The sequence below is a fragment of the Paenibacillus tuaregi genome (assembly GCF_900086655.1).
In the GTDB taxonomy this organism is placed as follows: domain Bacteria; phylum Bacillota; class Bacilli; order Paenibacillales; family Paenibacillaceae; genus Fontibacillus; species Fontibacillus tuaregi.
In genome coordinates this window covers 113,325-170,995 of sequence record NZ_LT575476.1, presented here as the reverse complement: position 1 = coordinate 170,995, position 57,671 = coordinate 113,325, and the positions used below count along the sequence as shown (strand labels likewise).

At 48.8% G+C, this 57,671-nt stretch carries 55 protein-coding genes, 1 tRNA gene, 1 other RNA gene and 2 pseudogenes (2 of these 59 cut by a window edge); 25 read left to right on the top strand and 34 right to left on the bottom strand.

Annotated features, from left to right (window positions below; translation table 11 throughout):
• The 8 genes from BN6628_RS01205 to modB all read left to right on the top strand — a co-directional run.
• Window positions 1-568, top strand: the 3' portion of a protein-coding gene (locus BN6628_RS01205; protein ID WP_068613121.1) for a response regulator transcription factor. It extends 125 nt beyond the left edge of the window; the window shows 568 of its 693 coding nt (coding positions 126-693); its start codon lies beyond the left edge, outside the window; its stop codon occupies window positions 566-568.
• A gap of 83 nt (window positions 569-651) precedes the next feature.
• Entirely contained in the window at window positions 652-1,575 is a 924-nt protein-coding gene (locus BN6628_RS01200) for an ATP-binding cassette domain-containing protein (protein ID WP_068613106.1), read from the top strand.
• Window positions 1,568-2,329 carry an ABC transporter permease gene (locus BN6628_RS01195; protein WP_068613103.1) on the top strand — a complete coding sequence of 254 codons (762 nt, stop codon included), beginning with the start codon at window positions 1,568-1,570 and terminating at the stop codon, window positions 2,327-2,329. The genes BN6628_RS01200 and BN6628_RS01195 overlap by 8 nt, the downstream gene beginning before the upstream one ends.
• A gap of 21 nt (window positions 2,330-2,350) precedes the next feature.
• On the top strand, window positions 2,351-3,253 hold the full coding sequence (locus BN6628_RS01190) for a sensor histidine kinase (protein WP_235847546.1): 903 nt from the start codon (window positions 2,351-2,353) through the stop codon (window positions 3,251-3,253).
• 258 nt (window positions 3,254-3,511) lie between these two features.
• Window positions 3,512-4,378 carry a sigma-70 family RNA polymerase sigma factor gene (locus tag BN6628_RS01185; RefSeq protein WP_068613100.1) on the top strand — a complete coding sequence of 289 codons (867 nt, stop codon included), beginning with the start codon at window positions 3,512-3,514 and terminating at the stop codon, window positions 4,376-4,378.
• A 30-nt stretch (window positions 4,379-4,408) separates the two neighbouring features.
• Window positions 4,409-4,894: a GyrI-like domain-containing protein gene (locus BN6628_RS01180; protein WP_068613098.1), complete on the top strand. Its 486-nt coding sequence runs from the start codon at window positions 4,409-4,411 to the stop codon at window positions 4,892-4,894.
• A 297-nt stretch (window positions 4,895-5,191) separates the two neighbouring features.
• Window positions 5,192-5,980, top strand: coding sequence for a molybdate ABC transporter substrate-binding protein (gene modA, locus BN6628_RS01175; protein WP_068613095.1), 789 nt, complete (start codon window positions 5,192-5,194; stop codon window positions 5,978-5,980).
• 29 nt (window positions 5,981-6,009) lie between these two features.
• Complete coding sequence (modB, locus tag BN6628_RS01170; RefSeq protein ID WP_068613092.1) at window positions 6,010-6,669, top strand: molybdate ABC transporter permease subunit; 660 nt, start codon at window positions 6,010-6,012, stop codon at window positions 6,667-6,669.
• Window positions 6,670-6,738: 69 nt separating this feature from the next.
• On the opposite strand, the gene BN6628_RS01165 is transcribed toward modB, so the two are convergent.
• A complete protein-coding gene (locus BN6628_RS01165) occupies window positions 6,739-7,632 on the bottom strand; it encodes an alpha/beta hydrolase (protein WP_068613089.1) in 894 nt (297 codons plus the stop codon).
• Window positions 7,633-7,760: 128 nt separating this feature from the next.
• On the opposite strand from BN6628_RS01165, the gene BN6628_RS01160 reads away from it, so the two are divergent.
• Window positions 7,761-8,735, top strand: a complete 975-nt coding sequence (locus tag BN6628_RS01160; RefSeq protein WP_068613086.1) for a helix-turn-helix transcriptional regulator — start codon at window positions 7,761-7,763, stop codon at window positions 8,733-8,735.
• A 204-nt stretch (window positions 8,736-8,939) separates the two neighbouring features.
• Here the strand turns inward: BN6628_RS01160 and BN6628_RS01155 are convergent, their stop codons facing one another.
• The 5 genes from BN6628_RS01155 to BN6628_RS01135 form a co-directional block, all read right to left on the bottom strand.
• Window positions 8,940-10,352, bottom strand: a complete 1,413-nt coding sequence (locus tag BN6628_RS01155) for a DHA2 family efflux MFS transporter permease subunit (RefSeq protein ID WP_068613083.1) — start codon at window positions 10,350-10,352, stop codon at window positions 8,940-8,942.
• 25 nt (window positions 10,353-10,377) lie between these two features.
• Window positions 10,378-10,689 (bottom strand): thioredoxin, encoded by a 312-nt coding sequence (trxA, locus tag BN6628_RS01150; RefSeq protein ID WP_068613080.1) that lies wholly within the window; start codon window positions 10,687-10,689, stop codon window positions 10,378-10,380.
• 365 nt (window positions 10,690-11,054) lie between these two features.
• Complete coding sequence (locus BN6628_RS01145; protein ID WP_068613077.1) at window positions 11,055-11,816, bottom strand: SDR family oxidoreductase; 762 nt, start codon at window positions 11,814-11,816, stop codon at window positions 11,055-11,057.
• The gene (locus tag BN6628_RS01140; RefSeq protein ID WP_068613067.1) at window positions 11,813-12,187 is read right to left on the bottom strand and encodes a MerR family transcriptional regulator; all 375 of its coding nucleotides are present in this window, start codon (window positions 12,185-12,187) and stop codon (window positions 11,813-11,815) included. The genes BN6628_RS01145 and BN6628_RS01140 overlap by 4 nt, the downstream gene beginning before the upstream one ends.
• A gap of 129 nt (window positions 12,188-12,316) precedes the next feature.
• Complete coding sequence (locus tag BN6628_RS01135; RefSeq protein ID WP_068613065.1) at window positions 12,317-13,009, bottom strand: YetF domain-containing protein; 693 nt, start codon at window positions 13,007-13,009, stop codon at window positions 12,317-12,319.
• A gap of 205 nt (window positions 13,010-13,214) precedes the next feature.
• Here BN6628_RS01135 and BN6628_RS01130 point away from each other — a divergent pair, with 205 nt between their 5' ends.
• Complete coding sequence (locus tag BN6628_RS01130) at window positions 13,215-13,802, top strand: uracil-DNA glycosylase (RefSeq protein WP_068613063.1); 588 nt, start codon at window positions 13,215-13,217, stop codon at window positions 13,800-13,802.
• Between the two features lie 231 nt (window positions 13,803-14,033).
• Here BN6628_RS01130 and BN6628_RS01125 read toward each other — a convergent pair whose 3' ends face one another.
• Window positions 14,034-14,636, bottom strand: a complete 603-nt coding sequence (locus BN6628_RS01125; protein ID WP_068613061.1) for a TetR/AcrR family transcriptional regulator — start codon at window positions 14,634-14,636, stop codon at window positions 14,034-14,036.
• Between the two features lie 290 nt (window positions 14,637-14,926).
• On the opposite strand from BN6628_RS01125, the gene BN6628_RS01120 reads away from it, so the two are divergent.
• Both BN6628_RS01120 and BN6628_RS26495 read left to right on the top strand, forming a co-directional pair.
• Window positions 14,927-16,129, top strand: coding sequence for a multidrug efflux MFS transporter (locus tag BN6628_RS01120; protein ID WP_068613059.1), 1,203 nt, complete (start codon window positions 14,927-14,929; stop codon window positions 16,127-16,129).
• 18 nt (window positions 16,130-16,147) lie between these two features.
• A pseudogene (locus BN6628_RS26495) lies at window positions 16,148-16,800 on the top strand (MBL fold metallo-hydrolase).
• A gap of 209 nt (window positions 16,801-17,009) precedes the next feature.
• Here BN6628_RS26495 and BN6628_RS01110 read toward each other — a convergent pair.
• Together BN6628_RS01110 and BN6628_RS01105 are read right to left on the bottom strand one after the other, a co-directional pair.
• Window positions 17,010-18,302, bottom strand: a complete 1,293-nt coding sequence (locus BN6628_RS01110) for an arsenic transporter (RefSeq protein WP_068613056.1) — start codon at window positions 18,300-18,302, stop codon at window positions 17,010-17,012.
• A gap of 323 nt (window positions 18,303-18,625) precedes the next feature.
• Window positions 18,626-19,507, bottom strand: a complete 882-nt coding sequence (locus BN6628_RS01105; protein ID WP_068621816.1) for a LysR family transcriptional regulator — start codon at window positions 19,505-19,507, stop codon at window positions 18,626-18,628.
• A 123-nt stretch (window positions 19,508-19,630) separates the two neighbouring features.
• On the opposite strand from BN6628_RS01105, the gene BN6628_RS01100 reads away from it, so the two are divergent.
• The 4 genes from BN6628_RS01100 to BN6628_RS01085 all read left to right on the top strand — a co-directional run bounded on the left by BN6628_RS01100 (window position 19,631) and on the right by BN6628_RS01085 (window position 22,205).
• Window positions 19,631-20,590, top strand: coding sequence for an NmrA family NAD(P)-binding protein (locus BN6628_RS01100; RefSeq protein ID WP_068613053.1), 960 nt, complete (start codon window positions 19,631-19,633; stop codon window positions 20,588-20,590).
• Window positions 20,591-20,632: 42 nt separating this feature from the next.
• Window positions 20,633-21,139 (top strand): phenolic acid decarboxylase, encoded by a 507-nt coding sequence (locus BN6628_RS01095; RefSeq protein WP_068613051.1) that lies wholly within the window; start codon window positions 20,633-20,635, stop codon window positions 21,137-21,139.
• Window positions 21,140-21,537: 398 nt separating this feature from the next.
• Window positions 21,538-21,801, top strand: coding sequence for an AbrB/MazE/SpoVT family DNA-binding domain-containing protein (locus tag BN6628_RS01090; protein ID WP_046681587.1), 264 nt, complete (start codon window positions 21,538-21,540; stop codon window positions 21,799-21,801).
• Window positions 21,798-22,205 (top strand): type II toxin-antitoxin system death-on-curing family toxin, encoded by a 408-nt coding sequence (locus BN6628_RS01085; protein ID WP_068613048.1) that lies wholly within the window; start codon window positions 21,798-21,800, stop codon window positions 22,203-22,205. Before BN6628_RS01090 ends, BN6628_RS01085 begins: the two co-directional genes overlap by 4 nt.
• 44 nt (window positions 22,206-22,249) lie before the next feature.
• On the opposite strand, the gene ssrA is transcribed toward BN6628_RS01085, so the two are convergent.
• The 11 genes and pseudogenes from ssrA to BN6628_RS01025 all read right to left on the bottom strand — a co-directional run bounded on the left by ssrA (window position 22,250) and on the right by BN6628_RS01025 (window position 35,286).
• Window positions 22,250-22,614, bottom strand: a transfer-messenger RNA (tmRNA) gene (gene ssrA / locus BN6628_RS01080).
• Window positions 22,615-22,879: 265 nt separating this feature from the next.
• Window positions 22,880-23,362: an SsrA-binding protein SmpB gene (smpB, locus tag BN6628_RS01075; RefSeq protein ID WP_068613045.1), complete on the bottom strand. Its 483-nt coding sequence runs from the start codon at window positions 23,360-23,362 to the stop codon at window positions 22,880-22,882.
• Between the two features lie 886 nt (window positions 23,363-24,248).
• A pseudogene (gene rnr, locus BN6628_RS01065) lies at window positions 24,249-26,851 on the bottom strand (ribonuclease R).
• Window positions 26,852-27,087: 236 nt separating this feature from the next.
• A complete protein-coding gene (gene secG, locus BN6628_RS01060; protein WP_068613042.1) occupies window positions 27,088-27,321 on the bottom strand; it encodes a preprotein translocase subunit SecG in 234 nt (77 codons plus the stop codon).
• A 156-nt stretch (window positions 27,322-27,477) separates the two neighbouring features.
• Window positions 27,478-27,924, bottom strand: a complete 447-nt coding sequence (locus tag BN6628_RS01055; protein WP_068613039.1) for an OsmC family protein — start codon at window positions 27,922-27,924, stop codon at window positions 27,478-27,480.
• A gap of 205 nt (window positions 27,925-28,129) precedes the next feature.
• A complete protein-coding gene (gene eno, locus BN6628_RS01050; RefSeq protein WP_068613036.1) occupies window positions 28,130-29,419 on the bottom strand; it encodes a phosphopyruvate hydratase in 1,290 nt (429 codons plus the stop codon).
• Between the two features lie 27 nt (window positions 29,420-29,446).
• Window positions 29,447-30,997, bottom strand: a complete 1,551-nt coding sequence (gene gpmI, locus BN6628_RS01045; protein WP_068613033.1) for a 2,3-bisphosphoglycerate-independent phosphoglycerate mutase — start codon at window positions 30,995-30,997, stop codon at window positions 29,447-29,449.
• 1 nt (window position 30,998) lies between these two features.
• Entirely contained in the window at window positions 30,999-31,751 is a 753-nt protein-coding gene (gene tpiA / locus BN6628_RS01040) for a triose-phosphate isomerase (protein WP_068613030.1), read from the bottom strand.
• 30 nt (window positions 31,752-31,781) lie between these two features.
• Window positions 31,782-32,963: a phosphoglycerate kinase gene (locus BN6628_RS01035; RefSeq protein WP_068613026.1), complete on the bottom strand. Its 1,182-nt coding sequence runs from the start codon at window positions 32,961-32,963 to the stop codon at window positions 31,782-31,784.
• Window positions 32,964-33,151: 188 nt separating this feature from the next.
• The gene (gap, locus tag BN6628_RS01030) at window positions 33,152-34,162 is read right to left on the bottom strand and encodes a type I glyceraldehyde-3-phosphate dehydrogenase (RefSeq protein ID WP_068613023.1); all 1,011 of its coding nucleotides are present in this window, start codon (window positions 34,160-34,162) and stop codon (window positions 33,152-33,154) included.
• A gap of 83 nt (window positions 34,163-34,245) precedes the next feature.
• Window positions 34,246-35,286 carry a sugar-binding transcriptional regulator gene (locus tag BN6628_RS01025; RefSeq protein ID WP_068613020.1) on the bottom strand — a complete coding sequence of 347 codons (1,041 nt, stop codon included), beginning with the start codon at window positions 35,284-35,286 and terminating at the stop codon, window positions 34,246-34,248.
• A gap of 276 nt (window positions 35,287-35,562) precedes the next feature.
• On the opposite strand from BN6628_RS01025, the gene BN6628_RS01020 reads away from it, so the two are divergent.
• Together BN6628_RS01020 and clpP are read left to right on the top strand one after the other, a co-directional pair.
• A tRNA-Arg gene (locus BN6628_RS01020) sits at window positions 35,563-35,637 on the top strand.
• Window positions 35,638-35,973: 336 nt separating this feature from the next.
• The gene (clpP, locus tag BN6628_RS01015; RefSeq protein ID WP_068613017.1) at window positions 35,974-36,570 is read left to right on the top strand and encodes an ATP-dependent Clp endopeptidase proteolytic subunit ClpP; all 597 of its coding nucleotides are present in this window, start codon (window positions 35,974-35,976) and stop codon (window positions 36,568-36,570) included.
• Between the two features lie 89 nt (window positions 36,571-36,659).
• Here the strand turns inward: clpP and BN6628_RS01010 are convergent, their stop codons facing one another.
• The 14 genes from BN6628_RS01010 to BN6628_RS00945 form a co-directional block, all read right to left on the bottom strand.
• Window positions 36,660-37,742, bottom strand: a complete 1,083-nt coding sequence (locus tag BN6628_RS01010; RefSeq protein ID WP_082926735.1) for a PdaC/SigV domain-containing protein — start codon at window positions 37,740-37,742, stop codon at window positions 36,660-36,662.
• 501 nt (window positions 37,743-38,243) lie between these two features.
• Window positions 38,244-38,876, bottom strand: coding sequence for a GDSL-type esterase/lipase family protein (locus BN6628_RS01005; RefSeq protein ID WP_068613012.1), 633 nt, complete (start codon window positions 38,874-38,876; stop codon window positions 38,244-38,246).
• Window positions 38,877-39,202: 326 nt separating this feature from the next.
• Window positions 39,203-40,210, bottom strand: a complete 1,008-nt coding sequence (locus BN6628_RS01000; RefSeq protein ID WP_068621813.1) for a polyamine ABC transporter substrate-binding protein — start codon at window positions 40,208-40,210, stop codon at window positions 39,203-39,205.
• 79 nt (window positions 40,211-40,289) lie between these two features.
• Window positions 40,290-41,096: an ABC transporter permease gene (locus BN6628_RS00995; protein WP_068613009.1), complete on the bottom strand. Its 807-nt coding sequence runs from the start codon at window positions 41,094-41,096 to the stop codon at window positions 40,290-40,292.
• Window positions 41,093-41,944, bottom strand: coding sequence for an ABC transporter permease (locus tag BN6628_RS00990; protein WP_068613004.1), 852 nt, complete (start codon window positions 41,942-41,944; stop codon window positions 41,093-41,095). The genes BN6628_RS00995 and BN6628_RS00990 overlap by 4 nt, the downstream gene beginning before the upstream one ends.
• Complete coding sequence (locus BN6628_RS00985; protein ID WP_316245819.1) at window positions 41,941-42,915, bottom strand: ABC transporter ATP-binding protein; 975 nt, start codon at window positions 42,913-42,915, stop codon at window positions 41,941-41,943. The genes BN6628_RS00990 and BN6628_RS00985 overlap by 4 nt, the downstream gene beginning before the upstream one ends.
• A gap of 293 nt (window positions 42,916-43,208) precedes the next feature.
• Window positions 43,209-43,967 (bottom strand): SIMPL domain-containing protein, encoded by a 759-nt coding sequence (locus BN6628_RS00980; protein WP_068612997.1) that lies wholly within the window; start codon window positions 43,965-43,967, stop codon window positions 43,209-43,211.
• A 401-nt stretch (window positions 43,968-44,368) separates the two neighbouring features.
• Window positions 44,369-44,638, bottom strand: a complete 270-nt coding sequence (locus BN6628_RS00975) for an HPr family phosphocarrier protein (RefSeq protein ID WP_068612994.1) — start codon at window positions 44,636-44,638, stop codon at window positions 44,369-44,371.
• A gap of 156 nt (window positions 44,639-44,794) precedes the next feature.
• Window positions 44,795-45,724 (bottom strand): DNA-binding protein WhiA, encoded by a 930-nt coding sequence (whiA, locus tag BN6628_RS00970; RefSeq protein WP_068612991.1) that lies wholly within the window; start codon window positions 45,722-45,724, stop codon window positions 44,795-44,797.
• Between the two features lie 5 nt (window positions 45,725-45,729).
• Window positions 45,730-46,674: a gluconeogenesis factor YvcK family protein gene (locus BN6628_RS00965; RefSeq protein ID WP_089153582.1), complete on the bottom strand. Its 945-nt coding sequence runs from the start codon at window positions 46,672-46,674 to the stop codon at window positions 45,730-45,732.
• A gap of 59 nt (window positions 46,675-46,733) precedes the next feature.
• On the bottom strand, window positions 46,734-47,627 hold the full coding sequence (gene rapZ / locus BN6628_RS00960; RefSeq protein ID WP_068612985.1) for an RNase adapter RapZ: 894 nt from the start codon (window positions 47,625-47,627) through the stop codon (window positions 46,734-46,736).
• A 56-nt stretch (window positions 47,628-47,683) separates the two neighbouring features.
• Window positions 47,684-48,631: an ROK family glucokinase gene (locus BN6628_RS00955; protein WP_068612982.1), complete on the bottom strand. Its 948-nt coding sequence runs from the start codon at window positions 48,629-48,631 to the stop codon at window positions 47,684-47,686.
• Between the two features lie 276 nt (window positions 48,632-48,907).
• Complete coding sequence (locus tag BN6628_RS00950) at window positions 48,908-50,164, bottom strand: DUF438 domain-containing protein (RefSeq protein WP_068612979.1); 1,257 nt, start codon at window positions 50,162-50,164, stop codon at window positions 48,908-48,910.
• 53 nt (window positions 50,165-50,217) lie between these two features.
• The gene (locus tag BN6628_RS00945) at window positions 50,218-50,445 is read right to left on the bottom strand and encodes a DUF1858 domain-containing protein (RefSeq protein ID WP_068612976.1); all 228 of its coding nucleotides are present in this window, start codon (window positions 50,443-50,445) and stop codon (window positions 50,218-50,220) included.
• 321 nt (window positions 50,446-50,766) lie between these two features.
• Between BN6628_RS00945 and BN6628_RS00940 the strand changes: the two genes are divergently transcribed.
• The 7 genes from BN6628_RS00940 to BN6628_RS00910 all read left to right on the top strand — a co-directional run.
• Window positions 50,767-51,441, top strand: a complete 675-nt coding sequence (locus tag BN6628_RS00940) for a response regulator transcription factor (protein WP_068612973.1) — start codon at window positions 50,767-50,769, stop codon at window positions 51,439-51,441.
• Window positions 51,438-52,823 carry a HAMP domain-containing sensor histidine kinase gene (locus BN6628_RS00935; protein ID WP_068612970.1) on the top strand — a complete coding sequence of 462 codons (1,386 nt, stop codon included), beginning with the start codon at window positions 51,438-51,440 and terminating at the stop codon, window positions 52,821-52,823. Before BN6628_RS00940 ends, BN6628_RS00935 begins: the two co-directional genes overlap by 4 nt.
• A gap of 139 nt (window positions 52,824-52,962) precedes the next feature.
• Window positions 52,963-53,877, top strand: a complete 915-nt coding sequence (locus BN6628_RS00930; RefSeq protein ID WP_068612965.1) for an ABC transporter ATP-binding protein — start codon at window positions 52,963-52,965, stop codon at window positions 53,875-53,877.
• Window positions 53,874-54,587 carry an ABC transporter permease gene (locus BN6628_RS00925; protein ID WP_068612962.1) on the top strand — a complete coding sequence of 238 codons (714 nt, stop codon included), beginning with the start codon at window positions 53,874-53,876 and terminating at the stop codon, window positions 54,585-54,587. The genes BN6628_RS00930 and BN6628_RS00925 overlap by 4 nt, the downstream gene beginning before the upstream one ends.
• 1 nt (window position 54,588) lies before the next feature.
• A complete protein-coding gene (locus BN6628_RS00920; RefSeq protein WP_082926734.1) occupies window positions 54,589-55,329 on the top strand; it encodes an ABC transporter permease in 741 nt (246 codons plus the stop codon).
• A gap of 13 nt (window positions 55,330-55,342) precedes the next feature.
• Window positions 55,343-56,875 carry a serine hydrolase domain-containing protein gene (locus tag BN6628_RS00915; RefSeq protein WP_082926733.1) on the top strand — a complete coding sequence of 511 codons (1,533 nt, stop codon included), beginning with the start codon at window positions 55,343-55,345 and terminating at the stop codon, window positions 56,873-56,875.
• A gap of 129 nt (window positions 56,876-57,004) precedes the next feature.
• A protein-coding gene (locus BN6628_RS00910) for an erythromycin esterase family protein (RefSeq protein WP_068612955.1) crosses the window boundary here: on the top strand, window positions 57,005-57,671 show its 5' end (the start). It continues 728 nt past the right edge of the window; only the first 667 of its 1,395 coding nucleotides appear in the window; the start codon lies at window positions 57,005-57,007; its stop codon lies beyond the right edge, outside the window.

Below are 57,671 nucleotides of genomic sequence, written 5' to 3'. Positions count from 1 at the left end.
CTATCTTCAGCAGCGTCAATGGAGCATGCTGCTTCTTGATCTGATGCTGCCTGGAATGACAGGTGAAGAATTGCTGCACCAAATTGAAGGGCGTGACGATATGCCCGTTATTGTTATTTCAGCCAAAGGTGAACCCAAAACCAAGGTGTCCGTCCTGCGCGGAGGGGCCAGCGATTTCATTACAAAACCTTTTGATATCGAGGAAGTCTCAGCCCGAATTGATTCTCAACTGCATTTGTATGCCCGCATTGGGCAGCCCGCTCCCCCTAACGTGCTGGAGCATAAAAGCCTTGTGCTTGATCGGGACGCCATGACGGTAAAAGTAAACGGAACGGAGCTGAATCTCACAGCACGGGAGTTCGAAATCTTAGGACTGTTAATGTCAGCCCCAAAGAAGGTGTTCACGAAGGCCAACTTATACGAGCGGGTATGGGGGGAGAACTTCTATGGAGACGACAACATCATCAACGTTCATATGAGCAATTTGCGGGGCAAGCTTGCCAAAGAGGCTCCGGAATGTGAGTTTATTGAGACGGTATGGGGAATGGGCTATCGCCTCAAGGCTTAAGACATTCTTAAGTTTTGGCTTTAGCTTCTCTTATGATTTCATTTCTATACTTGGTCTATCACACAAAGGAGGCCAAGAGAAACATGCAAGAGTATGTTCTAAAAACAAATAACCTGTCCAAAAAATTCAAAGGCCATCAAGCGCTCGATAAAGTCAACTTGTCCATTCGCAAAGGTGCAATTTACGGATTTATTGGGCAAAATGGCGCAGGAAAGTCCACGTTAATCCGCCTTGTAACCGGACTCGCTTTTCCGACCGAAGGATCACTGGAGCTGTTTGGTGCAAGCGGAGAGCAGGCCTTGATCCAGGCTCGCAAGCGGATGGGTTCGATCATTGAAAGCCCCGCCCTGTTCCCCCATATGACCGCTCACGAGAATCTGGAGGCAAATCGGATCTTGCGGGGCATCCCCGGCAAGGATTGTGTTCCCCGAATGCTGAAGCAGGTTGGACTGGAAGGGACTGGTAACAAGAAAGCCAAAAATTTCTCTCTGGGTATGAAACAGCGGCTGGGTCTTGCGATTGCGCTGCTGGGCGATCCCGAGTTTATCATTCTGGATGAGCCAACCAACGGCCTCGATCCGATGGGCGTTATCGAAATGCGCGAACTGCTAAAGACGTTAAACCGGGAACTAGGCATAACGATCATGATCTCCAGCCATATTCTTAGCGAACTGCATTTGATGGCTAGCCATTACGGGATCATCCATCGCGGGAAATTGCTGGAGCAGCTGACTGCCGATGAATTAAACGAAAGATGCCAGCAGTACATCTATATCCAAGTAAACGATCCAGGCAAGGCGGCCGCAGTCATACAGAATGAGATGGGAACGGCCGATTTTGAAGTGATGCAGGACGGAGCCATCAAGCTGTACAGCCAAATGGAGAAGCCGAGTCATTTGTCGTCGGCGTTATTCTCGGCTGGGCTAGAAATCGAGAAGTTTATGCCGATGGGCGAAGACCTGGAGAGCTATTTTACGAAACGGATCGGGGGTACTCCTCATGTATAATCTGATCCGGGTGGAGTTATTCAAACTCCGTAAGAATCGTTCGTTCTGGACGCTGCTGATCGCGCTTACCGTCCTATCGCTTGCCTATCCTTTGCTGTATTACTTCGATCACCGCTCAAGCGGGAAGCCGCAGTTTACAGGCGCCGAATTCCTGCTCACCTTCCTTTCGAGCAATGCCTATGTCATCAAATTCGGCGTGGCGGTATTGGCCGGCTTCTTCATCTCCAACGAATATGCGACCGGCGTCATGAAGACGATCGCATCATCGGGCAATACAAGAGGACGGCTGTATATGGCAAAACTGACCGTATTCGCAATCGGGGCAGCGGCAATTTCGCTTGTTTTCCCTATCGTCAGCACGGTCGAAGTCACATTGCTTTCGGGTTTCGGGCAATTGCCAGAGGGCAGTGGGGCGATATTCCTGCTGCGGGTGCTCGTTCTAACCATACTGTATACCGCAGCTTACGCGGCCATCGGAGCACTGTTTACCGCAATTCTTACCGACAGCGGTAAAACGATCGGCTTCTCTATGATCTTTTTCCTGGTCATCGATGTAGCCTTGGCAGGCATAGGCTCAAAGCTGAAATTTGTTGAAACGTTGTACAAGTATTCTATCTTCAAACTGACTGGCGATATCGGCCGGCTCAACATCGAAAGCGGGGATTGGCCTGCTCTTCTGATTGCGCCGATACTGACGATTGCTGTATCTGCAATTTTGGGCATTCTCGTATTCCGGAGAAAAGATATTAAATAAGAGACGGAAGGGGAGAGCTTGTTGCTTATTCTGATCATGATTTTGGTGGCGGCTCTCCTGCTGATCCGCCTGGTGATGCTGCGGCGGGAACTGGGACGGATGACAGAGCAATTGCGCAGCTATAATGAAGGAATTACCGGAAAGAAAATCGACGTGGCACTCTTTGATCAAAAGCTCGAAGAGCTTGCCGGACAAATTAATCGTCAGTCCCATTTGATCGTCGAAGCGGAAGCTCAAAAGAAACGTATACAGCGGGAGTTTCGACAAGCGGCTGTAAACATGTCCCATGATATCCGTACCCCTTTGACCTCCATTTTGGGATATATTCAATTGCTGGAGGCGGATAACATAACGACAGAGGAAAAGCGTGAATATGTAGGGATCGTCAAAAATCGGACAAAGCGTCTGCAGGCGCTGCTTAACGATTTCTTTGAGCTTGCCGTTATTGAATCACCGGATGATTATCTTAAAACTGAAAAGATTGAAATGACCGGCCTGATTTCCGATATTCTGGTCGGTTTTTACGATCTATTCAGTGAACAAGGAATAACGCCGACCATACGATTAACAAAGGAAAGAGTAAACATCTACGCCGACGAATCGGCTGTGCGCAGGGTAGCAGAAAATTTGCTGGTCAATACAGCCAAATATGCTAGAGATCAGGTCGAAATCAGCTTTGAACGGCAGGGGGGTTCCGTCTCATTGATAATTGTCAACGAGGCGAAGGAACTGGCCGGGAGCGATGTCAGCCTTCTGTTCGACCGGTTCTATACCGCAGATCGCGCCCGATCCGCCCAGACGTCGGGACTAGGTCTCTCCATCGCCAAAAGTCTGATGAACAAGATGGGGGGAACATTAACCGCAGAGCTGCAAGGGGATCAGTTGCGGATGACTTGCCGATGGGACGTATATAACTCCCCTTAGTGCAGGTGCCGATCCATTTATAATCTTCATCCATACCGTCTTTCTCTGCAGTTTTCTGATCCCCCTAGAAAGATCCTAAGAGACCCTCCCCCCTCTTTTCAAAAACTTCTCGATCCGGTCTTTAAAATCATCCCGAGCATTCAGAACTACTCCATAATCTCCCCTTCAGGTCTGGTATAAATAAAAGCCTGTCACATAATCGAATTGCCATTCGTCAAACTAATGAATACAACATTAAAGTGAAAAGGAAGCGGAAAGATGAACGCACAGGAGCATATAGCGAAACAATTTGAGGGGAACCGCAAGCACCTTCTCGCGGTAGCCTATCGGATGCTGGGGTCCTGGAGCGAGGCAGAGGATGCGGTTCAGGAAGCTTGGCTGCGGCTTAGCCTGTCGGATTCCAGAGCTATAGAGAATCTGGGCGGTTGGCTGACCACCGTGGTCTCCCGGATCTGCCTCGACATGCTTCGGACACGCAAATCGCGGCGTGAGGAGCCTGTGGAAGTCCAATCGTCCCATTCCTTCATGAATCATCCAGACAGTGATCCCGAACAAGAGGTTCTGCTGGCGGATTCGGTCGGACTCGCAATGCTTGTTGTGCTGGGCAATCTGAATCCGTCTGAACGTGTCACTTTTGTCCTGCACGACATCTTCGCCATCCCCTTCACCGAAATTGCCTCTATCCTTGGCAAATCCGAGGCGGCCGCCAGGCAGCTGGCCAGCCGTGCACGCCGCCGGGTGAGAGGAGACAGCCCGGAAGAAGACAAGCCCGCGCTGGCTTACCAACGCGAGCTGATCGAAGCCTTCCTCGCTGCGGCTCGGGATGCCGACTTTGACCGGTTGCTGGCTGTACTCGACCCGGATGTCGTGCTCCGGGACGACCGTCAGGGTGGAGGATTGCGCGTCACTCATGGGGCGCAGCATCTGGCCCAGCAGGTGGCCGGACGGATCCAGGCTTCACAGCCTGCTCTGGTAAACGGCTCCGTCGGGGTAATCGTAGCCCCTGGAGGGCGGCTGCAGTACGTACTCCAATATGCCATACGGCAGGGAAAGATCGCCGAAATCGACCTGATCTCCGATTCCAAACGCATCAGCAGACTCGATTTAAAACTGTTGGACAATTGAAAACCAACCTAACAAGGAGGAATCATCAAGGTGAGCAATTACAGAGTAGAAGAGAAGGACGCATTTCGTTTCATTGGATTTCCAGCCCTGCTGAATGAAGAGGCTGTCATTCATGCCGATAATTATTCAGCTCCCAAGACCGAGTTCTTCATATCTGCCATTCAAAGCGGTAAGCTGGCCCTGCTTCACCCCCTAGCAGAGAGCAAATATGGATATGGGGTAGTAGCCGCGAAGGATAACGGTACGTTCTACTATGCCGGTGTCCTGACCACCCAGCCCCTTGTAGACGGAACGGAAGAGGTGTTGTTTCCCCAAAGCCACTATCTGATCCTAAGCGGTCAGGGCGGGTTGTCCCGCCTTGCCTTCGACAAACTTGAAGACCAGGCATTCGCAGAGGTACTTACTGGCGACTTCCCTTACGAATACAGCGGAGGCCCGATTGCCGAAGTCTTGTTAAACGGAAATCCGGCCGACGCAGAGGCCGAAGTGTGGATACCGGTAATCCGGAAATTATAACATTCATAGTCTCTCTTCATGTTCCGGTTATGTCTTTGAACACACACAGAGCCTTTGACCCTATTTGGGTCGAAGGCTCTTCTTTTCCATATATTCAGTGTCATCTCTTTAATATAAAACAGTGAGTTATGGAACAGGAGTATATAATATACTAAATATAATCAAATATAACTACTTATATTCAAAATTGTACGAATTGTGTAATATTTTACTTTGAAAATCAATCTAAACATCATTAAATAATACAAAAACAATTTTTCCTGTGTTACTATCATTTACAAGTAATGAACTTTGAACATGGGGGAGATTTTGTTGAAAAAAGTTTTGTATGGAGTATTAAGCTTGGCCCTTTTGCTTACAACTATGGCTGCACCGGTTCAGCCGGCTTTTGCAGCAAAAGACAAAACCGAGATCCTGATCTCTGCAGCTGCCAGCCTTAAGGACAGCCTAAGCGAAATTGAAAAAAATTATGAGAAAGAACATCCGGATATCAATTTAACGTTCAACTATGGGTCTTCCGGTACACTTCAGAAACAAATTGAGCAAGGGGCTCCTGCAGACCTTTTCTTCTCAGCTGGCAAGAAGCAAGTAGATGCCTTAGTTAAAGAGGACTTAATTTCAGATAGCAAAACGATCCTGCGCAACGAATTGGTGATGGTGGTTCCCATCGATTCGAAACGTACATTCACCACAGTGAAGGACCTGACAGGAAATGATATTAACAAGATAGCCATCGGGCAAGAGTCTGTGCCTGCAGGACAGTATGCCAAAGAAACGCTGACTGCCCGCAAAACCTGGAACGCTCTGCAGGACAAATTTGTCTATGCGAAGGACGTACGTCAGGTATTAACCTATGTTGAAACTGGAAATGCTGATGCCGGTTTTGTCTACAAAACCGATGCGCTCACCTCGAAAAAAGTGAGGATCGCTCTTCGAATTGCCTCTAATGTACATACGCCAATCGTATATCCTGCTGGTGTGGTAAAAGGGAGCAAGCACAGCAAAGAAGCAAAAGCATTCTATGCCTATCTCCAATCCAAAGAGGCAAGTGGAGTCTTCAAAAAATTCGGATTTATTTTGCCATAAGAAACGCTGGTTAGGATAAAATAAATATTATGGACTGGATAGCATTTTTTGAACCTATTAATCTCTCAATTCAAATCTCAATAACAGCAAGTGTGCTTGTTTTCCTATTATCTGTCTTCATCGCCTGGTACATGGCGAAGGCGCGATTCTTTGGCAAAAGCATCGTGGAGGCAATTCTGCTATTGCCGCTCGTGCTGCCGCCTACTGTAATCGGCTTTATTCTTCTGGTCGGCTTTGGCCGAAAGAGCTGGATTGGCAAAATATACGAGAACTTAATCGGCCACCCGTTTGTCTTTACATGGGAGGCAGCTGCCATCGCTGCCGTTGTCGTGGCCTTCCCACTTGCTTATCGTTCGATGAAAGCCGGATTCGAAAGCATCGATCATGAGCTTGAAGATTCCGCCAGAGCGATGGGAGCCACGGAATGGCAGGTCCTCCGTTACATCTCCGTCCCATTGGCCGCCCGCTCCTTGACGGCCGGGTACATCCTGGGTTTTTGCCGCGGCCTCGGGGAGTTTGGTGCAACCTTGATGATCGCCGGAAATATTCCTGGGAAGACCCAGACAATTCCGACAGCTATATACGTAGCTATGGACGGAGGAAGCATGCAGTTAGCATGGGCATGGGCCGGGTCCATGATTGTTTTCTCCTTCCTCATGCTTCTACTATCGAACCGCTTCGCCAAATAAAGCTTAAACAAATTGCCCGTTATCAACTGACCTAGTGTCAGTGACGACGGGCAATTTTGACACATATGTTCATCTGAGATGCTGTGTAATGAAGAGCGCAGCTCGGTCCAGGGCTTGATCGGCTTCTTCGAGAATGCCAGTGAACGCCTGGAAAACATGTGGGACGTCGGCGGTAACGTCAAGGATTACATCCACGCCTGCTGCCCGTGCACGGTCGGCTAACTGAGTGGAGTCGTCAAGAAGGAGCTCGTTAGTTCCAACCTGCAGCAGGAGTGGTGGGAAGCCGGTAAGATCACCGAACCTGGCAGGACTCAAAAGTTCATGATTCGGGTCCTGTCCAGCTAGATACATCGCATCCGTGGCTTTAAAGCTCTCACGGGTGAAGAACGGGTCGATCCCCGCCTTGCTATCCATACTTGCTCCGGAGTGCGTCTTATCGAGCCCCGGCGAGAACGCCGCTATCGCTGCTGGCATCGGCAGACCTGCATCCCGGGCCATCAGGCAAGTCGAGACAGCGATGCCGCCACCGGCAGAGTCGCCAGCAAACACAATAGACGTTGCCTGGGCTCCGTTGTCCAGAAGCTCACGATAGGCTGAGAGAGCATCCTCAAGAGCCGCAGGGAATGGATGTTCCGGAGCCAGACGATACTCGAGCGAGATGGACCGGATGCGGGTCTTACTGACCAGATTCGCGGTAAGGGACATGGCTGTGTAGGGGGAGCCCATAATATACGAGCCGCCATGGAAATATAAAATGATTCCTGGACGGGTATCCTGGTCGGGGTCAACGATCACGCCGGGCCGATTCCCCAAGGTCGTCGGTGTGGTCCGCACGTCCTCAGGTACTTTCATAGCTGCCATCATGGCAGCGAAGTTCGCACGCATTTCCTCAACAGTTTGTGGCTTGGTGGGCTCAGGGCGGCGCAGCATTTCATCTACACTTCTACGTTGTTCTCTAGACATATGATATTCTCCTTCTCCTTTTTTAATCGCTCTCTACCGTAATCTCATCCAACGATCCGGCTTATTCCTAGTGTATGATATAATTGTGACAAAACTTGTCACTATATTTCTTGGGAGAGTGAATATATATGGGAAAGTCGAGGCGCCTGATTGAATTGATGATGGCAGTAAATCGGAAGCGGAGATTCACCGTCAAAGAGCTTGCTGAAGAATTTGGTGTGTCTACCCGAACCATGCTGCGCGATTTGCAGGAGCTGAGTGGAATGGGAGTGCCTCTATACTCTCAAGTTGGTGCGGGAGGTGGATACCAGGTTCTTACAGAGCGAACCCTTCCACCGATTTCATTTACGGAAAATGAGGCCTTCTCCATATTCTTTGCTTCCCATGCTCTTCGGCACTTCAGTTCGCTTCCCTTCGAAGCCTCTGCAGAATCCGCACTTCGGAAATTTTACAGGTATTTATCGGATGATGTGAAAAGCCAGATCGATGAGATGCGGCATCGAATCGACTTCTTTACACATACACGCCCAGAACGGGCTGGCTACCTTGAGATATTGCTCCAAGCGTCCATTAGAAAGTTGCCCGTAACCATCAATTATGGAAATCCCGAGTACGGGACCAGTGAACGAACGATTCAACCCATCGGAATCTACGCCCATGAGGGATATTGGTTTTGCCCAGCCTACTGCTATTTGCGAAAAGCCTTCCGATTATTCCGGGTAGACCGGATAGGGTCGGCCGTTTGGGCAAATGTTGAAGCGGTATCGCCTACAGTAGACGTTGCAGAGGTGGATTTAACGAACTGGGGACCTCATTTTTACAGCAAACAAGAAAGCGTAGATGTCAAAGTGAAGCTGACGGCAAAAGGGATTGAGTTATTCCGAAATAAAGGCTGGATTTTCCCTTGGGGAGAAATCCATCGCTCCGAGGATGGCACAGGCATACTACAGTTGGAGATCTTCCCCACAGAAATCCGATTCTTTGCTGAATATTTCTTCTCGTTCGGCGCTGAAGCGGTCGTGATCCAGCCGGAAGAACTAAGAGAAGCTGTCAGAAGGAAGCTGGTCCGTGCTCTCGAAGAGTATAATGTCCCAAATTCCTAGTCTCCTGATTTCAGAAAAAAGTTAAGGGGCTTTTCCATTGTCCGGAAAAGCCCCTTTCACCGATTCAAACACCTTCTGAATCAAACACTTTGGCCCATTGAGATAGATTCAATCATTGCCGCCTTAAGCAACTTGGGAGGATTTTAGTTACGTCAGATCTCCTCCTCTGCCGTACTCCTTCTTTATTTATGACGTTTACGACGTTTATGACGCTTGGCGGCTCTCCATGGCTTGCGGTTCCGCTGAACCTGTGGCGTACGGAACAAAGAAAGTAAGAATAAAACCACCCGCTGCAACTAAGGTCAATGCCCAAAATGCCGCCTGAATTCCTTCATGCATATTGAACGGAAAAGATACTGGGCTATAATCTGCGGTAATTGTCACCATGGTGATGAGCAGAGCCCCGCCCATCGACATGCCCAATGTACGTATGGCCGTCGTCATCGGCGAAGCGTATTTCATCATTGAGCTTGGCAAGCTCGCCATGGCAAAAGCAGTAATTGGGGTCATCATAAAACCGACCCCGGTCATAAGTAAAGCATATAATCCAATCAGCATTTTATAGGAGGCATGAACCGCCAAGGCTATCGTTAATAAAGCTGTTACGGTAGCAATCCCGAAAAAGGCGATCCGGATTAAATAGCGGCCGCCGAAACGGTCGTAGATCTTACCCGCAATTATTCCCGACACCCCCATAAGCAATGCGCCTGGAAGCAGCATTAGCCCCGATTCTCTAGGCATTAACCCTCTGACATTTTGCGCATATATGGGGAGCAGCAGTTCCACCCCGGCCATTACTATGAATAGGACTACGCCTATAATCGATGCATAAGTAAATCTCGAGTAGCGAAACACGTTGAAATCAAGCAAAGGGACAGCCAGTTTGAATTGACGTTTCACAAACAAGAAGGACATGACGAACCCTACAAGAAGGATGGCCATCGCAAGCAGAAGCCCCCTTCCCTGATCGCCAAGGATGCTAAATCCATACAACAGGCTGCCGAAGCCTAAACTCGAATAGAGAATAGACCTCCAGTCCAATTTCGCTTTGTGCGTATCCCAGACATTTTCCAAACCATAATAGGCAACAAACAGGTTCAAGATCGCAACGGGCGCAACTCCGTAGAATAAGATTCTCCAGGAATGATTCTGAATCACGAAGCCGGAAATCGTTGGACCCAGTGCAGGTGCGAGTCCTACAATGAGGCTGGCCAGCCCCATCGCTGCCCCGAGTTTTTCCTTTGGGAATACCATGATAATTGTATTCAGGAACACCGGTACCAGCAATCCGGCGCCTATACCCTGAATAATCCGTCCACTCAGGATCAATACAAAGTCGGCGGAGAAGCCGGCAATTAGCGTCCCCGTCGTAAACGCCCCAGCCGAAGCGAAAAACAGGGCTCTCGTTGAGTATTTTCCGATCAGGAATCCCGTCACAGGAATAACAATCCCCGAGACCAGAAGATAGACGGTGATCAGCCATTGCGCCCGATTGACCTGGATTCCAAGGTCAAGCATCATTTGGGGCAAAGCCGTGTTCAGCATGGTTTGCATTAACTGCGCCAGAAAATTTGCGATGATTAGAGAAGCGACAATGATTACGGGTTTTCTTTTCATAATCTGCCTCACCATTTCCTCGTTATTAAGAGGCTGTTAGCTGAGTTAGAACATGTTTCGGCAATACCCCCGGTGCTTTATGAATCGGGTTACCGTCTCTGAATATAATGGTCGTCGGTATGCTCATGATCTGAAAATTGTCAGACGTGATCGGGTTCTCATCTACATTCACTTTAATCACTCGAATCGAGCCATTGGCTTCCCTTTCAAATTCCTCCAGGACGGGAGCAAACATTTTGCATGGTCCGCACCAAGCTGCCCAAAAATTCACTACGGTTACGCCTTCTGCCAGAAGCATCTCTTGAAATGTAGAATCTGTTGCATGTTGAATTGCCAAAATTATGATCATCCCTTCATTTATTTATGGATATAACGGATTTTTAATGTCCATTATATAACTAAAAAAATTTGTGCTACCAATCTCAAGTCAAATGCTTTTTTCATCCTCCCCTTAGATAAATTGCAGAATAAAGTTTACAAACAATTGTAGACTTTATGGGTCTATAATATATTTCATGCTGTCTCTTGTCAACACATTAATTCTTGCGACCATCGCCAGAGATAGGCAGGAATCCATGCCATGAATAAGACAAAGCAATCAGACTGGCCTCTGTAGAGGGAAAAAGCTCGCCGTTTCTACGACGAGCTTAGTTCTTCATATATCGATAATAAGAAATAAGAAGTATCCATTCATTATTCTAGTCATTCAATAAGGTTTTTCGTTGACTGATACATCTTCTCTGCGTACAAGTCTATCTCGTCCCGGGACATGCGTAAGCGGGCCTTAGAAGTACCGTACCCGATTTCCTGTTTGCCCTCAGATAAATCGTTGAAAATCCCATCCGCGAAGGCCTCTAGCGGTTCTCCTTGCGTATGCAGTCCTGCCCCACCTAAATCCGTATTTACCGCCGGAGGAGCAACCTCAATAACTTCGACAGCCGTTTCGGAAAGCTGGTGTCTTAAGCTAATAGTGAATGAATGAAGTGCGGCTTTGGTTGCGGAGTAAATTGGAGCTATCGCAAACGGTGTAAACGCCAGCCCTGATGTGACATTCATGATCGCAGCGTATTCTTTTGCCGCAAAATAAGGAGCGAACAGCATGGACAGGTGACAAGCAGCCTCAAGATTTGTAGTGATTTCCTTACTGAAATAGCTCCAATTGTCTCTCACATTCGCTTTAAGCACATTATAACGCAGTTGAATACCCGCATTATTCACCAACACATTTACGTCCGGATAGTTCGCAGTTACCCAATCAAACAACGCTACCCGCTCGGACTCTATTTCCAAATCGCATACACGAGTGATGAGATTGGGGACTTTCTCCCCCGCCTGTTGAAGCACATTTTCGCGTCGGCCGCAAACAATTACTTGATTCCCAGCTTTAATGAACCGTTCTGCAAACGCTAGCCCGATGCCGGAGCCTCCTCCGGTAATTAGGATTGTATTACCTGTAAGCTTCATGGTCGTTCCTCCTCAATTTGTTGAATATAGCGATCAATCTTTGCATCGATTCCTGGCAAGTATTCGGTCAACAATGCAATCTCATCCAGAACTCTTTGCCTATGTTTTCTCATCATGTCCAGCCGGAGCTCAATCGTGGCCTCTCCTTCTACGATCCATGCCATATACTGCCGAATATGGCTTATGGGCATATGTGTGTTCTTCAAGCAAATCACAGCCTGAAGGAGCGCCATTTGATGTTCTGAAAATAAGCGCCTGCCCGCATGATCCCGCTCGATTAGCGGCAGCAACCCTTTTTTCTCATAATAACGCAAGGTTGATTCGGGAATATTGTATTTGGCTGAAGCTTCGCCGATAGAATAATACTTCATGTGGAGTCCTCCAAGTTCTAACACTTTGATTGTCGACATGATTAATCATAAAACTTAAACTATGGTTTAAGTCAACAGGGAAGTTTCATGAGAGAACTTGAGTTGCTGCTTCAGTGCGGACAGCTCTATTTATGGGTTCGAATCCTGATACTTATCGATATACAGCGTCCCGTCCAATTGGAGCTCTGCGTAGAATACTTGGTCCAAAGAGTGAATGCCCTCTTTCTTTAATTGTTGGCCCAGCCAGGCACCGGAGACACCCATCTTCATCAGATTTTTCTCTACGATTTTACCATCAACAATAAGCTCAGTTGGGATTCTGTGAATAGGCGTAGTGGCTGCTTGTATATCCTTTTTTGTTGCGGGCAGCAGCTCTTCTTTTTTCAACACGCTGAGTTGACCGTCAGGTTCTAGGATGGCAAATTCAACTTCTTCGGGTGAGAAGATATCCTTGTTCCGAAGCAGCATGCTTAAATCGTCGATGTTGAGGTGCTGCTTAGCCAATGCCCTTTCCAGAATCTTACCTTGTTTGACAAGAATCGTAGGCTGGCCGTCGAGAATCTCACGCACTTTGACGGAGCGCAATCCAATCCATGCAATGATGAATGCCAAGAGTGACCATAAGACAAGGCTGGATATTCCCTGCAGCAGCGTGATGTGTCTGTTGACGATAATTTCCGCCGTGGTGGAGCCGAAGGTGATCCCTGTAACATAATTGAAAAACGTTAGATGTCCGACTTGTTTCTTACCAAGCAGACGTGTCAAAACGAGTAGAGCAATAAAAGATGCTGCTGTACGAAATAGAATTTCCCCATACGTCATATGCCAAGCCCCTTGTATAACAGATGGTTTTATATTGGCCTTTGCTTCCATCGGCTATTCTATGTTTAAAGGCAAATTTTTATTGTGGTTGGGCATGCTATATAAGCTTCTCCAGAATCATTTCACAACTTGCCTATGAGTAATTCTCAAGTTCAACTTATATAGATTCATTGTGTGTGAAAGGAAGGAGCTGCACGACAAGAACATGGATCATCCCTATGTAATTCTGCCGGAGGAACAAGCGCCCCATGGCATAGAGCATTGTGAAATTTGCGAACTATCCAAGCAGCGGAATCGTGTCATTTGGGGAGAAGGAAATCCGAAGGCTCCACTTATGATGATTCTGGATAATCCCGGAGCCCGGGAGGATCGGGAGGGAAATTCTTTTCTATGCGGTACCCGGGAGACCCTCCAATTCGGCATGAGGGAAGCCGGAATAGATGTGAACGATATTTATGTCACCTATCTGCTAAAACGCCGGCCGATGCACGCCTACAATAAACCCGAGGCCAGAGCGGCGTGTCTCCCCCACCTACAGCTGCAGCTCATTCAGAAGCAGCCGCTTGTATTATTTGGATTCGGTAATGTCGTGGCGGAATCTCTATTCCCGGATGAGGAGAATGCCAGTGTCAAGGAATTACGAGGCAGCTGGCATGAGTTTCAGGGTATGCCCATCAGCTTCACCTATCACCCGCTTGCAGTAAGAAGACGGCCTAATCTACTTAGGTTCTTCATAGAAGATTTGAAAGCCTTGAAGATGAAGTGGCAGGAGATTCAACATGTCAGGACATAGCATGCTGCTTTTTTGAGATCTTCCCGTTAGGGACAGCATGAGAATCGTATCCCAATTAACGGCCAGACGGCTTCGTCTTCACCGTTATGGAACGGATAGGTCAATATATAAAAGTTTTGCGGGATTTAACGGGATTATAAAAAAAGCGGCAGTCTTGAACTTCTACGTTCAGGCTGCCGTTTTTTTGAGCCAAGCGTCTGTTTAACGGACATTAAACGAGCATACACGCGGCTACAAATGGAATGTTAAACAAATCTGTTCCAGGAACATCTCGGGAGAATAACCGCGCTCGTCTTTCTGAAAGGAATAAGAATCGTTGCTTAAAGCCATTAGAAGCATATCCGCTTTGAAAACGCTGTTCGGCACGGGCTGTCCGGGTACTGCCATCTCGTTGAATAGTTCGACCAACAGCTGATGCAGTTCGGCATATAGAGGGCTCTGCGATCGCGATCTAGATCGATTGGTTGGTGCGGATTCCTCAACTCCTGCAAGCAGCTGATATTTCTTCTCCCTAAACTGGATAAACAAGTCGAGAAGCCCTTTCAATCGCTGGCTTGGCGGATCTGTCCGGTATTGCTTCAAGTACGCATCGATATTTTCGAAGAGGAGAACGATATTCTCTTTCATTAAATCGAGACATAGTTCGCTTTTATTGCGATAGCGGCGATAAAGCGTTCCTGGACCGATCTGCGCCTCCGCGGCAATTTGGTTCATGCTGACTTGTTCGACCCCATTTTGTTCAAAAAGCCGAAGTGCCGCATCCAATATACGTTGACGATTCTCCGCCGCATCGCGACGTTCAGCCCGAGAAGACGGCGGCTCTAAATTAAACACGATATATCACTTCCTACCCTGATATGGTTCATCTCCTTGACAAACGGAGACGTCTCCGTTTAATATCAAATGGAGAGGTCTCCGCTTAATGTTATCATACTAAAAAAGTGCTTACAACACACGCACAATTAAGAGCAAACTCCTAACGGAATTGCTACAAGCGGTGTCATGTTATCGACATTGCGGGAAGCGGCGGATCGAGATTATACGCTTTCGGTTGCTGACCGCGATTAGGCACTCGTTAAGGCAGAAGCCCCGTAACACAGAAGGCAGAAAGAAGGCTTGTTTCTATGCCGATTTGGAAAAGGAATTTAATCGTTTGCTGGTTCGGGATATTTGTAACCGGTGTGGGCATGAGTCAGATTGCGCCCGTATTGCCGCTTTTTATCAAACATCTTGGTGTGACTGATCCAGGTGCAGTTGCCCGATACTCCGGATTTGCCTTTGGCATTACCTTCATCATCTCAGCTATCTTCTCCCCCATTTGGGGTGCGGCTGCCGATAGATTCGGGCGCAAGCCTATGTTATTGCGGGCAAGCCTGGGCATGGCGATCGTGATCGGCTGCATGGGCTTTGCACATCATGTGTACGTATTGATTGGGCTCAGATTATTGCAAGGAGTAATAACCGGGTACAGCACAGCCTGTACGACATTAATTGCAACTCAGACGGATAAGGAACACGCAGGTTATGCACTAGGTACCCTGTCAACAGCAGGCATTGCCGGTTCCCTGCTCGGACCCATGATTGGCGGTTTCATGGAGGAAAACTTCGGTACGCAAAATGTATTTTTTATAACAGGCCTGCTGCTGCTGATCGCCTTCATTACAACCGCCTTATTCGTAAAGGAAACATTCACACGCGAGAATAAACAAGTGCAGAGCGCCAAAGCGATCTGGACTCTTATTCCCGAGAAGAGTTTGACGATCACCCTATTCGTGACCTTCTTTGTATTATCTGTGGCGCTATATTCGGTTGAGCCGATCCTCACCGTCTATATTACCCAGTTGTCCCACAATCTCAGTCATGTTGCTCTAATCGCGGGAATCACGTTCTCGGCCTCGGGACTGGCAAATATCGTTGCTGCTCCAAGGCTGGGAAAGCTGTCTGACCGGATCGGGGCGCATAAGGTGATGTTGATTTCTCTTATCACAGCAGGAATCATCTTCATTCCGCAAGCCTACGTGAACAGTCCCTGGCAGTTAATGATCCTTCGTTTCCTATTAGGACTCACAGCGGCTGGGCTGACCCCATCTGTCAATATTTTGATCAAGAAGATTACGCCGTCTGCTATTACGGGAAGAGTGTTTGGTTTTAGCATGTCGGCAGGGTATTTAGGCGTATTTGGAGGTTCCATCTTAGGCGGCCAGGTGGCAGCCTTGCTAGGCAGCAGGTACGTGTTTATAGTTACGGGAGCGCTGCTGCTGATCAATGCGGCGTGGGTTTATTTTAAAGTGTATAAGAAGCTTGAGGGCAAACGGTTATCATTCTAATAACTTAACTGAAGGAGTATGTTGATTATGCAGATTAAATGGTACGGCCACTCTTCATTCCTGCTGACTTCAGATGCCGGAACGAGAATTCTCATCGATCCCTACTTTAAGTTTCTTGGCTACCGCATGCCGGTTCCGGTTGAATCGGATATTGTCGTGGTTACGCATGATCATGGCGATCACAATAAAGTTAACACCGCATCAGGCGATTACTTGCTTGTGAACGAGCCAAAAGAATACAGCCGCGGCGATGTGAGCATTAGCGGGTTCAAGACCTTCCATGATAAGGTAAACGGTCAGAAAAAAGGGCCTAATATTATTTTCCGCTTCCGGATGGACGGACTGACGATCTGTCATTGCGGGGATCTGGGGCATCTGCTTACCGAAGAACAAGTCAAAGATATCGGCAAAGTCTCATCGTACCTGTAGGAGGAAGGATGACCCTCGATGGGCCAGAAGCCGCTCAAGTGATGCGTCAATTGAGAGCGACCGTAACCATTCCAATGCATTATAGCACGAAGGCTTTGGGAATCCTCGGAAGGATCATTTCCGCTAAGGTAGACAAATTCCTTGAAGCTGCTGGGACACGGACAACAGACGTAGAGACGTTGAACGTAACCAAAGAAAGCCTTGCCCAATATGCTGGCGTCGTTACTATGCAGTATGAATAGAAGCATAACTAATTGCCCGTTATCACCTGACAGAGTGTCAGTGACGACGGGCAAATTGTTTTAAAGAGAACCATCTATATTCCCCTTGACCACACAAACGCCGCGGAACTGGTCCATAACCACAAAGGCGAACGCGCTGCTTCTCCAGAGGCATTTCACAACTTGTCTAGGGGTAATTCTTAAGTTCAACTTATACAAGTTTTTTATTGTTATGAAATAAACTGAAGCCATATATATAATCCGGTTAATACAATAAACAGAGTTGGTATCGTCAGAATGATGCCGATTTTGAAATAGTACCCCCACGTAATCTTAATGCCTTTACTGGACAAAACATGAAGCCATAACAAGGTTGCCAAAGAACCAATAGGTGTAATCTTGGGCCCAAGGTCCGAGCCGATGACGTTCGCATATACAAAGGCCTCCCGAATTGCACCCTCCGCATGTGTTCCTTTAATCGCTAATGCATCAATCATTACCGTAGGCATATTGTTCATTAGCGACGAAAGCACAGCCGACAAGAAGCCCATACCAAGCGTAGCTGCATATAACCCCTGAGACGCCATGGCTTCAATAAGTGTCCCTAACCGGTCCGTTAAGCCAACATTTCGCAAGCCGTATACAACAACGTACATTCCAACAGAAAACACAACGATATTCCATGGCGCACCCTTAATCACACTTTTCAGCTCGACGGCTTCGCTATTTCTAGCCATCAAGATAAAGACAATCGCAGCGATTCCAGCAAAAAGAGATACAGGCAAAGAAATAATTCCGCTTAGAAAATACGCAGCTAAAAGGACGCCCAAAATAACCCATGACAATTTGAACATACGCAAGTCTTTAATGGCTTCCTTAGGCTTTCTGAGCTCATCCACGTTATACTTACCTGGAATGCTCTTCCTGAATAATAAATAAAGCACCAGAATACTGGCCCCTAAAGAGAACAGATTGGGTACAAACATACGAACCGTATACTCTATGAACCCAATATTAAAATAGTCGGCAGACACAATGTTAACTAAGTTGCTAATTACGAAAGGCAGTGAAGTGGTATCCGCAATAAATCCGCTGGCCATAATGAAAGGCAGGATCATTCGGTTATCAAACTTCAGTGCCCGAACCATAGCTAGGACAATCGGGGTTAATATTAACGCTCCCCCATCATTGGCAAATAATGCAGCTACCACCGCTCCTAGAACGATCACGTAGATAAACATTCTTATTCCATTTCCCTTGGCGGCTCGTGCCATGTGAAGCGCAGCCCACTCGAAGAAGCCAATCTCTTCTAGAATCAGCGAGATTAATATAATGGCCACAAAGGTCAAAGTGGCGTTCCATACGATTAAGGTGACATCCTGGACATCCTTAAAGCTCACCACCCCGCATACAAGGGCAAGGACAGCACCCCCAAGCGCAGACCATCCAATGTTAAGCCCTCTAGGCTGCCAAATCACTAGAAGAAGGGTAATCAAAAAAATAAGTGCAGCAGTGTAAACCATATATTCCTCCTGTTGTAAACTCAAATGCAGCAATCATTGCTCCGTTAACCAGTCGTCCCCTCTAGGTTATATTCCAGCCTAATCTATACCACCTGCTAACTGACTAGTTGATCTTAATAACTATATAATATCTAAGCTATTATTTCGAAAAGAAAACCTTGGATAAGCTAAACCAATCATGACTGCAATTAAGTCCCCGAATGCCAAAAAGACCCTGCCAGCAATGATAAGCCAGCAGGGTTTTCGATTTTGTACAAAACCGGGAACTGCAATCCTACAGCCTAGCTGCCGGACAGTCCTCATTGCCCGGTTGAGATTTCGGTTTAATTAAGTAACTCTTTTATAGTTGAAATCCAACGTTTCACTTCTAAACGCTCTTCGCTTCTAAGGCAAGCAAGACCATAAACCACTTCTTCACTGTAGCTTAAAGGAACAAAGGCGATCTCGCTATCCTCTCCAATCACAAAGTCGGGCAGAACCGAAACGCCAAGATCACTTTTTATCATGGTATGTACTGTATTTATGGTGTCTCCATAGGTATAAATGGAATCAGGACAACTCTCAGTAATTTTCCTGTTCATCCTTTTCAGGGTTGGAGGGGATTGGTGCTCGTCAAATAAAATGATCGATTGATGATTTAATTGCTCGATATCCAGCTCACTTTCATTTGCGAAAGGGTGATTTTTGGGCAGCACACAAACATAGGTCCCTTGAAGCACCGGATAAAAACAAAAATCTATGTCTTTCCCCAAATTATCTTCCGAAGTAAATATGATATCAAACTTTTGGTTTAATAAATCTTCTTTCTCCCTAGTCAGATTAGATTTTTTCAACTGAATTTGAATCTGCGGGTATTTTTCCTTAAATCTCCTAATAATGTCCGGCAAGACCTTCTTCTCAAAAACAGTCTCCGTGTATCCGATAACCAGGGTGCTTTCATATTTTTCCGAAAGCCGTTTTGCTTTCTTGATGGATTGGTCTAACCTAAATAGAAGTCCTTCCATATCCTCGTAAAAGCTATTGCCGGCTAGAGTCAAATGAACAGTCCTTTTGTTGCGAACAAATAAAATGATTCCCAACTCATTTTCTAAACTTTTGATGTTGTGGCTTACAGCAGGTTGTGTCAAATTTAATTTCTCAGCCGTTGTTGAAAAATTCAGTGTCTCAGCAAGAGAAACAAAACACCTTAATTGCTGAATATTCATTTGAAACACCCTTTTTAGTAATAAATCCTTTTTATAAATCATAACATAGGGTAATTTCACACTAGTGTCAACCTATGCTATTCTTTCCTTGTGAAAGTTATCACTAAGGAAGAAGGAATAGACATGCGTTATATTGTAACAGGTGTAGATGGTCAACTAGCAAGCCGTGTGGCAGAAACAGTTCTCGCAGAAGTAGATGGTCACAATTTAACCTTCACATGTATGAAGAAAGACAGAATTCCCAAAGATACGGTTCAACGTTGGGAAAATGCCGGAGTCAAAATCTTTGAAATCAATTATGATGACATTCCATCCATGGAACGGGCTTTCAAAGATGGTGACCGCATCTATATTGTCTCTGGCCTTGAAGTAGGCAGAAGAGTCCAACAACACAAAAATGCGATTGATACGGCAATCAAAGCAGGAATCTCCCACATCACGTATAGTTCATTTATCGGTGCAACAGATCCTAATTACGCTCACGTATTTGTTACTCCAGACCATACAGCAACTGAAAACTACTTAAAGTCAACAGGTATTACCTACAACGCAATGAGAAACAACTTATATTTAGAAAACTATCTGACTATGTATACGATGTTGGCACTAATGTCAGACAATAAATGGTTGAGCACCGCCGGCGAAGAACGGGCTACTTTAGTTCACAAAGATGATTGCGCAAGAGCCGCAGCCGCAGCATTGCTCGGAAAGGCCAAAGACAACGAGGCTTATAATATCGTAGGATCAGAGTCTGTTTCCGTAAGGGATTTGTGCAACCTCATTAAAGAAGTTTCCGGTAGAGACCTGGAGTATATTCCTGTGAATGCGGAGCAATATTATGAACATCTGGAGAAACTGCACATTCCCAGAGAAATTACCGGAGATTTCTCCCGCTCGCCTGTTCCATTCTGCGGCGATGATCTTGTGACAACCGATGCCAGCATTAAAGAAGGGCTTTTAAATGTACATTCCGATGCCATTGAAACTTTGACTGGACAAAAACCAAAAACAGCAAGAGATATTATCGGAAAATATAAATATATTTGGGAGAACAATATCCAAAACTGGCGGGATATGAAATAAAACCGTTCAAGCAGGCAGTTATTTAAATAAGGAGAAATCCATATGCAGCCGAAAGAAGCTTTAAAAGACTTTGTTGGAAGTCATATGATTTATACTTATGAAAATGGTTGGGAATACGAAATCTACATCAAGAATGACCATACCATTGATTATCGTATCCATAGCGGCATGGTTGGGGGCCGTTGGGTGCGCGACCAGGAAGTTGATATTGTAAAACTAACAGAAGGCGTTTATAAAGTATCCTGGACCGAGCCAACAGGGACCGACGTATCCCTGAACTTTATGCCAAATGAAAAACGAATGCACGGTGTTATCTTTTTCCCAAAATGGGTTCATGAACATCCAGAAATTACAGTTTGTTATCAAAATGATCATCTCGAATTAATGAAAGAATCGCGCGAAAAATATGAAACTTATCCAAAATATGTTGTGCCTGAATTTGCTGATATCACATTTTTGGAAAACGCCGGCATGGACAATCAAGAACTAATTTCCAAAGCGCCTTATAAAGGGATGACCGACGACATCCGTGCAGGAAAATTGAAATAAGTTAATCCAAAAACGAGTTGCCGAGATAATTCGGTCAAACTGAAGAAGAACAAGGGTCGGCCTCTTGGCATGCAAGAGGAAAGAAGCCTTACTTTGTCCTCCAAATATCTAATCTCTACATTTAGTCTGAAAGTTCACTCTTTAAAAGGCAAAAACCCGCTCAATGAGCGGGTTTTTAAATATGGAGGCGAGGGGAGTCAAACCCCTGTCCGAAGGCAACGCCACATAGGTGTCTACGATGAAGCAGTCACTGCTGCCGACTGGCATAAAGATGATATCCCCACTTTTCATATCTACCTGGATTAAATAGTTCAAACTTCAACTCTATAGTTTAAATTACAATTCCATAACTGTATAATTGTTATAACAATTGAATAAGATGAAAAGGAGGAAATCTAATGAATAGGATGGTTGAGATGGAACGAAAAGTGACCAAGTTTGGCAACAGCCTCGGTATAACCATGACTGATGCTTTGAAGCAGATTGGGCTGGATCAAGGCGACACAGTCAGCATTGATGTTAGTCCAGCCACAGGAGAAATCATTATTAAGAAGTCAACAAAGGTCTCCTTACCTGAAGGAATAAGTGCGGACTTCATGGATACTTTGACGGATGTCATTGAAGAATACGATCAAACACTTCGAGGACTTAAAGACAGATGACATCCATCCGCTATTTATCCGTCCAAGAAGTAATAGCAATCAATGTAGCCATGATACAACGATATAGTCCGGGGGAACATATTGGAATCAAAGAACCTGGATTACTCGAATCGGCTGTCCATCGACCTCAATCTTCTGCCTTTGGCGAAGATGCTTATCCTACTATTTTCGAGAAAGCCGCTGCTTTGTTTGAATCCCTTGGCCAAAATCACCCTTTCCACAACGCAAATAAACGAACTGCTTTTACAGCACTGGTTGTCTTCCTACGCTATAATGGCCTGCACTTCAAGATGGATCCAAAGAAAGCCGAGAACTTTGCAGTGGATATGGTCAACCATCAATTCGACCGTCAACAAACAGCTGCCATCATTGAAGCCCACTGCATCACGATCCCCAAATCATAAAATGCAAAAAAGCGACCTTTATCGGTCGCTTTTTTTATTACTTCATATGGAGGCGAGGGGAGTCGAACCCCTGTCCGAAGGCAACGCCACATAGGTGTCTACGGGTGTAGTCACAGTTTTGATGTCACCGATCTAGACGCCCCGTAACCGGCTTCCAGAAAGGTCAGCCTGATTGTCTTCTTCAGCACACCCCAGGCGGAGATGTGACAGCGTATCCCACTAAAGTTGGGCCCTATTCCCGGCACATGGGCGATGCAGGGGTAGAGCTAGCACGCAGGTTATTAAGCTGCGAAAGCTAAGTTGTTGTTTTGTTTGCCGTTTAATTGGCTTTAGCGTTGATGAAGCGGACGCGTCCCCACTACCCGCTACCCATGCTCGAACTACCCCCGTCGAATCCATAAACGCCCCCTCAATAAGAAAAGGGTGTTTCTTCGGCATGAATGAAGTCCTGCTTACAAGCAGTCTCAAGTTAAGCCGAAATGGATTAACGGATTAGCGAGCACAAGTGCTGTAATCCTTGGTACATCAATTAGTATAGCATAACATAATGCCTAAATGCTTATGGACTTGTTGGAAAAGCTCACAGCCTCACCAAACGGAGGCATTTCCCGGAAACTAAACCAACCAAAGGTACTCCGCCAACTAAATTCCAAGTCCTATCCCGGCAAAAGAAGCTACCTCGCGATCTTCTGCTTCTCCCGCAGCGCACGCTGGATATCACGCTGAGCATCCCGCTTCGCGGCCGTATCGCGCTTGTCATACTGCTTCTTCCCTTTGCCAAGGCCGATCAGCAGCTTCGCATAACCGTTGCGGATATACACCTTCAGTGGCACAATCGCATAACCCTCCTGCTTCGACAAGCCGAGCAGCTTATGAATCTGCGCTTTGTGCATTAGCAGCTTGCGCGTACGTGTCGGGTCTTCCGGGTTACTGCGGTTGCCCTGCTCGAACGGACTGATATGCATGTTGTGGATGTGAATCTCACCGTTCCGGATGGTCGCAAAAGCATCCCCAATGTTCGCCCGCGCCATACGGAGCGATTTAATCTCCGTCCCGGTCAGCACCATGCCCGCTTCAAACGTATCCTCGATGAAGTAGTCATGGGAAGCCTTCTTGTTCTGGGCTAGAACTTTCCCGTCACTTTTCTTACTACCCATGTTCTCACTCCTTCAAACGTTCTATGAATCCCTTAGGCCTTAAACATGTTACTTATGTCAGAAGCCTAAAGTAATTCATGCAGGTTAAATTATTGTATCAAATCTCCCCCGTCTAAATCAAGCGCATTCAACATCTATCTTACATCGGGCATCCTGGTACCCTCATCCTTCTGGCAGAACTATCTCTCTGTATTATCAAATCGAAAAATGAGTTTATAACCATCAAAAGTGTCCCCATATTCCTCCACATAATCACCCTTACAATAGTTCGATATCGTTTTCCTCCAGAATTTCTGCCCTACTACATTCTTCTCAGTAGGATTCGTAAACAGCTCTCATTTCTCTTTAAATTGCTCAAACACGCTACCGCCGCTTTTTCGGCTATTCCCCTGCCCTAAACGACTGAAGCAAGAAGAATTCATTCACAAAATAATCAGTCCCCTTATTACAATGGGGCGGCGTAGCGATTAAAATAAAGCCTGCTGGTATATCATCCACCCAAATTAAGAAAGGAAATAACACGTTGGGCTTTTCCCACCATATATTCTGGATATCATATTGATCACTTAATGTCTTGATCTGATCACTATCTTCATAAATGCCATAGCGATTCGGATGATTACCGTAATGACCGGATAAATCATACAGGAATAAGGGATATATGTTCTTAATTATATATGCTTTATCTATGGGAGTTAATTCCACCGTAATCCTGATTATAAAATACTCCTTTTAACTATAAATAAAAACGAATAAGACCCAATCAATTAAACCTCCGTCAACCTTTAATCTATATACACTATGTACAGCTGCAATGATCTATAAAAAAACCGCCAAGGTATTGTCTGTATATTGTGGACAATACAATCTTGGCGGTTCATGATGCTTATTTCTTTTTCTTCCTCACAAAAGCGGCTGTCGCGTTGTTGGCAGCGCCCTTACTCTTGCCGCTGCCGCCTTTCTTGCCGCCCTTGCGCTTCTTGCGCTTAGGCGTTTCGCCCTCGCCCCCGGCTTCACTGCCGCCGGGGCTGAAAATCCCGCTCGCGGTCGCATGCTTCCGCCGCGAGCCTGCGCCACCGCCCGTCGCTCCCGCAGACGGGCTGCCGCCGCTGTAGCCGCCCTTCCCGGAGCNGAAGCCGCATCCCCGCCGCGGCGCTTGCTGCGCCCGGCGCCGGCGTTATCCCCGGCAGCGAAGCTCTCGCCGGGGCCGCCCTTACCGCCGCGGCGTTTATCCTTGCCGCGGCCCTTGCCCCCGCGGCCTGCGAAGCCGCCGCGGTCTTCCCTGTCGCCGGCCTTGCCTCCGCGGCCGGCGCCAAAGCCCTCGCCGCGCGCTCCACCCTCGCGCCGGCGCGGCTTCATATCGACCATCTCGAAGTCGATCGTATGGTCGTCCATGTTCACCCGCACGACTCGGATCTTCACCTCGTCGCCGATGCGATAGATCTTGGAGGTGCGCTCGCCGATCAGAGCCATGTGCTGCTCGTGGAAGTTGTAATAGTCATCTGTCATTGCGCTGAGGCGGATCAGGCCTTCCACCGTATTCTCCAGCTCGATGAACATGCCAAAGCTTGTCACACTGCTGATGATGCCCGGGAATTCTTCTCCGACCTTATCAAGCATGTACTCAGCCTTCTTCAGCGCTTCGGTATCACGCTCGGCCTCTACGGCCACACGCTCCCGCTCCGAAGACTGCTGGGCAATATCCGGCATCCGGCTCGCCAAATACTCCTGACGCGCTTCTGTGAGCGCTCCGCCGCCCTCAATTACCTCCCGGATGATCCGGTGGATCACCAGATCGGGATACCGGCGGATTGGCGAAGTGAAGTGCGAGTAATACTCAGCCGCCAGGCCGAAGTGACCCGTGCTCTCCGAGTCATATTTTGCCTGCTTCATGGAACGCAGCATCATCGTACTGATGACCGTCTGCTCCTTCGTGCCCTTGATGTCTTCCAGCAGCGTCTGTAGGGCACGCGGATGTACCTTGTTGCCTTTCCCCTTAACCGAGTATCCGAAGTTGGCGATGAAAGCCATAAAGTTCATCAGCTTCTCCTGATCCGGGTCTTCATGAATCCGGTAGAGGAACGGAACCTTGAGCCAGTGGAAATGCTCGGCTACGGTCTCATTCGCAGCCAGCATGAACTCCTCAATAATCTGCTCGGCAATGGAACGCTCCCGCTTGATAATATCCACGGCCTTGCCGTTCTCATCCACGATCACCTTTGACTCCTCGAAGTCGAAGTCTACCGCTCCGCGCCGTATCCGGTTGTCCCGCAGCTTTAAGGCCAACTCCTGCATGTCCTTGAAGTTCTGTACCAGATCGCTGTAGCGCTCAGTCACTTCCGGGTCCTCGTCCTGAAGGATTTTGCGCACGTTGGTATAGGTCATCCGCTCTTTCGTACGAATCACACTCGTGAAGATATCATGCTTCACAACCTTCATCTGTTCATTGAACTCCATCTCACAGCTCAGTGTGAACCGATCCACCTTCGGGTTCAAGCTGCAGATCCCGTTAGACAACCGATGCGGCAGCATCGGAATAACCCGGTCCACCAAATACACACTGCAGCCGCGGTTATACGCTTCCTGATCGAGCTTGGAGTTCTCCCGCACATAATAACCTACGTCAGCAATATGAACGCCCAGACGGAAGTTGCCGTTAGGCAGCCGCTCCACATTGACCGCATCGTCCAGATCCTTAGCATCTTCGCCGTCAATGGTGACAATAATCTTGTCCCGCAGGTCCCGCCGGTTCTGCTTGCGAATTTCCTCTTCTTCTATCGTATCCGGGGCATCCAGCGCCTCAGCCAGCACCTCTTCCGGGAACGACTCCGGAAGCTGATGCTTGCGGATAATCGAGAGAATATCTACTCCCGGATCATCCTTGTGACCGAGAATTTCGATAACCTCCCCTTCCGCTGCCGAGCGGCCTTCCGGATAGCGCACAATGCGCACCACAACCTTCTCCCCATCTGCCGCGCCGTTGAAAGCACCCTTAGGGATAAAGATATCTTTGTTAATCCGCTTATCGTCAGCAATAACAAAGCCATATACCTCGTTATTTTGAAACACACCGACAACTTGGGTTACGGCCCGCTGTACAATCCGCACGACCTCACCCTCAAGCTTGCCGCCGCCACTGCTCTTTGATGTTACCCGGCCAAGAACAATATCTCCATTCATGGCACTCTTCAGATCGTTGGCATGGATATAGACATCCGGATGCTCCCGGTTCTCAGGAATCAGAAAAGCAAAGCCTTTGGCATGCACCTGCAGGCGCCCACGCAGCAGGCTCATCCGCTCAGGAACCCCGTAGCGGTTCGTCTCGGTCAGTATGATTTTGCCCTCTTCCTCAAGATGGTTAAGAAGCTTCAGGAACTCCTTGAAATCAGCCGCGTTGCTGATGCCAAAATGCTTCTCAAGCTCTTGATATGTCATGGGTTTATAGGCGGTCTCCCGCATAAAATTAAGTAAATCTGATTCCGTTATCATCGTTTCACCTCGGGATGGCTTGTACACAAGCTGTCGTAATCTTCCTGAATTACCCTTCTTGTATATACCCTAGTATACACGAAATCAACCGACTGCATCCGTTTCCGTGTAAAACGGTGTCTGCTTCGGCCGCTTCATACCAGGCATGTTATTTATCATTACCCAACCAAGCTTCATACGCACAAAAAAAGCCCCCGTTTTCACTGGAAAACGAAGGCTCTGTTACACATGTTCTACTATTTAAGAATGACGGCTACTGCAATCGACAGGATAAAGAAACCTGCAGCCATGACTATGGTCAGACGCTCAAGAACAAGCTCCATTCCGCGAGCCTTAGCTTTACCAAACAGGTGTTCAGCGCCCCCGGAGATGGCACCGGAAAGACCCGCGCTCTTTCCCTTTTGCAGAAGAACAACCGCAATCAGACCGATAGAGAAAATAATGAGCAGCACTTTCAATAAGATATCCATTCAATCCACCTCCTAAGCGTGATCACCATCTATGAGAACCTCCCCATTCCCAGATAAAGGAAACCAGGGAGGCCAATATGTACACATAAACAGCATTTATAGTGTACCATAGCTTACCTGCGAAAACAATATACATCCAAGCCGATCATCCTTCCGTCATTCAGCCACCAAGATCACCGGTTCTGTCTGCAACTCCACATTCCCAGCTACCGCTCTAGAAATCATACAGGAGCCTTCAGCTTTCTCCGCCAGCAGACGGGCTTTACGTAACTCCTCTTCCCCACTACCTGCCTTAAGAACTATCTGAGGTCTGTGAATGATCTTTTCATATGTGAAAATATTGTTCGTGACGTCCACCACCGCCTCCGAGGCCTGCGTCAGGCTGACGGTCTCTATGCCCGACCGCTCCAGCACCGCAGCCAACGTGATCAGGTAACAAGTGGCCGCAGCTCCGAGCAGCATTTCATCGGGATTGGTCCCTACACCCGGCCCTCCCATTCCTTCCGGGATGGATATCCGAGTCTTCAAATTCCCCGCCTCAATCGTTCCCTCACTGTTGCGGCCGCCATTCCATGTACCTTCAAGCTTGAAGATGTGTTTCATCGATATGCCTCCTTACATTTTCATTTTTCTCTCTACATATTTTCTTATTTTGGTTAATCTCTAATCTTCATTATCACTCATACCCTCGAGGTTTGCATTCAAAGCTCAAAGGTTGGAGCCGTATAGACAAAGAGACCCCAGCTGCGCACCCATTCGGGCACCTCTGAGGTCTCTAAGCTATGTCAGAAACGGAATGGTCCGTTTCTTATATGTTTTTCAAGTTGTAGAAGGATTTCAGACCGTTGTATTGAGCAAGCTCATTCAACTGATCTTCAATGCGGAGCAATTGGTTGTACTTCGCAATACGGTCTGTACGGGAAGGTGCACCTGTTTTGATTTGGCCAGCATTCGTTGCAACCGCGATATCCGCAATTGTGCTGTCTTCGGACTCACCGGAACGGTGGGAGATTACAGCAGTATATCCGTTGCGTTTAGCAAGCTCGATGGCATCGAAAGTTTCTGTCAAAGTACCGATTTGGTTTACTTTGATCAGGATGGAGTTACCGATGTTCTCTTCGATACCTTTAGCCAGACGCTCAGTGTTAGTTACGAACAAGTCGTCACCAACCAATTGGATTTTGTCGCCCAGTTTCTGAGTGAGCAGCTTCCAACCTTCCCAATCGTCTTCGGAGCAGCCATCTTCGATGGTGATGATTGGGTATTTGTCTACCCAAGAAGCCAGAAGGTCTACGAACTCAGCGGAAGTGTAAGATTTGCCTTCGCCTTCAAGCTCATATTTACCGTTCTTGTAGAACTCTGTGGAAGCTACGTCCATACCCAGGAATACGTCTACACCTGGTTTGTAGCCGGCTTTTTCGATAGCTTCGATGATTGTAGTCAAAGCTTCCTCGTTGGAACCAAAGTTAGGAGCGAATCCACCCTCGTCACCTACTGCAGTGCTCAGGCCTTTGCTGCCCAGTACGGACTTCAGGCTGTGGAAGATTTCTGCACCTGTACGAAGAGCTTCCTTAAAGGAAGGAGCGCCTACAGGAAGAATCATGAACTCTTGTACGTCAACGTTGTTGTCGGCATGTGCGCCACCGTTAACGATGTTCATCATTGGAACTGGAAGTTGTTTTGCGTTGAATCCGCCAAGGTATACATACAGCGGCAGATCAAGAGCATCAGCAGCAGCGCGGGCAACCGCCATGGACACAGCCAGAATCGCGTTAGCGCCCAGCTTGCCTTTGTTCGGCGTGCCATCCAGGTTGATCATCAATTTGTCGATACCCAGTTGATCAAGCGCGTCCATACCGATAACTTCTGGAGCTATGATTTCGTTCACGTTCTCAACAGCTTTCAGAACGCCTTTACCGAGGTAACGGGATTTGTCGCCATCGCGAAGCTCAACAGCTTCGTGTGCGCCTGTGGATGCGCCGGATGGCACGATCGCACGGCCAATAGCGCCGGATTCCAGATATACTTCAACTTCAACTGTAGGGTTACCGCGGGAGTCAAGGACTTCGCGTGCATATACGTCAGAAATAATAGTCATGTTAAAGTCTCCTTTTTATTTAAAATGTTATTTCGATTTACGGCTGGCAATCATGGATTGTCCGGTCATTTCCGCAGGCTGCGGAAGTCCCATCAGATCCAGGATGGTAGGGGCCACATCGGCCAGAATGCCGCTCTCACGCAGAATCACGTCTTCGGACGTCACAATGAACGGTACCGGATTTGTGGTATGTGCAGTGAACGGACGGCCTTGCTCATCAAATACCATGTCGGCGTTACCGTGGTCAGCAATAATAATAGTGACCCCGCCTTTAGCCAGTACAGCATCCACGACTTTACCGACACACTCATCGGTCACTTCAACCGCTTTGATCGTCGGTTCAAGCATACCGGAGTGGCCTACCATATCCGGGTTGGCAAAGTTCAGGATAATCGCGTCGTGTTTGTCCGACTCAATCTCCTTCACTGCCGCTTCCGCAACCTCGTAAGCGCTCATCTCCGGCTTCAGGTCATACGTTGCCACCTTAGGGGAGTTGATCAGAACGCGAGTCTCCCCTTCAAGCTGAACATCCCGTCCACCGCTGAAGAAGAAGGTTACGTGCGGATACTTCTCGGTTTCGGCAATCCGCAGCTGGGTCTTGCCCTGCTGAACGAGAACCTCACCCAGTGTGTTGTCGAGATTCTTCGGCTCATAGGCTACAAAGCCTCCAACAGTCTCGCTAAACAGTGTCAAGCATACGAAGTGCAGTCCAACCGGGAACTTAGGACCACGGTCGAAACCGCGGAAGTCCGTGTTGGTGAACACTTGGGACAGCTGAATTGCACGGTCAGGACGGAAGTTCAAGAAGACTACGGAGTCTCCCGACTCAACCAGTCCTACGGGGTTACCGGAACCGTCTACGATTACTGTCGGCTCAACGAACTCGTCATAAACCGACTTCTCATAGGATTCCGTAACTGCCTGAATTGGATCCGTATATTTTGGTCCGTCTCCATAGACGATGGCACGGTAGGACTTCTCCACCCGCTCCCAACGCTTGTCGCGGTCCATGGCATAATAGCGTCCTTGAACGGTTGCGATCCGTCCAACGCCCACTTCTTCAATCTTAGCCACCAGCTTCTGAAGGAAGCCCTTTGCACTGTCTGGGGCCACATCGCGGCCATCCAGGAAAGCATGGATATACACTTCGTGCATATCTTCCTTCTTCGCTAGGTCCAGCATAGCAAACAAATGGTCAATATGACTGTGTACGCCGCCATCGGACAGAAGCCCATAAAGATGAAGCTTCTTGCCGTTTGTCTTGGCACTGCGCACAGCCTCAACCAGCGTTGGGTTCGTAAAGAACTCACCCTCGCGGATCGATTTGTCAATCCGGGTAAGGTCCTGATAGACGATCCGGCCGGCACCGATGTTAAGGTGTCCTACCTCAGAGTTCCCCATTTGCCCGGCAGGCAGGCCTACCGCTTCCCCACATGCTGTAAGCGTGGTGTTCGGGTACATCTTAAGGTATCTGTCGTAATTCGGTTTCTTCGCCTGGGCAACCGCGTTGCCTTCTTCCGTACCGCGAAGTCCGAAACCGTCCATGATGATCAGTGCTACAGGTCTTGGTGCTGACATCTTACTTTGCCCCCTCGACAAGTGCGATATAAGAAGCAGGCTGCAAGCTTGCACCGCCTACGAGCGCTCCATCGATATCGCTTTGTCCCAGATATTCCTTCACATTCTCAGGCTTCACGCTGCCGCCGTATTGAATGCGGATTTTGGATGCTACATCTGTGTTGTACAGATCCGTTACAATCGAACGAATGAAGGAGATGACTTCATTCGCATCTTGTGCGGTGGAAGACTTTCCTGTCCCAATCGCCCAGATCGGCTCATAAGCAATAACAACCTGTGCCGCTTGCTCAGCGGAAAGGCCTTTAAGAGCGGCTTCAGTCTGAACCTTAACCACATCTTTAGTCTGGCCAGCTTCACGCTCTTCCAGCTTCTCACCCACACATGGGATCGGTGTAATGCCGTGTTTGAATGCAGCATGCACCTTCTTATTGACGATTTCATCAGTCTCACCGAAGTAAGCCCGGCGCTCGGAATGCCCAATAATGACATAATCCACGCCAAGTTCTTTCAGCATTGCTCCGCTGATTTCACCGGTGAAGGCACCTTCATCTTCGAAATGCAGGTTCTGGGCGCCGATTTTAATCGAGGTTCCCTTTGCCGCTTCCACCAAAGCCGGAAGGTTGGTGAATGGAGCGCAGATTACGCTCTCTACGCCTTCTACTTCCGCTTTGCCTTTAACGTCCGCAAAGAATGCTTTTGTTTCGGAAACGGTTTTAAACATTTTCCAGTTCCCTGCAATGATCGGTGTTCTCAAAAGGCTCACTCCTTGTCTGGTATTTCAGTTTTACTTATCGTTCAAGGCTTCAACGCCTGGAAGCTTCTTACCTTCCATGAACTCGAGGGAGGCGCCGCCGCCAGTAGAGATGTGGTTCATTTTGTCAGCCAGGTGGAACTTCTCAGCTGCCGCTGCAGAGTCACCGCCACCGATAATGGTGTAAGCTTCGGTCTCCGCACAAGCTTCAGCTACCGCACGCGTACCGCCAGCGAATGGTTCGATTTCGAATACGCCCATAGGTCCGTTCCATACAACCAGCTTGGAGTTCTTGATTACATCCGCATACAGCTCGCGGGTCTTCGGTCCGATATCCACGCCTTCCCAATCGGAAGGAATACCGTCGATACCTACAATATCAGTGTTCGCATCGGCACTGAAGTCATCGGAGATGACCACGTCAACCGGAAGCAAGAAGTTCTTGCCAAGCTTCTTCGCTTTTTCGATGAAGCCCAGAGCCACGTCCAGCTTCTCTTTATCCAGCAGGGATTGTCCTACTTCATAGCCTTGGGCTTTGAAGAACGTATAGGACAGACCGCCACCGATCAGAACGTTGTCTGCAAGAGTCAACAGGTTGTCAATAACATCGATTTTGTCTTTCACTTTAGAACCGCCAATGATTGCAGTGAAAGGACGTTCAGGGTTGGAAAGTGCTTTGCCCAGAACGGACAGCTCTTTCTCCATCAGCAGACCGGAAACGGCAGGGATCAAGTGAGCGATACCTTCGGTCGAAGCATGGGCACGGTGGGCCGCGCCAAATGCGTCATTCACGAATAGATCGGCAAGCTCCGCAAATTGTTTTGCAAGCTCAGGATCGTTCTTCTCTTCACCTGGGTAAAAGCGGACGTTCTCAAGCACAAGAACATCGCCATTGTTCAAAGCATCAACTTTAGCTTTAACTGCTTCGCCTACAGCCTCATCCGCTTTGGCTACCGGTTTGCCAAGCAGCTCGGACAAGCGCTCTGCAGCTGGTGTCAGACGAAGGGAATCCACGAACTCACCCTTAGGACGTCCAAGGTGGCTCGCCAGAATCACTTTTGCCCCATTCTCGATCAGGTACTTAATGGTTGGAAGTGTCTCCCGAATGCGGGTATCATCTGTAATCTTGCCGTTCTCGAGCGGCACATTGAAATCCACACGCACAAACACGCGTTTTCCATTTACTTCGACGTCACGTACACTTTTCTTGGTCATCTCCACGTTCCTCCTAAATAATCTTTGCTGTATATCCGTTCATGTGCATTTGGTACAAGGTTCTCTTAAGCATGGTTATCTCTATATATTTATCATTTGTATAAGTATGGGTTATTCAGCATGAACCAAAGAGGAGTCCTTAAGTTCAGGTTGCTCCTCTTTGGAATTAAATTTGGATTTGTCCGGTCTTATTGAGCTTTCTTAGCAAAGTACTCAAGAGTACGAACCAATTGAGCTGTGTAAGACATTTCGTTGTCGTACCAAGCTACAGTTTTAACCAACTGCTTGTCGCCAACGGACAGAACTTTAGTCTGAGTTGCATCGAACAGGGAACCGTAAGTGATACCTACGATATCGGAAGATACAAGCTCTTCTTCAGTGTATCCGTAAGTTTCAGGATCGGAAGCTGCTTTCATAGCTGCGTTAACTTCGTCTACAGTAACTTTCTTCTCAAGAACAGTTACCAGCTCAGTCAGGGAACCAGTTGGTACTGGAACGCGTTGTGCGGCACCGTCAAGTTTGCCTTGCAGTTCTGGAATAACCAGACCGATTGCTTTAGCAGCACCTGTAGTGTTAGGGATGATGTTCTCAGCAGCAGCACGGGCACGTCTGAAGTCACCTTTTGCATGCGGAGCATCAAGTGTGTTTTGGTCACCTGTGTAAGCGTGGATTGTAGTCATCAAGCCTTCAACGATACCGAATTTGTCATTCAGTGTCTTAGCCATTGGAGCCAAGCAGTTGGTTGTGCAAGATGCGCCAGAGATTACAGTTTCGGAACCATCAAGAGTCTCATGGTTAACGTTATATACGATCGTCTTCATGTCGCCGGTAGCTGGAGCGGAGATAACCACTTTTTTAGCGCCGCCTTTGAGGTGAAGTTCAGCTTTTTCTTTAGTAGTGAAGAAACCTGTACACTCAAGAACGATATCAACGCCGAGCTCGCCCCATGGCAATTCTTCAGGGTTGCGGTTGGCAAGAACTTTAACTTCTTTGCCGTTAACTTTGAAGAATCCGTCATGAACTTCAACTTCACCGTTGAATCTGCCTTGTGTAGTGTCGTATTTAAGCAAATGAGCCAACATTTTAGCATCTGTCAGGTCGTTGATAGCTACTACTTCAATACCTTCCACGTTTTGAATACGACGGAAAGCAAGACGTCCGATACGGCCAAATCCATTAATACCAACTTTTACACTCATTGATAGTTCCTCCCAAATTTCGTTTTTTTTATTTATTCAAGACAGCATTAGCCGTCATGAGTAACCCTATTTATCTTATTGCATCATGAACTGTGGTCAAGCCAGCTGACAAGCTCCTTAGCTGCCGCTTCGTCCGTCACCAGAATATCCTCATGGCCAAAACGCAGCACTGCGTGAATGGCCTTGGCTTTGCTTCGGCCGCCTGCGATTCCGATAACCACCTCTGTGGAAATGATATCTTCAAGTCTCAGACCAAGCGTCAGCATCTTGTGGACAACCATGCCATCTTTATCGAAATAGTAACCGAACGATTCAGCAAGAGCTCCTTCCTTCTGAATCTCCTCAAGCATGGAGGCATCCAGCTTACGCCTGTGGGCCATTTCCATAGCATCCCCGATGCCATGAACGACAATTCTTGCCTTGCGGATCAAAGCCACGATTTCCTGTGTGTTCGGATCGCTGACCAGGGAATGGTAAGCCTCTTTGCCTAGAAGATCGGGTACGTGCAGCAGACGATAGCCTGCGCCTACGCGTTTTGCCATAGTAGAAGCAATGGTGTTGGCCTGGATCTCCAGGTTCTCTCCAAGTCCACCTCGGGCTGGTACGAACCAACTATCCTTCAGCGGCGCCTGGGCCGGCATAGTCAGCTTCTCGGCTACCTCGGCAATGGTTGTGCCGCCGGTTACAGCGACCACATCCCCCTCCTCCATGACCTCAAGGAGTGCCTTGGCTCCCGCCCGTCCAAGCTCTTGCTTCGTCTCCGGGGAGACGTCCCAATCGCCAGGAACGACGATGACCTTGCGAAGCCCATAGGCTTTGCGGATTCTCTCTTCCAATGCGGCAAGACCGAGCAGTTCCTTAACCAGGGGCTCCAGCATCTCGACCAGGTTGCTCCCAGCTTCGCTGATGGCCATCCCGGTATTCTCAATTTCAATCAGTCCCTGTGCTTTAAGCAGGTCTGTCTCAGCCCGCAGCACCCGCTCCGTCATATTAAGGGAAGCGGCTAGCGTCCTGCGGCCAATCACTCCGGCAAGCTTGATCTGATGAAGAATTGTGTATCTTTTCTTGAGAACATCCATGAGATCAGGCAGAAGCTGCTTTTGGATTTCCAATATATTTCGCATGCTTTCACTCCTGCTCGACATTCATCTCATCTTCATCAATAAACGAACCAGCTAAACAGCCAGTTGGCCTTAAAATGTCCCGGGTTAACTTTTTAAGTCCCACCTACATTCTACCCAATTTCCCCCTCTCTTGCAAGTCTGACGACCGTATAATTTACCTCGCTTGTCTTGTTTATGCAAAATGCCTGATCCATCAAGCACTTCAGCGGTGTAATGTAGATTAAGCTTGCAATTTAATTAGCGATATCATATAATCATTTTTGTTACTCTAAATTTGCGCCCGTGGTCCAATGGATATGACGCAGGCCTCCGAAGCCTGAGATCGAGGTTCAATTCCTCGCGGGCGCGCCATAATTTTGGTAATTTCTGAATACCTTTAATATGTTTAACCAAACCCACCCGAAAGCGGGCCTTTTTTTTATAATTAGTTTGACTTTCTTTGACTTTATGTTTGAAATTGTTTATGATGTGGTTATTATGGAATGAACTTACTGCAGAACAGCGGATTTTGAAGCTTGATTTCCTAAGTTCATCCATACTGCTTAAGATTCCATAGCCAGACAGCCTACATATTATTTTTGGCTTGTCCCCCCGTTTTGACCTCATCTTTTTGGTCAATGATGTAAGGGATGGAATGATGCATCAACTTAATTCTTTTATCCAAACACTTTTAAGGAGGGTTTTCTAATGAGCTATATTCCTATGGTTGTCGAACAAAGCAATCGCGGTGAACGTGCTTATGACATTTATTCCAGACTTCTTAAGGATCGTATCATCTTCCTTGGAACCCAGGTAAATGACGTGGTTGCCAACTCCATTATTGCGCAAATGCTGTTCCTCGATGCTGAAGACCCGGGTAAAGATATTCATCTGTATATCAACAGTCCAGGCGGCTCGATCACAGCCGGTATGGCTATTTATGATACCATGCAGTTCATCAAGTCGGACGTCTCCACTATCTGTGTGGGCCTCGCGGCTTCCATGGGTGCATTCCTGCTGAATGCCGGAGAGAAGGGCAAGCGCTTCGCACTTCCGAATAGTGAGATCATGATTCACCAGCCGCTGGGTGGAGCCGAAGGTCAAGCTACGGATATTGAAATCCGTGCCCGCCGCATCCTCAAGATGCGCGATTCTCTGAACAAGATTCTGGCTGAGCGCACAGGCCAGCCGCTTGAGCGAATTGAGAAGGATACCGACCGTGATTACTTCATGAGCGCATATGAAGCCAAAGACTACGGTATTGTCGATAAGGTTATCGAGAAGACCGGTCCGCAAGGCGTATAATTTCTGGTTAAAACAACAAGCCCCCGTCTTCGCTAAACAGCGAAGCGGGGGTTTTCATTTTGATATCAGCTTAATTTGACTCTTCCTTCTTATTTAAACGGATTTGCTCCCTTGGCAACTAAATCACTAAGGGCAAAATCATACTGAACGGTTCCTTCAGCAAAAGCGGTATATTCATAAGGCTGGAAGTAAATTGTCAGGGTGTTTGGCTTCAGATAGAAGTTTTTGTCCGAAGTCAATCCTTTAAAGCCGCCCAGGTAGCCGCCATTTGCTTTCAGCTTCTTGCCAAGCTCCTGATTCAGCTGCTTCTTGTAATTCGGATTGCTCTTCAGCAGATCGCTCATGCCCAGCTGCTTGCCATCCTTGAGCGAGAAGGTGAACCCGTCTGTAAGGGTTAGACCATGCGCCCCTCCTGTATAAGAACCCTGCGCCACCACGAGACTCAGTACGCCTTTTTCATTAAATGTAACGATATAATTGCTGTCATACTCATACTTGTTCTCTTGTGCTGTCCGCTTCTTAAGCTCCTTCTCCGCAGCAGCCACGAACTTGTCCATGTGGGTTTTCAGCGTGTCATTGATCGCCTTCTGGACAGCTTCATCCGCCAGCCCGCTAATTTGCGGGTACTGCAGCTTGGCCGTTGCGCCTTTGAAGGTTTTGTCTACCGTTACAGTCTTGATCTGAATGGCATTCTCCCTACGCGCCCCCACGCTCAGCTGCTTGGTCTTCGTATCCCAGTTGGACTGCAGCCCCATATAATCATTAAGCAGCTTGTAAGGTACGTATAAATGACCTTTGATCATCTTGTGGCCATATTCATCTGGTAGATAGTACCCGTTGAGATTTGTAGCTGCCGCATCTGTAGATACAGCCAAGTTAAGCTTGCGGTATCCATCCCCAATGCTGTAGACATGGGACTTGGCATCATAGGTGAATTTCATCCCCACTGTATCACGCAGAAAAGTAACCGGAACGAACACCCGTCCTCCGATCAGCATTCCTTTGTCCTTGGACACCTTGCCGTTCCACTTCAAACTAACGGGCACCTGCGCCGTCTCCGCTTTCTTTACTACCGCCTTTGTGGCATACCCTGTTCCAGCCGGAACCGCGGCACCTCCTACTAATATAGCTGCTGCCAGTAGCCCAGCACTCCATTTCATTCCTTGATTCATCAAGAATACTCCTTTCTTAGTTGAATATCCGGTTCATTACCCATCGTTCAAGTACATTCGTCTTTAACACACTTCATAATTATAGGTATCCAAGGGGATTAAAGGGTAACAATGTACATTACACTTTCTTTCCATTCGAGGACGGACCATGACATTTTTTTAAACATTATGTAATTTTTTAAGCAGGTATTGTTGTTTCAACATAAAAAAACACCCTCAGCTCTTGGCTTCGGGTGCTTGGATGGCCTACCTGCTCAATAGGAACTGTATCAGTTGAACTATTGATTTTACAGTATGGCAGCCTATGAAATGTCCCTCCGGCCGCTGTCGTTCCCAGACTTCTTGATTAAATGTTCTAAGATAGGAGTCCGGTCACTAAGGCGACCGTTGTGCACCTTCGGAATCATCGAACACTCTTGCCTATAGGTAATCCTCAAGTTCAATGATACAGCACCTCTCATAAAATGAGCTTCAACCTGCCGGATATCCGGTGCTGATCTGTTACAAATACCCATACCCCAGTCTATGAAGCTGCTCGGCCATCACCTTGTACCCTCGCCCATTCGGATGCACCTGGTCGATGGAGAGCAGCTCCCTGCCCCTTCTGGTAAAGATGGGGAAAATATCCGCGAAGCCGTAAACCTGGTTTGAGAACTGGGCAGCATACCGGTTGAACTGGGTAACCCAAGCATCCCCCTCCCTCACCTCTGGATGGGGATTGTACAGACCAACGACGCGCAGGATATACCTGCTGCGGCTCCCCTCCTTGATGCCATAGACCGTGCGGACGATATCCGTAAAATTCCGTTTGCACTCGGCCAAAGACTGACTCAGAATCTGGGATTCCCGCGCAGGAGTCCGCCGAATTGCTTTTGCGGCTTGGATCAGGTCATTTCCACCAATGGAGATGGTTATGATATTGGCATCTCTTAGTGCCTGCTGATAGACCGGATATCGGAGCCGCTGCTCAAGCTCACCTGAGGTCAGTCCGTTAACACCCAGGTTCTGGCTGTACACCTGAGTACGAAGTGTGCCTTCGGCCATCCGCCGATATGTGGGCACGAACCCGTTGCCGGGCAGAGCCCCGAATCCGGTAGTCAAGGAATCCCCTATCGCCGTATATAGATAGCTCACCCGTATCGCCTCCTATACATATGGTTCATCTTATGTACCGGTATCCCAGCAGGCAACGGGGAGATGTCCTTAATGGACATAAGCCAAAAAAGCCCACCCTTAAGGGCGGACTTCTTAACTATATAAAATGAACTTATGAAGGTTACCGTTTTGGGGCGCTGCGATGCCGAGTGTTCTTACGACCACTGTTGTCTCCGAAATCCTTTGAACTAGTAACCAAGTAGGGGCATTTCGGAGACAAAGGCGGACGCTCCGCTTCTTCAGAATCACTCGGCCTCTCCGCTGAGATCGGTTATTTTTTTAAAGCTCATTTTATATATCTTCAATTATTCACGGCCGCTTTTCAGCTCGGTCCAGAATCGGTCATACACCTGCAGGGTATTTCCCACATCCTTGAGCCATTCGGTCCGTTTCATTTCATCTTCGGACAAATTAATCATTTTGTCGTCACGATATTCTTTGCTGTGGAATTCCATCGCTTTGGCATTCGGGTCACTGTACCCGATCGCTTCATAGTTCTTCGCACTGACCTTCGGATCCATCATATAGTTGATGAATTTCTCAGCCAGCTCCTTGTTTTTGGCATCCTTAGGGATAGCATAGTTATCCGCGAAAATGGTACCGCCCTCCTTAGGTACAACGTAGGCGATATCCTTATTTTCCTTGGCTACAAAAGAAGCGTCTCCCGACCACATGGTGGCGATCCAGCCTTCTTCCTGAATCATCTTCTGCTTGATGGTGTCCGTATCAAAGGCAAGCACGCTAGGCAGCAGCTTCTTCAGATCTTCAACAGAGGTCTTGATCTGTGTCTCGTCCGTGGAGCTGTTCGACCATCCGTTCTTCTTCAGGGACATTCCAATCACTTCCCGGTTATCATCGAGCAGCAGCACTTTCCCTTTGTATTTCGGGTTCCACAGGTCCGCCCAGCTGGAGATCGGTTCTTTCACATATTTCTTGTTATAAGCAATCCCGGTAACTCCGGACATATATACAATAGAATACTTATTGCCTGGATCAAAAGGCGGGTTCTTGAGCGACTCCGTCAGATTTGCGAAGTTAGGAATGTTTGCCATGTTCAGCGGTGCAAGCAGGTTCTCCTTGATCATCGTGGCCACCATATAATCGGATGGCTGAATCAAATCATACCCGCCTCCGCCAGCTTTGATCTTAGCCAGCAGATCCTCGTTATTCGCAAAATTATCGTAGTTGATCTTCACGTTGTTCTGCTCTTCGAAATCCTTCAGCACCTGAGGATCGAAGTTATCCGCCCAGCTGTAGATATTCAGGGTCTCTTTCTTCGAACCGCAGCCGGCCAAAGCCAAAACCACCAACATGGCGGTTAGCAGCAGACTTACAAGCTTTAACTTTTTATTCAATTCGTTATCTCCTCTCTTCCCATTACTTCTTCATGTGTTAGAACGGCAGCATTTTCTGTTTCTTCTGCCCCTTGCCCCGATTCAGCATATACTGAGCCAGGAAAATCAGCGTTACACTTACCAGGATCAAAATCGTACAGAGCGCGTTAATTTCCGGGGAAATACCCCGCTTGACCTGCCCGTAAATATAGATTGGAAGGGTAGTTGAGCTAGGCCCCGATACAAAGAAGCTGACCATGAAATCATCCAGCGACATGGTAAAAGCAATTAAGGCTCCTGAAATGATGCCTGGTGTAATTTGGGGCAGGGTCACGTGGCGGAAGGTCTGCCACGGGCTTGCTCCGAGATCCTGTGCCGCCTCCTCCAGCTGCTTGCCCATGCCGGCAAGGCGTGAAGACACCACTACGTATACATATGACATGCTAAAAGTGATATGAGCAATAATAATCGTTGTTTTGCCGGTATCGATCTCAAGTATCCGGAACAGCACCAACAGGGACAAGCCCATGATAATGTCAGGAATCACGATCGGCAGGTACATCAGCCCATTCGTCCCAAGCTTCAGCCTTCGGCTGGATCTGCGGACAGCAATGGCTGCGAGTGTCCCCAGCAGGGTAGCCACAATTGTGGATACAACAGCAACGATCAAGCTGTTCTGCAGGGCATCCATCACGTGATCATTATCAAACAGCGATACATACCAGTCGAATGTAAAGCCGCGCCACTCCGCAGATAACCTGGAATCATTAAATGAGAACAGGATAATAAACAGAATCGGCACGTAAATAAAGATCATCATCAACAGCGAGTGAAGGCCAAGCCATGGACTTTTCTTGCTTCTCATGCCCGTCCCCCCTTCACCGATTCATATCTGGAGGTCATCGCCCTGTTAAATAACGCAATCAGGATCAACGAGGTGATCACAAATATCACAGACAGCGCAGCACCGAACGGCCAATTTCTCGCCCCTAGGAACTGCGTCTGAATGATGTTGCTGATCATGGACGACTTGGCGCCTCCAAGGATATCCGTCACCACAAACATTCCCGTGGTTGAGACATATACAAGCACCGCACCGGTCGTAATCCCCGACTTGGTCTGCGGCAGGGTAATATGCCAGAACGAACGCCAAGGGGAAGCTCCAAGGTCGCTGGCGGCTTCCAGCAGCCTCCTGTCCATCTGCTCGATGGCAACATAAATCGGCAGCACCATAAATGGAATGAAGGTATATACCATTCCTAGAAGAACCGCACCTTTGGTATACAACATCTGCATCGGCTCAGAAATCCAGCCAAGATTCATCAGCAGGCTGTTCACCACACCCTGCGTGCGCAGCAGCAGAACCCAGGCGTACGTCCGGATCAGAAAGTTGATCCAGAACGGAATGGTGATGAGGGCAAGCCCCCAAGCCTGTCTGCGTGGGCCCGATCTGGCGATGTAATAAGCCAGCGGATAGCTGAGCAGCAGGCAGATTACCGTTGTGGCTACAGATAAGACGATTGTATCCCAATAAATCCCCAGGTAAAGAGAATCAAAGAAGACTTTGTATGCATCCAGACTAAACGTATAGATCAGGTTTCCATCGGCATCTCTTTGCATGAAGGAAATTCCCACCACAATAAGCATAGGAATAACAAGAAAAATACTCAGCCACAGCAGGACTGGAAGCAGTGCAAATCCTGATTTCTTCATGCGCCGATATTCACCTCATCTCCAGGGCCCCAATCCACCCCGAGTCTTTCACCGATCTCCCACGGACGCTCGTCCGTGAAGTCCAGCGCGATACTAACCGTCATCGGCTCATTGTCCAGCTGGACAATGACCTTGTGAATGCTGCCAAGGTACAGCACGTCTTGAACCACTCCGGTCCGCTTCGCCGCGGCCGTATCCCGGGTTGCTCTCAGCTTCTCAGGACGAACGGCGAACAGCCGCCCATCCTGGGAAAATATATTATTCTCTCCCACGAATGTTGCGGCAAACAAGGTAGCAGGTGTTGCATAAATTTCCCGAGGTGTCCCAATCTGTTCTACTTGTCCATTATTCATAATCACGATCCGGTCAGAGAGCATCATCGCCTCTTCCTGGTCATGGGTAACATACACGAACGTAATGCCCAGGCTGCGCTGGAGCTGCTTCAGCTCTGACTGCAGGTTCTTCCGAAGCTGGAGATCAAGCGCACCCAGCGGCTCATCAAGCAGCAGCACTTTAGGCTTGTTAGCGATAGCCCGCGCAATGGCGACACGCTGCTGCTGTCCACCGGACAGCTGGTGAGGGAAGCGTTTGACGAGCGGAGTCAGCTGGGTCATCGCCACCGCTTCTTCAATCCGCTTTGTGATCTCGGTCTGCGGCAGCTTTTTCATTTTCAGCCCGAATGCGATATTGTCCTCCACCGTCATATGGGGAAACAGCGCATAATGCTGGAATACCAGATTCAAGTCCCGGCGGTTCGGGGGAAGTGCGGTTAAGTCCGCTCCGTCCAGCACAATCCGCCCTTCTGTTGGTTGTTCAAAGCCGGCAATCATCCGGAGAATTGTCGTCTTCCCACAGCCGCTGGGCCCGAGCAAGGTCAGAAATTCACCTTCCTTAATCGTCAGGTTCAGCGGATGCACAACGACTTGTCCGGCAAAATGCTTCTGGACATCAATCAATTCAATCATGTGCATCAACTCCTTATTGTTCAATTATGGGTTCCTATGTAGCTTACATGCTATTGGCGAACGGGGAATCCCGCGGGGTTCCCCTCTCTATATACAATCTGAAAAAAAAGCCATATCCCTAGGGATGGCTCCTATTAGTCTATCATTTTTTTGCATATTCAATATACCTTGTTTTACCCCTTGATACAACACCTTTATAGGTCTTCAGGCAGGAAGATGGATAAGATGTGACAAAAAACGCCCTTCCCCATTGCCCGGGGAAGGGCGTTCCTGTAAATCTTAAATCTGTTTAAACCCTACTATTTAAGCTCGTACTGCACGTTCAGGGTTGTTGTTACTTTAATCTGACCAGGTTCAACCGCACTATCGGCCGCAGAGTTTGAAGCAGACTTCTCCATGACAAGGTAGTTCTGTTCATACATAGGTGCGCTGCTTACCCCTGCTTGGCTTACGCTGAGAACTGCGCCCATTTGACGCTTCACACCTTTGGCGATGATCCCTGCCTTCAGCTCTGCATTCGCCAACGCTTTGTTAATTACCTGTTCTTGGTATTGATCCGGGTTCTCAACGGTAAAGCGCACGTTGTCGATCCGGTTCGCCCCATTCTTCGACGCGTCATCCAGAAGCTGACCAATCTTGTCGAGCTGACGGTATTTCACTTGAAGCGTATGGGAGGCATTATAGCCCTTCAGCTTCTGCCCCTCCTTGTCATTGTAAGTATAGTTCGGCTGAACATAGAATCCGGATGTCTGGATATCCGCAGCATCAATTTTCCACGTATTCTTCAGCAGGTTCGTAAGCTTCGCGATCTGAGCTGCAGTAGCCTTCTGCGCTTCTTGTGCCGTCGCTGCCTGAGCTTCTACACCGATGGATAGATAGGCAATATCCGGCTTAATAAAAACTTCCCCGCTGCCAGTCACATTAATTACATTACGCTGTACTGCCTCATCCGCATAAGCGCGCGGCGCATCAGTCAGCAGCCCGCCCACCGTAGTACCTCCAGCCAACAATGTCCCTGCAATCAGCACTGATCCTAGTGATTTCACCCAAATCTTCATGTAACCCGCCTCCATAATTAAATTTTTTTTGAACCTGCTATAAGTTGAACTAATGATTCCCAAGTAAGGCAGTCGTGTGAAATGTTCTTTAAGGTCGCTGTTGCTCTCAGATTTCTTGAATTAATTTTATAAGGTTGAATTCTGGTTACAAAGGCGAACGCTTCGTTTCTCCAGAATCATTTCACACTCTCGCTATTGTAAGTCTGGAGTTCAACTTATTAAGACCTCTTTAACTTCAGTCTAGACGTCTTTGGTAAATTTAACTATTAAACGGAAGCTGTTTTCCAAAGGTTGCAGTGAAAGAGGACAGCTCCAAAATAAATTTGCAGCACAAAAAAGAGACGGTCCGTCTGCCTCGGCGGCAGCCAGCCATCTCTCTGTCATGCTTGTCCATCACGTTATTACTGGTTCTCCAACTCTTCCTTGCTGACCAGACTGACTAAAGCGTTTGCAGCCTGCTCCGCATCCGCACCCTCGGCGCTAATGTAAATTTCCGTTCCAGTGCTGATGGCAAGGCTCATAATGCCCATGATGCTCTTGGCATTTACCTTCTTGTCATCCTTCTCCACGAACAACTCAGACGAGTATTTATTCGCTTCTTGGACAAAAAGCGCCGCAGGTCTGGCGTGAAGACCCGTTTTCAAACGGACGGTTACCGGATGTTTGACCATGAATCCTTACCCCCTATACGTAATCAATATGCAGACTTATTTCCGCATATTACTGAGGGAATGAACCCGGATATACAGATATCCGCGTTCATCCCACTTGAAATTTATTTTAATCAGTATACCATAGGCGCTATGCCTCACACTAGGTGTAGCGATTCACATGCCCCGAATTTTTTCGGCGAGCTCGTCAATCTTGCGCAGGCGGTGGTTCACGCCGGACTTACTGACTGTGCCTTTAAGCATCTCGCCAACTTCCTTAAGGTTCATATCGGGATGAGCCAGCCGGATCTCAGCCACTTCCCTGAGCTTCTCGGGCAGCGACTCAAGTCCCACTTCCTTCTGAAGCAGCTTGATATTGTCAATCTGCCGGATGGCCGCACCTATGGTCTTATTGAGATTGGCCGTTTCGCAATTGACGATCCGATTCACGGAGTTGCGCATGTCCCGCATAATTCTCACGTCCTCGAACTTGAACAGCGCCTGGTGGGCACCGATAATACTAAGCAGTTCGATAATCTTCTCGCCTTCTTTGATATAGAAAATAAAACCCTTCTTCCGCTCGATACAGCGCGCATTCAGATGGAACTGGTTCGCCAGATCCACCAAAGCCTGGCAGTGCTCCTCATACATAGAGGCAATTTCCAGGTGATATGAGGAACCCTCCGGATTGTTCACAGACCCCCCGGCGAGGAATGCTCCTCTCAAGTATGCCCGCTTGCAGCAGTTCTTACGGGTCAGCTCCGGGTTAATTCCCGGTGTGAAGATAAATCCTTCGGACACGATCTTGAGCTTGTTCAGGATCTCCTGGACATGCGCGGGAATCCGCACGATGTACACATTGTTCTTCTTCAGACGCATCTTCTTGCGCACGAGCAGTTCTGTATGCACGTCGAAATATTTTTTAATCAAAGAATAAATCCGTCTTGCTATCGCGGCGTTCTCGGTGGATATGTCCAAAATGACCTTCTTGTTCGAGACCGAGACGGAACCGTTCATCCGGATTAACGCGGATAACTCGGCCTGCTCACAGCAGGGCTCGGCTTCAATCATGGTCAATTCCTTTTTGGTTTGTGCCGCAAATGACAAGGGACTCACCTCTTTCGTATACTCCAGTTTTGCACCAGCTGATAAATGTGATGACTTAGCTTATCCGCATCATGGCGCAAATATCTGCGGAACAGCACCAGGGTGTCCGCAATCATTTTGTAGCCCCTGCCCGTGACGACATCCCAGTCGACCTTAACGGGTCTGGCCCCTTTCTCAGCGTAGAAATCCTGCACTTGAGCAGGAATTTCACCATCATTAACGATGACATAATCAAATAAATGATGACCCACATGCTCGTATACAGCCTCAAGGTGATCGCTGACGGCATATCCGTCGGTCTCCCCGGGCTGGGTCATGACGTTGCAGACAAAAATCTTGATGGCGTCAGAATTCGCCAAAATCGCTTCGGCCAGCTTGGGAACGAGCAAATTAGGAATAATACTCGTATACAAACTGCCCGGGCCAATCAGAATCGCATCGGCCTCCAGTATCGCCTCAACGGCCTCAGGAAGCGGCTCGACCTCCTCCGGCTCCAGGAAGATCCGCTTGATCCTCCCGCCCGCCTCGGGAATCTTCGATTCCCCGGTGACAATCGAACCGTCGTCCATCTCCGCATGCAGCACAACCGCGTGCTGCGCCGCCGGGAGCACACGTCCCCGCACCGCAAAGACGCGGCTGAGTTCACGGACTGCAGTCACAAAATCACCCGAAATATCGGTCATGGCCGCAAGAATCAGATTCCCCAGGCTGTGGCCGGCGAGTCCCTCCCCTGCCGTGAACCGGTAGCTGAGCATATCGTATAATAACGGCTCCACATCGGCAAGCGCGGTCAGGACGTTACGGATATCCCCCGGGGGCGGCATCTGCAGCTCACTTCTCAATATACCGGAGCTGCCCCCGTCATCGGCTACAGTCACAATAGCTGTTATATCTAGAGGCTTCTCTTTGAGGCCGCGGAGCATCACGGACAGGCCGGTTCCCCCGCCCATCACCACGATCCGCGGCTCTCTTTCACTTGCAGACCGGTCTTTCAATTCTCATTCACCTCTTAAGGCCGATCACGGTCGGAATCCCGGTGGCTAACGCGGACCGTTTCCGTCTCGCTCGTACCAAGCATACGGCCCAAATATTCGGCAATCGCGACCGAACGGTGTTTACCGCCGGTACAGCCAATTCCGATAATGACCTGGCTTTTCCCTTCCTTGTGATACTGCGGCAGCAGGAAATGCAGCATATCCAGCAGCTTCGTCAGGAAGACCTGCGTCTCAGGCCACTTCATTACATATTCATATACGTCGCTATCCTGCCCAGTGTGCGGGCGCAGCTGCTCAATATAGTGCGGATTGGGCAGGAAACGCACGTCAAATACCAGATCGGCATCGATCGGAATCCCATACTTGAAGCCAAAGGATGTGATATTTACGGATAAATTGCTGCTCTCCAGATGCGCAAATCCAGAGATGATCTTCTCCTTCAGGGCGGAAGGCTTCATATTGCTCGTGTCGATCACTTGGGTGGCCGACGTCTTTAGTTCTTCCAGCATTTTGCGTTCCAGACGGATACCGTCAAGCGGCATGCCCTCCGGAGCCAGTGGATGCCTTCGGCGGCTCTCCTTGTAACGCTGTACCAGTACGGAATCGGTGGCGTCAAGGAACAGGATTTCACACTTAATTGTAAAATGATCTTTGATATAGTTGAGAGATTCGGATAGTGCCGTGAAGAATTCACGACCCCGCAGGTCGATTACAAGCGCCACCTTGGCGATTTTCCCGTTGGACTGCTCAATGAGCTCAGCGAACTTAGGGATAAGCACCGGCGGCAAATTGTCTACACAGAAAAAACCGAGATCCTCCAAGCTTCGTACGGCGAGTGATTTCCCCGCACCCGACATGCCTGTAATAATGATCAAGTTCGCAACCGAAGTTTGTTCCTTGTCCGGCATCTGATTTCCCTCCCTCGCAATCTTCTCTATATATTAACCATCTATTCTTCCAACCCTTAGTGCAGGAACAGACCTGCCGCACCAATCATGCCCGCATCGTTGCCGAGAATGGCAGGAACGATATCCACGCCTTCTTGAAGAGGCTCCGGTGTCAATTTGGCATACACACTGCGCACCTCATTGAACAGGATGTCCCCGGCTTTTGATACACCACCGCCAATAATGAAGCGCTGCGGGTTAAGCACTGCGCTTACGGCTGCAAGCGACTTGCCGAGATAGAACGCTGCACGGTTTACAATGCGAATCGCCGCTTCATCCCCGGATTTGGCCGCATCGAACACATCCTTGGCCATGATGTTCTCCACTTGGGACAAGGATGTGCGGTCTCCGCGCTCAACGGCATCCTTCGCCATCCGGATCACGCCAGTCGCGGAGGAGACGGTTTCCAGACATCCCATTTTGCCGCATCCACATTGAATCGCTTCCAAGTCAGGAACCACGGACATATGACCAAGCTCACCGGCCAGACCGGCAAAGCCCTGGTAGATTGCGCCATTCACAATAATTCCGCCGCCAACGCCTGTACCGAGCGTATAGCATACACAGTTGCTTACCCCTTTGCCGGCACCGGCCCATACTTCCCCAAGCGCCGCCACGTTGGCATCGTTATCTATACGGACTGGCTTGCCAAGCCGCTGCTCCAGAATGCTGCGGATATGGAGATCCTTCAAACCTACATTCGGCGCAAAAATAATGATCCCGTCGCGAACATTCGTAAACCCGGCAACCCCGGCGCCAACACCCGCAAGCTGATCCCACTCGTACGGGGACTGCTCAACAATGAGACGTACATACCGCTCGATGTTGTCAACGACGGCATCCGGACCTTTCTCAACCTCCGTCGGTCCTTCATAAGTATGAAGCAGCTGGCCTTCCTCATTACAGATGCCGACTTTGATTGCTGTTCCGCCCAGATCGACACCAATGTAGATTTGTTCAGACATTTTACAAGCCACCTTTTTCTCTATAAAATAGTTTGCTCCTACGTACCCACTATAAGCGAACCCACAGCTTCGGTCAAGAGAAGAGGGGCTTTCCTAAACCCCTTGTCAGCAAGGCTTTTCTAGATAGAGCAGGCTGGTTGGAAACCCTGAATTTCCTCTAAAAATGACATATAAAAGCGCCCATCTCCCAGCATAGGGATCAAGGCGCTTAGCCATGCTTCTGGATATTGCTGTAAATCATTGGCCGGTGAATTCATTCAGCTCATCAGCAGTAGGCTACTGGGATAAAATCCTCTTCTGTCCTTCCAGCTCGCGAATAGGAGCGATATTCTGTGTAAATTCAAGCGTGCCAAGATACTGGCCCTCACTGCCGCGTACCGCAAAATACCGGATATAGACAAATTTATCTTTCACCGGGATCCAGAAATCCTCGGCATCCTTCCGTCCGGCCTTGAAATCAGCAAGCAGCTCATTCACAACATGTACACTTTGTGGCGGGTGACAGTTCTGTACGGTGCGGCCAATAACCGCCTTCGTTCTGGCAAAAATCCGTTCCTTGCCGTGCGAGAAATACCGGACCACATCGTTCTCGTCAATAAACGTGAGGTCCACAGGGAGATGGTTCATGACAGCTTCCAGCTGCTGAACCGACAGGATGCCCGTCTCGAACCGGACGAAGCCGCCTGGAACACCCTCTTCCTCTGCTTCCGCACCTTCTGGAAGCGGTGCCCGCTCGGGCTTCCATTCCTGCTCCGGCGCCGCCAGGCAGAAGCCAATCTGATCGCTCTCTTTGGCGATCTTGACCCATTCATCCTCGGTCAGCTTCTCCAGTGCCATCGGCAGGAGAATGTTTTCTTCCTTAAAAATCATCTCATTCACCTCGGTAATAGTCCGCTCCAGTGAGGTGAGAATATAAGCCAGGTCTTCTCCTGTAGTGTGGTCCGCGAGCAGGGCTTTGGTCTCCTTAATCAGCATCCGGATGCCATCGTCCACCCCCCACATCACTTTAGTCGGGCCAAAGATGCCATACTTCTCGAGATAGGGGAACAACAGATTCTCCTTCCGGCTGTAGTGTTTATCGAGGTCCATCAGCAGATTCAAATCCTCCAGCAGCTTCAAGATGACCGCAGGATCGTCCCCCTTCTTCAACCGATCCACATGCAGTTGAAGCTTGAAGTTGACCAGACGTTCAATCTCCCGGTTCTCCATCTTGAATGTATGAACCGGATGGCCCGGCTGCTCCTCAGGCTTCGATGAGCGGTGAATTTCCTCAATGGAGCCCTTGAATATAGCCGTGTGCACAGAGCATAAGCGCTGCACCTCCGTAACCGGAATCCCCTCTTCCTCCATCAAGGCATGCTCCATTGCCGAAATTTCAGCCACAGTCACATCTCCCACGGCTTGTTCAAACCGGGCTTTAACCTCCTCCACACTCTTGCCCTGATGAAGCTCCTTAATAATCTCCTTAAGCATGTCTTGACGTTTGGTTCGTGCGGCCGCTTCTGTCTCCCGGTTATTAATCAGCTCGCTCATCTCAATTTCCCCCTTGGTTGTGACTTATACTTTGTCATGCATTGCTCTTATCTCTACACAATCACTTCATAACCCTTGGATTCAAAGGCCGCAATAATGTCTGTCAAAGGAATTTTCCGCATGGCCGCTCCCTTTGGAATCGTCATGAACCTGCCTGCGGTCTGCAGCATTCCGGGCTTGGCGATCTGTGCAAATCCAAGTCCCACCATAATGTCTATAATCTCCGGGTCCGCTGTGCACAGATCGAACAGGCTGGACTGGAAATGAACTTGTTTGGTCATAAAGAACTTCCCCCATTTCAGGCGAAGCAGGCGGCATACCGAAGCTTTGCCTGTACCTTGATATAATTGAGAATTCCTCTCAATTCAAAATTAACACGCTTAAGGAGGAGTGCTTGTGATTGTAGTCACAAGGAGCGGACTTTTTTAACATTCTATTGATTTGGAAAGTGATTTAGAAAGTTTGAGGCCCTGAGCCAACCGGTTTACCCCCGCTTGCAGCAAGCTTAGAATGACCTTTTGTGACTGCCTTGTTTCTCGCTCCCTGGAACTTCGTGGTATAATGCAGTCAAATTTGCGGCAGAGCCGGAAAGGAACCTGATTGTGGCTATTCAATTGTTATATGTTGAAGATGATCCCGAGATCGGAAGTTGGGTCAGCCAGGACCTGAAGGACCGGGGATACGAGGTAAAGTGGCTGAAGAGCGGGGAGGGCGCCTTGGACGCGGCGGCGGATGCCCACCTGATTATTCTGGATGTCATGCTGCCGGGACTTGATGGATTCACCGTGGGCCAACGGCTGAAGCGCAATTATCCGCAGACCCCTATTCTTATGCTGTCAGCCCGTTCTTCCATTGACGATAAACTGCAGGGACTCCAATTCGCGGACGACTACCTGACCAAGCCGTTTCATCCGGATGAGCTTACAGCCCGGATTGAAGTGCTGATCCGTCGGAGCGGTTCCCTAAGCGATCTCCCGCTGGAGCTGGGGCATCTTCGTGTCTACGAACGTGAGAACCGGATCGAGCACAAGGACACGGGAGAGGAGATTATACTAACCGGCAAGCAGTTCCAAATCTTCATGTACCTGATCCGGCATTTGGGCCAGATTATGACCAAGGAACAAATTTACGAAGCTGTATGGGGTGACCCGTACCTTGATGGCGATAAAACCTTGATGGTCCACATCCGCTATTTGAGGGAGAAGATTGAGCTCGATCCCGCTGAGCCCAAAATTATCGAGACAATCCGAGGGATCGGATACCGGGTGAGGGCATGAAGTTCCGCAGGTTTCCCAAATTCCGCTCCTCTCTCTTGTCCCGCTACTTCCTTATTGTTCTGGCGGCACTCCTGTTTGTTCCCGTGGTGATTCCACTTAGCTTCCTGGCAACCTGGCTGATGAACAGCGTTGTCACGACCAGCCAGGAGAAGGCCAACCCGAATTATATTAATTCCGGCTATTTGACGGCTAACTGGCATGACGCAGCCAAGCAGCTTGCCGACGCTTCACCGGACAAAATTAATCAGCGCCTTAAGGAATACAAAAAGAAATATCCTTTTGCCACCATCTTCTGGGTGGATCACAGCGGAGAAACGCATCAGCTGCCCCCTGTCTTAAGGAAACTTCCGGTTCAGTGGTCTTTAGAGGATACGATCCAGTACATGAAAAAGGGCGGCAGTGACGACAACTTCTTCACCGTGGTCGCGTTCATCGGAGATTCTCCTAACAAACGGCAAGGCTTCATGGGGATTGAGGTGCCGCGCTCCTATTTCATAAAAGGCGCCAGCGACAGTTCAAGCTTCAGTCTGTTTGGAATCACACTGCTCCTGCTGTTTGCTTTCTTCGCGGGGCTCTCTTATCTGTTCTTCCGCGATATTCGCAAGCGGCTGCTTACCCTGGAGTCAGCGATGCATTTCCCTGGCGAGGACGGCCTTCCTCAGAAGATCCACACAGGCAAAGCCGATGAGATCGGAATGCTGGAGCAGTCGTTCAATTACATGGTTGACCAGCTTCGGGAGAGCCGCATTCGTGAGGTCGAGGAAGAGCATCTGCGCAAGCGGCTGGTCAGCAATCTCTCCCATGATCTGAGAACTCCGCTGACCGTGATCGGCAGTCACTTGTATTCCCTGAAGAAGGAGAACCTGTCCGAGCAGGGAAGCCAGTCCCTCACCCTGATGCAGGACAAAATGCGTGACCTCGACCATCTGATCGATCACCTTCTCTCCTACAACCTGCTGACCAGCGGCAAATATGCCATCCATCCGAAGTCTCAGGATATTCTCCGGATCGTCAGGGAGAGCGCGGCCGCCTGGTATCCCCTATGGGAACGGGAAGGGCTTGAGCCTGATATTGATCTGGATGGCGAGTCCCTAATCTGGCCCGTCGATGAACAGGCCTTCCGCCGGGTTCTGGATAATTTGTTCCAGAACATCGTACGGCATGCCAAGTCAGGCCGCTATATCGGCCTGAGCGTAGAGTGCAGTCCAGGCAGACCGGCGGAGCTGGTCATCCATGACCGCGGTCCCGGCATGCTCGCCGAGAGCAGCACTAAGGGAGCCGGCCTCGGCCTCGCTATTGTTAAGCTTTTGCTTAAAGAGATGGCGCTCAAACTAGATATTGACAGCACTACCGAAGGGACCCGCATGCGGATTCACCCTTGATGCGATGCGGTAAGCCTACAATCAAGACCGGAAGCGTGATTCGTCACGCTCCGGTCTTTTTTTAAACTAAATTTAAACTCGGTGGACACCGGCTTTTAAACTAACCGATTTATGCTGGTTAACGAGGTGAAGAGAAGCCATGAGCGAATATGTAATCAAAACCAATGGTTTAACGAAAAGCTACCGCGGACGGAATGCCGTCAGCGATTTGAATCTGGAGATCAAGAAAGGGGAAATTTACGGTTTCCTCGGTCCAAACGGGGCCGGCAAGACTACAACGATACGCATGCTGCTCGGACTGATTCGTCCAACGAAGGGAACTGTCCAAATTCTCGGAAAGAACTTGAAGAGCGACAAAATTAATATACTGCGCCGGGTCGGATCGCTGGTGGAGTACCCCTCCTATTACGGCCATCTGACTGCGGTCGAGAACTTGGAAGCCATCCGCCGGATCCTGGATGTTCCGAAATCACGCATTGATGAGGTCCTTGAGATTGTATCCCTAACCAAGGAATCCAAACGGGCGGTGAAGGGCTACTCACTCGGAATGAAGCAGCGCCTGGGAATTGCGTCCGCTCTGCTAGGCTCCCCCGAACTCCTGATCCTCGATGAGCCTACGAACGGACTTGATCCATCCGGGATCCACGAAATCCGCGAGCTGATCAAGCAGATGCCGAGGGAGCATGGGATCACGGTCCTCGTCTCCAGCCATTTGCTCGGTGAGGTCGAACAGATGGCCGGAACCGTTGGCATTATCCGCGACGGGCGGATGGTCTTCCAAGACACGATCTCCAATCTGCGGCAGAAGGCGGCCGGCGGAATAGACATCAGAGTGTCGGAAGCTGAATCCGCTCTGTGGCTGGCCAAGGATGCCGGAATTACCGGACAGGCCCAGCAGAATGTGCTGCATGTGGAAGGCCTGGATGACAAGCAAGTTGCTTCCCTGGTCAAGCGGCTCGTTGACAACGGACACTTGATCTACCGCGTAGAGGAGAAGAACAAGTCGCTCGAGGACATCTTCATGGAGGTTATCGGGGAGGTGAAGTCCCTATGATTGGCCGGGCTTTATCCGCTGACTTCCTGAAGATACGCGGCAAAGGAATCTGGTTCCTGATCTTCATTGCCCCCATCGGGCTTGTCGCCATGCAGGCGCTCAATTTCGGACTGCGCTACGAGTTCATGGTCGCCCGCGCCAACGGGAACTTATGGATGTCGATCATTAAGAATATCTTCCTGTTCGTTCCCATGGCCCTGTTCATGGGCAGCACTCTGGTAAGCTCAATGCTTGCTGGCGTTGAACATCAGCTGAGCTCCTGGAAACAGCTCCTGGCGCTGCCGATCTCCCGGACCACAGTGTTCATTTCGAAGTTTCTGGTATGTGTATTCCTGCTGGCCATCTCCTGCCTGGTGCTGTCGTTGGGAGCTCTCTTGCTTGGACTGTGTCTCGGGATCAGCACCCCGGTTCCATGGGCCGAGCTGCTCCGGTTAGGATTCTTTCCTTTCCTTGGCTCACTGCCCGTGCTTGCGCTGCAGCTGTATCTGTCGCTTACATTTAAGAACCAGGCTCTGCCGGTGACACTCGGTTTGGCTATGGCCATATGCTCCCTGTTCACAGGCCAGCTGGCTGATCTCATGCCGCTGAACTGGCCTTCCCTGGCTTTTGCGGCTCCAAACTATATCGTCTACTTATCTGCCGGGGTTGTTCTCGGCCTGCTCATTCTGGCCGTGGCCCTGGTACATTTCAACCGGAAGGACGTGAACTAAATTGAATACATTCATCCGGGTACTTTCGTCCGAACGGCTCAAGATGTCCAAGTCGAATTTGTGGCTGCTGACTTTGGGCAGCCCCTTGCTTGCCCTGCTGGTAGGGCTGCTGACTAATTCCGCAAAGGATGCTTCAGGCTACATGGTGCTGATGTCCACCATGTCCTTGTTCCATGCCCTGCTGTTCCTGCCCATTCTCACCGGCATATTCTCATCTTTCATTTGCCGGTATGAACATGTGGGAGGCGGCTGGAAGTCCCTGCTGTCACTCCCTGTATCGCGGACATCCGTATTTACCGCGAAGTTCCTAATCGTGGCGGCTCTGCTGGCACTAACCCAGCTGCTGTTCCTTGGAAGCTTCTTAATCGCGTCACAAGTCAAAGGCATTCATGAGCCTTTTCCTTGGGCCATGCTTACCCGCAGCATTATAGGGGGCTGGGTAGCCTGTCTGCCGCTGGCGGCTCTTCAACTCGGGTTCTCCTTGCGATGGGCCAGCTTCGCTGCCCCGCTTGTTGTTAATGTTATTTTTACAGTGCCTAACATTCTGGTCATCAACTCCGATAAAATAAGACCTTTCTATCCTTGGGCACAGCCTATTCAAGCCATGATTCCAGCAAGTTCAACTAACATCGGTTCTTTTGGGTTTAATCTCTCGTTTGAGAGCCTGATGATCACGGTCGTTGGAAGCTTTGTTCTGTTCTTCGCTGCAGGGCTGATCTACTTCAACCGCCGGGAAATTTAGGGAGGGACCTTCCGTGAGCACAATAAGGAGGTTCATCTGCTGCTGCAAAGCAGCATTACGCGGCTGGACCGTACCTTCCCTTCTCCTTCTCGCTTGTTGCCTGTCTTCGCTGTCTGCTCCAGCTGTTCAAGCTGTTCAAGTAGCCGGAGGAGACAGCAGGCCCATCGTAGATTCCAAAATCGACAAGTTCATGGAGACCGCGATGAGCCAGCTGCATATTCCCGGAGCAGCTGTAGGTATCGTAACAAAGGATCAAATCGTCTACTTGAAGGGCTACGGGGTTACAGGACCTGGTCAGACTCCCGTTACTCCGGAGACTTCTTTTGTCCTCGGGTCAACGACCAAGTCGTTCACGGCCCTAGCTGTGATGCAGCTGGTTGAAGCAGGCATGATCGACATGAATGCTCCTGTAACCCAATACCTGCCCTCATTCAAGCTGGCGGATAAGTCAGCCGCCGGGGTCATCCGGGTTCGCGATCTGCTTCACCAGGCCAGCGGACTCAGCGAGTATGACGGACGGGTCGGGATGATGAATGGCAACAAGCCGATTCAGGAACATCTGAGGGATTTAAGCACGGTTTCCCTTATAGCGCCGCCTGGTACTGCCTATCAATACTCTAACTTGAACTATAATATCCTGGGTGGAATTATTGAGGCAGTGAGTGGAGAATCATATACCAATTATGTACACAAGCATATCTTTCAGCCACTCGACATGAAATACAGCTTTGCTTCCCCAGAGGAAGCCGGAAGCCATCTGGCTACAGGGTACCAATCCCTCATGGGCTATATGATTCCTACGAAGCAGCTTCCCCACACAGGGACGGTTGCATCGGGGTACTTGATCTCAAGCTCCAGGGACTTGGCCCACTACATGATGGCCCAGATGAACCGGGGTAAATATATGGGAACGTCTATCCTTTCTCCGGGAGGGGTAGAGCAGATGCATGCGCCTGCCACCAACATGGGGGGAGGAGCCTCTTATGGCATGGGCTGGACCATCAAGAATGGAGTAACCTTCCATAATGGGATGACGGAGAATACCTATTCCATGCTGGTTATGGATGGAGACTACGGGATTATTTTGCTGACGAACGCACTGGATTACCTAATGCCCTATGACCGGATAGCGTTAGGTCTCAGCCGTATTCTTCATGGACAGGACCCGGAAGTGGAATCAATCCCATCGGTCAGCCAGACTTATATAAAGGCAGATTTTGCCCTTCTAGTAGTGCTCGCCTATCTAGTCTGGACCTTGAACGGGTTGTTCAAATGGCGGACCCAATATCAATCATCACGCCGGTGGCTGTGCATACATACGGGAATCGTTGGCTTGGTCCACCTGATCCTTCCTATAGCCATACTAATCTATGTTCCCAAGGTGTTTTCAGCTCCATGGCCGGTTGTGCAGACATTTCTCCCTGGCTTAGGCCACGTTCTTTATTATCTTCCCATGCTCCTGATTGCCCTGGGCGTGCTGAAAGCGGTGCTGATGTTCCGGAGATGGGCCTTGGCGAAGAATACAAGTGCAGGCACAAACTCTTGAGGACATATCCTCCTAATTGATACGTATGATTCAGACAGTTGAAAACTGATATTGTTCACTAACAGCCGGGCATGTTTATTGCCCTGTCACTATCAAGCTATCTAAATTCATTTAGAGGAGATCATTCATATGCTGTCTTTAAAAAAATCATTCAAACTTGTATTAACCCTAACTGTCGGCTTAACGTTAATCCTTCCCGGCCTTTCTTCAGCTGCCCCAGCCAAAAATCAACAGCAGTGGATCCGGCAAAACAGCCATGAGATTAAATCCCTGGTATCCGACGATTACCGGGATTTGGCCTTCCTGAAGCCGCTGCTTCAAGGGAAGACCGTAGTGAGTCTCGGGGAGAACTTTCACCGGGTAGCAGAGTATAGCAGTGCCAAGACCCGGTTGATCAAATATCTGCATGAAGAGCTCGGGTTCGACGTGATCGCGTTTGAATCGGGCATGGGCGATGCTGCCGCAGCTTGGAACACCAGAAATAAACTAAGCCCGGAAGAAATGATGGCCGGCTCTATCCTTCAGGTATGGCATTCCCAGGAAACCCTTGAGCTGTTCAAATACATCCAGCAGCAGAGCAAAGGGAAGAGACCTCTCTATTTAGCCGGTTATGATATGCAGTTCACTTCTTATTACTTGACCAACTTTATTGCATCAGGGCTGTATAAGATCGATCCGCAAAGAGGCAAAGACTTCGCTGAAATGGAAATGAAAGCAATCACCTCCTATTATGGAGTGCTTAACAAATACGGGAGCTTCTCATCTAAGAATGACACATATAACAAAGAAATAAAAC

Bases quoted from the DNA above. Each gene is read 5' to 3' on its own strand.
- BN6628_RS01110 (WP_068613056.1), bottom strand. From the start codon at position 18,302: ATGGTTTACACTGCTGCACTTATTTTTTTGATTACCCTTCTTCTAGTG.
- BN6628_RS01000 (WP_068621813.1), bottom strand. From the start codon at position 40,210: ATGTTGGTGGTTTTGGCTTTGGCCGGCTGCGGTTCGAAGAAAGAGACC.
- BN6628_RS01135 (WP_068613065.1), bottom strand. From the start codon at position 13,009: ATGACGTATGGGGAAATTCTATTTCGTACAGCAGCATCTTTTATTGCT.
- BN6628_RS01090 (WP_046681587.1), top strand. From the start codon at position 21,538: ATGAATAGGATGGTTGAGATGGAACGAAAAGTGACCAAGTTTGGCAAC.
- modA (WP_068613095.1), top strand. From the start codon at position 5,192: ATGGGGGAGATTTTGTTGAAAAAAGTTTTGTATGGAGTATTAAGCTTG.
- BN6628_RS01035 (WP_068613026.1), bottom strand. From the start codon at position 32,963: ATGACCAAGAAAAGTGTACGTGACGTCGAAGTAAATGGAAAACGCGTG.
- BN6628_RS01140 (WP_068613067.1), bottom strand. From the start codon at position 12,187: ATGAAGTATTATTCTATCGGCGAAGCTTCAGCCAAATACAATATTCCC.
- gpmI (WP_068613033.1), bottom strand. From the start codon at position 30,997: ATGTCAGCACCAAGACCTGTAGCACTGATCATCATGGACGGTTTCGGA.
- BN6628_RS01010 (WP_082926735.1), bottom strand. From the start codon at position 37,742: ATGAATCAAGGAATGAAATGGAGTGCTGGGCTACTGGCAGCAGCTATA.
- BN6628_RS01185 (WP_068613100.1), top strand. From the start codon at position 3,512: ATGAACGCACAGGAGCATATAGCGAAACAATTTGAGGGGAACCGCAAG.
- BN6628_RS01195 (WP_068613103.1), top strand. From the start codon at position 1,568: ATGTATAATCTGATCCGGGTGGAGTTATTCAAACTCCGTAAGAATCGT.
- BN6628_RS01055 (WP_068613039.1), bottom strand. From the start codon at position 27,924: ATGAAACACATCTTCAAGCTTGAAGGTACATGGAATGGCGGCCGCAAC.
- BN6628_RS01200 (WP_068613106.1), top strand. From the start codon at position 652: ATGCAAGAGTATGTTCTAAAAACAAATAACCTGTCCAAAAAATTCAAA.
- BN6628_RS00930 (WP_068612965.1), top strand. From the start codon at position 52,963: ATGAGCGAATATGTAATCAAAACCAATGGTTTAACGAAAAGCTACCGC.
- secG (WP_068613042.1), bottom strand. From the start codon at position 27,321: ATGGATATCTTATTGAAAGTGCTGCTCATTATTTTCTCTATCGGTCTG.
- BN6628_RS01130 (WP_068613063.1), top strand. From the start codon at position 13,215: ATGGATCATCCCTATGTAATTCTGCCGGAGGAACAAGCGCCCCATGGC.
- rapZ (WP_068612985.1), bottom strand. From the start codon at position 47,627: ATGCCGGACAAGGAACAAACTTCGGTTGCGAACTTGATCATTATTACA.
- BN6628_RS00935 (WP_068612970.1), top strand. From the start codon at position 51,438: ATGAAGTTCCGCAGGTTTCCCAAATTCCGCTCCTCTCTCTTGTCCCGC.
- BN6628_RS00965 (WP_089153582.1), bottom strand. From the start codon at position 46,674: ATGGGCGGGGGAACCGGCCTGTCCGTGATGCTCCGCGGCCTCAAAGAG.
- BN6628_RS00990 (WP_068613004.1), bottom strand. From the start codon at position 41,944: ATGAAGAAATCAGGATTTGCACTGCTTCCAGTCCTGCTGTGGCTGAGT.
- BN6628_RS01120 (WP_068613059.1), top strand. From the start codon at position 14,927: ATGCCGATTTGGAAAAGGAATTTAATCGTTTGCTGGTTCGGGATATTT.
- BN6628_RS00995 (WP_068613009.1), bottom strand. From the start codon at position 41,096: ATGAGAAGCAAGAAAAGTCCATGGCTTGGCCTTCACTCGCTGTTGATG.
- BN6628_RS01100 (WP_068613053.1), top strand. From the start codon at position 19,631: ATGCGTTATATTGTAACAGGTGTAGATGGTCAACTAGCAAGCCGTGTG.
- BN6628_RS01105 (WP_068621816.1), bottom strand. From the start codon at position 19,507: ATGAATATTCAGCAATTAAGGTGTTTTGTTTCTCTTGCTGAGACACTG.
- BN6628_RS01025 (WP_068613020.1), bottom strand. From the start codon at position 35,286: ATGCGAAATATATTGGAAATCCAAAAGCAGCTTCTGCCTGATCTCATG.
- BN6628_RS01145 (WP_068613077.1), bottom strand. From the start codon at position 11,816: ATGAAGCTTACAGGTAATACAATCCTAATTACCGGAGGAGGCTCCGGC.
- BN6628_RS00955 (WP_068612982.1), bottom strand. From the start codon at position 48,631: ATGTCTGAACAAATCTACATTGGTGTCGATCTGGGCGGAACAGCAATC.
- BN6628_RS01155 (WP_068613083.1), bottom strand. From the start codon at position 10,352: ATGAAAAGAAAACCCGTAATCATTGTCGCTTCTCTAATCATCGCAAAT.
- BN6628_RS00975 (WP_068612994.1), bottom strand. From the start codon at position 44,638: ATGGTCAAACATCCGGTAACCGTCCGTTTGAAAACGGGTCTTCACGCC.
- modB (WP_068613092.1), top strand. From the start codon at position 6,010: ATGGACTGGATAGCATTTTTTGAACCTATTAATCTCTCAATTCAAATC.
- BN6628_RS00945 (WP_068612976.1), bottom strand. From the start codon at position 50,445: ATGACCAAACAAGTTCATTTCCAGTCCAGCCTGTTCGATCTGTGCACA.
- BN6628_RS00980 (WP_068612997.1), bottom strand. From the start codon at position 43,967: ATGAAGATTTGGGTGAAATCACTAGGATCAGTGCTGATTGCAGGGACA.
- BN6628_RS01095 (WP_068613051.1), top strand. From the start codon at position 20,633: ATGCAGCCGAAAGAAGCTTTAAAAGACTTTGTTGGAAGTCATATGATT.
- clpP (WP_068613017.1), top strand. From the start codon at position 35,974: ATGAGCTATATTCCTATGGTTGTCGAACAAAGCAATCGCGGTGAACGT.
- BN6628_RS01085 (WP_068613048.1), top strand. From the start codon at position 21,798: ATGACATCCATCCGCTATTTATCCGTCCAAGAAGTAATAGCAATCAAT.
- eno (WP_068613036.1), bottom strand. From the start codon at position 29,419: ATGACTATTATTTCTGACGTATATGCACGCGAAGTCCTTGACTCCCGC.
- gap (WP_068613023.1), bottom strand. From the start codon at position 34,162: ATGAGTGTAAAAGTTGGTATTAATGGATTTGGCCGTATCGGACGTCTT.
- BN6628_RS00925 (WP_068612962.1), top strand. From the start codon at position 53,874: ATGATTGGCCGGGCTTTATCCGCTGACTTCCTGAAGATACGCGGCAAA.
- smpB (WP_068613045.1), bottom strand. From the start codon at position 23,362: ATGGGTAGTAAGAAAAGTGACGGGAAAGTTCTAGCCCAGAACAAGAAG.
- BN6628_RS00950 (WP_068612979.1), bottom strand. From the start codon at position 50,164: ATGAGCGAGCTGATTAATAACCGGGAGACAGAAGCGGCCGCACGAACC.
- BN6628_RS01165 (WP_068613089.1), bottom strand. From the start codon at position 7,632: ATGTCTAGAGAACAACGTAGAAGTGTAGATGAAATGCTGCGCCGCCCT.
- BN6628_RS00985 (WP_316245819.1), bottom strand. From the start codon at position 42,915: ATGCACATGATTGAATTGATTGATGTCCAGAAGCATTTTGCCGGACAA.
- BN6628_RS01160 (WP_068613086.1), top strand. From the start codon at position 7,761: ATGGGAAAGTCGAGGCGCCTGATTGAATTGATGATGGCAGTAAATCGG.